The 54,216-nt window shown below is 74.0% G+C and carries 56 protein-coding genes and 1 pseudogene (2 of these 57 cut by a window edge); 34 read left to right on the top strand and 23 right to left on the bottom strand.

Annotated elements, in window-relative coordinates:
* A protein-coding gene (locus tag AB0C76_RS03160; RefSeq protein ID WP_359958784.1) for a BTAD domain-containing putative transcriptional regulator crosses the window boundary here: on the top strand, positions 1 to 96 show its end. 2,694 nt of this gene lie to the left of the window's left edge; the window shows 96 of its 2,790 coding nt (coding positions 2,695-2,790); its start codon lies beyond the left edge, outside the window; it ends in the stop codon at positions 94 to 96.
* Between the two features lie 322 nt (positions 97 to 418).
* A complete protein-coding gene (locus AB0C76_RS03155) occupies positions 419 to 2,818 on the top strand; it encodes a tetratricopeptide repeat protein (protein ID WP_359958781.1) in 2,400 nt (799 codons plus the stop codon).
* 30 nt (positions 2,819 to 2,848) lie between these two features.
* Here the strand turns inward: AB0C76_RS03155 and AB0C76_RS03150 are convergent, their stop codons facing one another.
* Positions 2,849 to 4,132: a serine hydrolase domain-containing protein gene (locus AB0C76_RS03150; RefSeq protein WP_359958778.1), complete on the bottom strand. Its 1,284-nt coding sequence runs from the start codon at positions 4,130 to 4,132 to the stop codon at positions 2,849 to 2,851.
* Positions 4,133 to 4,431: 299 nt separating this feature from the next.
* Here AB0C76_RS03150 and AB0C76_RS03145 point away from each other — a divergent pair, with 299 nt between their 5' ends.
* Together AB0C76_RS03145 and AB0C76_RS03140 are read left to right on the top strand one after the other, a co-directional pair.
* Positions 4,432 to 5,424, top strand: coding sequence for a phospholipase D-like domain-containing protein (locus tag AB0C76_RS03145; protein ID WP_359958776.1), 993 nt, complete (start codon positions 4,432 to 4,434; stop codon positions 5,422 to 5,424).
* A gap of 135 nt (positions 5,425 to 5,559) precedes the next feature.
* Positions 5,560 to 6,462 (top strand): alkaline phosphatase family protein, encoded by a 903-nt coding sequence (locus AB0C76_RS03140; protein ID WP_359958773.1) that lies wholly within the window; start codon positions 5,560 to 5,562, stop codon positions 6,460 to 6,462.
* Between the two features lie 77 nt (positions 6,463 to 6,539).
* Here the strand turns inward: AB0C76_RS03140 and AB0C76_RS03135 are convergent, their stop codons facing one another.
* Positions 6,540 to 6,932: a peptidoglycan-binding domain-containing protein gene (locus tag AB0C76_RS03135; RefSeq protein WP_359958770.1), complete on the bottom strand. Its 393-nt coding sequence runs from the start codon at positions 6,930 to 6,932 to the stop codon at positions 6,540 to 6,542.
* A 189-nt stretch (positions 6,933 to 7,121) separates the two neighbouring features.
* Between AB0C76_RS03135 and AB0C76_RS03130 the strand changes: the two genes are divergently transcribed.
* Both AB0C76_RS03130 and AB0C76_RS03125 read left to right on the top strand, forming a co-directional pair.
* Positions 7,122 to 8,147, top strand: coding sequence for a hypothetical protein (locus AB0C76_RS03130; protein WP_359958767.1), 1,026 nt, complete (start codon positions 7,122 to 7,124; stop codon positions 8,145 to 8,147).
* 280 nt (positions 8,148 to 8,427) lie between these two features.
* The gene (locus AB0C76_RS03125) at positions 8,428 to 8,853 is read left to right on the top strand and encodes a hypothetical protein (protein WP_359958764.1); all 426 of its coding nucleotides are present in this window, start codon (positions 8,428 to 8,430) and stop codon (positions 8,851 to 8,853) included.
* Positions 8,854 to 8,860: 7 nt separating this feature from the next.
* Here AB0C76_RS03125 and AB0C76_RS03120 read toward each other — a convergent pair whose 3' ends face one another.
* The gene (locus tag AB0C76_RS03120; RefSeq protein ID WP_359958761.1) at positions 8,861 to 9,913 is read right to left on the bottom strand and encodes a hypothetical protein; all 1,053 of its coding nucleotides are present in this window, start codon (positions 9,911 to 9,913) and stop codon (positions 8,861 to 8,863) included.
* Positions 9,914 to 10,113: 200 nt separating this feature from the next.
* On the opposite strand from AB0C76_RS03120, the gene AB0C76_RS03115 reads away from it, so the two are divergent.
* Positions 10,114 to 10,560 carry a hypothetical protein gene (locus AB0C76_RS03115; RefSeq protein WP_359958759.1) on the top strand — a complete coding sequence of 149 codons (447 nt, stop codon included), beginning with the start codon at positions 10,114 to 10,116 and terminating at the stop codon, positions 10,558 to 10,560.
* Positions 10,561 to 10,608: 48 nt separating this feature from the next.
* On the opposite strand, the gene AB0C76_RS03110 is transcribed toward AB0C76_RS03115, so the two are convergent.
* Entirely contained in the window at positions 10,609 to 11,571 is a 963-nt protein-coding gene (locus tag AB0C76_RS03110; protein WP_359958757.1) for an alpha/beta hydrolase, read from the bottom strand.
* Positions 11,572 to 11,638: 67 nt separating this feature from the next.
* On the opposite strand from AB0C76_RS03110, the gene AB0C76_RS03105 reads away from it, so the two are divergent.
* A complete protein-coding gene (locus AB0C76_RS03105; RefSeq protein ID WP_359958754.1) occupies positions 11,639 to 12,148 on the top strand; it encodes a hypothetical protein in 510 nt (169 codons plus the stop codon).
* A gap of 16 nt (positions 12,149 to 12,164) precedes the next feature.
* Here AB0C76_RS03105 and AB0C76_RS03100 read toward each other — a convergent pair whose 3' ends face one another.
* Entirely contained in the window at positions 12,165 to 12,662 is a 498-nt protein-coding gene (locus tag AB0C76_RS03100) for a signal peptide protein (RefSeq protein WP_359958752.1), read from the bottom strand.
* A 320-nt stretch (positions 12,663 to 12,982) separates the two neighbouring features.
* On the opposite strand from AB0C76_RS03100, the gene AB0C76_RS03095 reads away from it, so the two are divergent.
* Both AB0C76_RS03095 and AB0C76_RS03090 read left to right on the top strand, forming a co-directional pair.
* Entirely contained in the window at positions 12,983 to 13,594 is a 612-nt protein-coding gene (locus AB0C76_RS03095) for a TetR/AcrR family transcriptional regulator (protein ID WP_359958749.1), read from the top strand.
* Between the two features lie 145 nt (positions 13,595 to 13,739).
* Positions 13,740 to 14,549, top strand: coding sequence for a class II aldolase/adducin family protein (locus tag AB0C76_RS03090; RefSeq protein WP_359958746.1), 810 nt, complete (start codon positions 13,740 to 13,742; stop codon positions 14,547 to 14,549).
* 43 nt (positions 14,550 to 14,592) lie between these two features.
* Here the strand turns inward: AB0C76_RS03090 and AB0C76_RS03085 are convergent, their stop codons facing one another.
* Positions 14,593 to 15,099, bottom strand: a complete 507-nt coding sequence (locus AB0C76_RS03085) for a GNAT family N-acetyltransferase (protein WP_359958743.1) — start codon at positions 15,097 to 15,099, stop codon at positions 14,593 to 14,595.
* Positions 15,100 to 15,140: 41 nt separating this feature from the next.
* Positions 15,141 to 15,611, bottom strand: a complete 471-nt coding sequence (locus AB0C76_RS03080) for a nuclear transport factor 2 family protein (protein ID WP_359958740.1) — start codon at positions 15,609 to 15,611, stop codon at positions 15,141 to 15,143.
* Between the two features lie 102 nt (positions 15,612 to 15,713).
* Between AB0C76_RS03080 and AB0C76_RS03075 the strand changes: the two genes are divergently transcribed.
* Positions 15,714 to 16,274, top strand: coding sequence for a TetR/AcrR family transcriptional regulator (locus tag AB0C76_RS03075; protein ID WP_359958737.1), 561 nt, complete (start codon positions 15,714 to 15,716; stop codon positions 16,272 to 16,274).
* Between the two features lie 82 nt (positions 16,275 to 16,356).
* Here the strand turns inward: AB0C76_RS03075 and AB0C76_RS03070 are convergent, their stop codons facing one another.
* A complete protein-coding gene (locus AB0C76_RS03070; RefSeq protein ID WP_359958734.1) occupies positions 16,357 to 18,210 on the bottom strand; it encodes an alkaline phosphatase family protein in 1,854 nt (617 codons plus the stop codon).
* 218 nt (positions 18,211 to 18,428) lie between these two features.
* A complete protein-coding gene (locus AB0C76_RS03065) occupies positions 18,429 to 19,136 on the bottom strand; it encodes a hypothetical protein (protein ID WP_359958732.1) in 708 nt (235 codons plus the stop codon).
* A 268-nt stretch (positions 19,137 to 19,404) separates the two neighbouring features.
* Here AB0C76_RS03065 and AB0C76_RS03060 point away from each other — a divergent pair, with 268 nt between their 5' ends.
* Complete coding sequence (locus AB0C76_RS03060; protein ID WP_359958729.1) at positions 19,405 to 20,616, top strand: serine hydrolase domain-containing protein; 1,212 nt, start codon at positions 19,405 to 19,407, stop codon at positions 20,614 to 20,616.
* A gap of 46 nt (positions 20,617 to 20,662) precedes the next feature.
* On the opposite strand, the gene AB0C76_RS03055 is transcribed toward AB0C76_RS03060, so the two are convergent.
* A complete protein-coding gene (locus tag AB0C76_RS03055) occupies positions 20,663 to 21,922 on the bottom strand; it encodes an ROK family protein (RefSeq protein ID WP_359958727.1) in 1,260 nt (419 codons plus the stop codon).
* Between the two features lie 48 nt (positions 21,923 to 21,970).
* On the opposite strand from AB0C76_RS03055, the pseudogene AB0C76_RS03050 reads away from it, so the two are divergent.
* Positions 21,971 to 22,447, top strand: a pseudogene (locus AB0C76_RS03050) (RNA-guided endonuclease TnpB family protein); the annotation flags it as partial.
* Between the two features lie 169 nt (positions 22,448 to 22,616).
* On the opposite strand, the gene AB0C76_RS03045 reads toward AB0C76_RS03050, so the two are convergent.
* Positions 22,617 to 23,495 (bottom strand): chitosanase, encoded by an 879-nt coding sequence (locus tag AB0C76_RS03045; RefSeq protein ID WP_359958724.1) that lies wholly within the window; start codon positions 23,493 to 23,495, stop codon positions 22,617 to 22,619.
* Between the two features lie 196 nt (positions 23,496 to 23,691).
* Here AB0C76_RS03045 and AB0C76_RS03040 point away from each other — a divergent pair, with 196 nt between their 5' ends.
* Positions 23,692 to 23,847 (top strand): hypothetical protein, encoded by a 156-nt coding sequence (locus AB0C76_RS03040; protein WP_359958721.1) that lies wholly within the window; start codon positions 23,692 to 23,694, stop codon positions 23,845 to 23,847.
* 3 nt (positions 23,848 to 23,850) lie between these two features.
* Here AB0C76_RS03040 and AB0C76_RS03035 read toward each other — a convergent pair whose 3' ends face one another.
* Both AB0C76_RS03035 and AB0C76_RS03030 read right to left on the bottom strand, forming a co-directional pair.
* Entirely contained in the window at positions 23,851 to 25,128 is a 1,278-nt protein-coding gene (locus AB0C76_RS03035; protein ID WP_359958718.1) for a DUF5685 family protein, read from the bottom strand.
* A 124-nt stretch (positions 25,129 to 25,252) separates the two neighbouring features.
* Positions 25,253 to 25,453, bottom strand: a complete 201-nt coding sequence (locus tag AB0C76_RS03030; RefSeq protein ID WP_359958715.1) for a hypothetical protein — start codon at positions 25,451 to 25,453, stop codon at positions 25,253 to 25,255.
* A 264-nt stretch (positions 25,454 to 25,717) separates the two neighbouring features.
* Here AB0C76_RS03030 and AB0C76_RS03025 point away from each other — a divergent pair, with 264 nt between their 5' ends.
* The 3 genes from AB0C76_RS03025 (at position 25,718) to AB0C76_RS03015 (ending at position 28,601) form a co-directional block, all read left to right on the top strand.
* Positions 25,718 to 26,281, top strand: a complete 564-nt coding sequence (locus AB0C76_RS03025; protein ID WP_359958712.1) for an XRE family transcriptional regulator — start codon at positions 25,718 to 25,720, stop codon at positions 26,279 to 26,281.
* Positions 26,278 to 27,804 (top strand): MFS transporter, encoded by a 1,527-nt coding sequence (locus tag AB0C76_RS03020; protein WP_359958709.1) that lies wholly within the window; start codon positions 26,278 to 26,280, stop codon positions 27,802 to 27,804. The genes AB0C76_RS03025 and AB0C76_RS03020 overlap by 4 nt, the downstream gene beginning before the upstream one ends.
* A 71-nt stretch (positions 27,805 to 27,875) precedes the next feature.
* Entirely contained in the window at positions 27,876 to 28,601 is a 726-nt protein-coding gene (locus tag AB0C76_RS03015) for an alpha/beta fold hydrolase (protein WP_359958706.1), read from the top strand.
* Positions 28,602 to 28,762: 161 nt separating this feature from the next.
* On the opposite strand, the gene AB0C76_RS03010 is transcribed toward AB0C76_RS03015, so the two are convergent.
* A complete protein-coding gene (locus tag AB0C76_RS03010) occupies positions 28,763 to 30,193 on the bottom strand; it encodes a DUF2252 domain-containing protein (protein ID WP_359958703.1) in 1,431 nt (476 codons plus the stop codon).
* Positions 30,194 to 30,313: 120 nt separating this feature from the next.
* Between AB0C76_RS03010 and AB0C76_RS03005 the strand changes: the two genes are divergently transcribed.
* Positions 30,314 to 30,721 (top strand): DUF2809 domain-containing protein, encoded by a 408-nt coding sequence (locus AB0C76_RS03005; protein ID WP_359958700.1) that lies wholly within the window; start codon positions 30,314 to 30,316, stop codon positions 30,719 to 30,721.
* Between the two features lie 7 nt (positions 30,722 to 30,728).
* Here the strand turns inward: AB0C76_RS03005 and AB0C76_RS03000 are convergent, their stop codons facing one another.
* Positions 30,729 to 31,511 (bottom strand): SGNH/GDSL hydrolase family protein, encoded by a 783-nt coding sequence (locus AB0C76_RS03000; protein WP_359958697.1) that lies wholly within the window; start codon positions 31,509 to 31,511, stop codon positions 30,729 to 30,731.
* A gap of 207 nt (positions 31,512 to 31,718) precedes the next feature.
* Between AB0C76_RS03000 and AB0C76_RS02995 the strand changes: the two genes are divergently transcribed.
* Together AB0C76_RS02995 and ddaH are read left to right on the top strand one after the other, a co-directional pair.
* A complete protein-coding gene (locus AB0C76_RS02995; RefSeq protein WP_359958694.1) occupies positions 31,719 to 32,612 on the top strand; it encodes an MBL fold metallo-hydrolase in 894 nt (297 codons plus the stop codon).
* 181 nt (positions 32,613 to 32,793) lie between these two features.
* On the top strand, positions 32,794 to 33,621 hold the full coding sequence (ddaH, locus tag AB0C76_RS02990) for a dimethylargininase (protein WP_359958691.1): 828 nt from the start codon (positions 32,794 to 32,796) through the stop codon (positions 33,619 to 33,621).
* On the opposite strand, the gene AB0C76_RS02985 is transcribed toward ddaH, so the two are convergent.
* The 5 genes from AB0C76_RS02985 to AB0C76_RS02965 form a co-directional block, all read right to left on the bottom strand.
* Positions 33,608 to 34,261, bottom strand: a complete 654-nt coding sequence (locus AB0C76_RS02985; RefSeq protein WP_359958688.1) for an LUD domain-containing protein — start codon at positions 34,259 to 34,261, stop codon at positions 33,608 to 33,610. The two genes, ddaH and AB0C76_RS02985, sit on opposite strands and share 14 nt — an antisense overlap.
* Positions 34,258 to 35,673 carry a LutB/LldF family L-lactate oxidation iron-sulfur protein gene (locus AB0C76_RS02980; RefSeq protein ID WP_359958923.1) on the bottom strand — a complete coding sequence of 472 codons (1,416 nt, stop codon included), beginning with the start codon at positions 35,671 to 35,673 and terminating at the stop codon, positions 34,258 to 34,260. Before AB0C76_RS02980 ends, AB0C76_RS02985 begins: the two co-directional genes overlap by 4 nt.
* Complete coding sequence (locus tag AB0C76_RS02975; protein WP_359958685.1) at positions 35,670 to 36,431, bottom strand: (Fe-S)-binding protein; 762 nt, start codon at positions 36,429 to 36,431, stop codon at positions 35,670 to 35,672. Before AB0C76_RS02975 ends, AB0C76_RS02980 begins: the two co-directional genes overlap by 4 nt.
* A 106-nt stretch (positions 36,432 to 36,537) precedes the next feature.
* A complete protein-coding gene (locus AB0C76_RS02970) occupies positions 36,538 to 37,722 on the bottom strand; it encodes a globin domain-containing protein (protein ID WP_359958682.1) in 1,185 nt (394 codons plus the stop codon).
* Positions 37,723 to 37,818: 96 nt separating this feature from the next.
* Positions 37,819 to 38,262, bottom strand: a complete 444-nt coding sequence (locus AB0C76_RS02965) for an Rrf2 family transcriptional regulator (protein ID WP_359958679.1) — start codon at positions 38,260 to 38,262, stop codon at positions 37,819 to 37,821.
* 300 nt (positions 38,263 to 38,562) lie between these two features.
* Here AB0C76_RS02965 and AB0C76_RS02960 point away from each other — a divergent pair, with 300 nt between their 5' ends.
* The 3 genes from AB0C76_RS02960 (at position 38,563) to AB0C76_RS02950 (ending at position 42,084) form a co-directional block, all read left to right on the top strand.
* Positions 38,563 to 40,212: a beta-propeller fold lactonase family protein gene (locus AB0C76_RS02960; RefSeq protein WP_359958676.1), complete on the top strand. Its 1,650-nt coding sequence runs from the start codon at positions 38,563 to 38,565 to the stop codon at positions 40,210 to 40,212.
* Between the two features lie 97 nt (positions 40,213 to 40,309).
* Positions 40,310 to 40,945, top strand: coding sequence for a PAS domain-containing protein (locus AB0C76_RS02955; protein ID WP_359958673.1), 636 nt, complete (start codon positions 40,310 to 40,312; stop codon positions 40,943 to 40,945).
* Positions 40,946 to 40,950: 5 nt separating this feature from the next.
* The gene (locus AB0C76_RS02950) at positions 40,951 to 42,084 is read left to right on the top strand and encodes a pyridoxal phosphate-dependent aminotransferase (RefSeq protein WP_359958671.1); all 1,134 of its coding nucleotides are present in this window, start codon (positions 40,951 to 40,953) and stop codon (positions 42,082 to 42,084) included.
* A gap of 78 nt (positions 42,085 to 42,162) precedes the next feature.
* Here the strand turns inward: AB0C76_RS02950 and AB0C76_RS02945 are convergent, their stop codons facing one another.
* Positions 42,163 to 42,585, bottom strand: a complete 423-nt coding sequence (locus AB0C76_RS02945; protein WP_359958669.1) for a hypothetical protein — start codon at positions 42,583 to 42,585, stop codon at positions 42,163 to 42,165.
* Between the two features lie 298 nt (positions 42,586 to 42,883).
* Between AB0C76_RS02945 and AB0C76_RS02940 the strand changes: the two genes are divergently transcribed.
* The 3 genes from AB0C76_RS02940 to AB0C76_RS02930 all read left to right on the top strand — a co-directional run bounded on the left by AB0C76_RS02940 (position 42,884) and on the right by AB0C76_RS02930 (position 46,323).
* Positions 42,884 to 43,645 (top strand): serine/threonine protein kinase, encoded by a 762-nt coding sequence (locus AB0C76_RS02940; RefSeq protein WP_359958666.1) that lies wholly within the window; start codon positions 42,884 to 42,886, stop codon positions 43,643 to 43,645.
* On the top strand, positions 43,642 to 45,123 hold the full coding sequence (locus AB0C76_RS02935; RefSeq protein WP_359958663.1) for a serine/threonine-protein kinase: 1,482 nt from the start codon (positions 43,642 to 43,644) through the stop codon (positions 45,121 to 45,123). The genes AB0C76_RS02940 and AB0C76_RS02935 overlap by 4 nt, the downstream gene beginning before the upstream one ends.
* A 90-nt stretch (positions 45,124 to 45,213) precedes the next feature.
* Positions 45,214 to 46,323, top strand: coding sequence for an ionic transporter y4hA (locus AB0C76_RS02930; protein WP_359958661.1), 1,110 nt, complete (start codon positions 45,214 to 45,216; stop codon positions 46,321 to 46,323).
* Between the two features lie 92 nt (positions 46,324 to 46,415).
* Here AB0C76_RS02930 and AB0C76_RS02925 read toward each other — a convergent pair whose 3' ends face one another.
* A complete protein-coding gene (locus AB0C76_RS02925; protein WP_359958658.1) occupies positions 46,416 to 47,462 on the bottom strand; it encodes an LPXTG cell wall anchor domain-containing protein in 1,047 nt (348 codons plus the stop codon).
* A gap of 447 nt (positions 47,463 to 47,909) precedes the next feature.
* Between AB0C76_RS02925 and AB0C76_RS02920 the strand changes: the two genes are divergently transcribed.
* From AB0C76_RS02920 to AB0C76_RS02910, 3 genes are all read left to right on the top strand, one after another.
* On the top strand, positions 47,910 to 48,851 hold the full coding sequence (locus AB0C76_RS02920) for an ABC transporter substrate-binding protein (RefSeq protein WP_359958655.1): 942 nt from the start codon (positions 47,910 to 47,912) through the stop codon (positions 48,849 to 48,851).
* 142 nt (positions 48,852 to 48,993) lie between these two features.
* Positions 48,994 to 50,313, top strand: a complete 1,320-nt coding sequence (locus tag AB0C76_RS02915; protein ID WP_359958652.1) for a geranylgeranyl reductase family protein — start codon at positions 48,994 to 48,996, stop codon at positions 50,311 to 50,313.
* 127 nt (positions 50,314 to 50,440) lie between these two features.
* Positions 50,441 to 51,088 carry a TNT domain-containing protein gene (locus tag AB0C76_RS02910; RefSeq protein ID WP_359958649.1) on the top strand — a complete coding sequence of 216 codons (648 nt, stop codon included), beginning with the start codon at positions 50,441 to 50,443 and terminating at the stop codon, positions 51,086 to 51,088.
* 88 nt (positions 51,089 to 51,176) lie between these two features.
* On the opposite strand, the gene AB0C76_RS02905 is transcribed toward AB0C76_RS02910, so the two are convergent.
* Positions 51,177 to 51,713 carry a GNAT family N-acetyltransferase gene (locus tag AB0C76_RS02905; protein WP_359958646.1) on the bottom strand — a complete coding sequence of 179 codons (537 nt, stop codon included), beginning with the start codon at positions 51,711 to 51,713 and terminating at the stop codon, positions 51,177 to 51,179.
* 89 nt (positions 51,714 to 51,802) lie between these two features.
* Between AB0C76_RS02905 and AB0C76_RS02900 the strand changes: the two genes are divergently transcribed.
* The 5 genes from AB0C76_RS02900 to AB0C76_RS02880 all read left to right on the top strand — a co-directional run.
* Complete coding sequence (locus AB0C76_RS02900) at positions 51,803 to 52,381, top strand: GNAT family N-acetyltransferase (RefSeq protein WP_359958643.1); 579 nt, start codon at positions 51,803 to 51,805, stop codon at positions 52,379 to 52,381.
* A 310-nt stretch (positions 52,382 to 52,691) separates the two neighbouring features.
* The gene (locus AB0C76_RS02895) at positions 52,692 to 53,135 is read left to right on the top strand and encodes a hypothetical protein (RefSeq protein ID WP_359958640.1); all 444 of its coding nucleotides are present in this window, start codon (positions 52,692 to 52,694) and stop codon (positions 53,133 to 53,135) included.
* A gap of 68 nt (positions 53,136 to 53,203) precedes the next feature.
* Positions 53,204 to 53,614, top strand: a complete 411-nt coding sequence (locus AB0C76_RS02890) for a hypothetical protein (protein WP_359958638.1) — start codon at positions 53,204 to 53,206, stop codon at positions 53,612 to 53,614.
* 103 nt (positions 53,615 to 53,717) lie between these two features.
* Positions 53,718 to 54,017: a PRC-barrel domain containing protein gene (locus tag AB0C76_RS02885; RefSeq protein ID WP_359958635.1), complete on the top strand. Its 300-nt coding sequence runs from the start codon at positions 53,718 to 53,720 to the stop codon at positions 54,015 to 54,017.
* Positions 54,018 to 54,020: 3 nt separating this feature from the next.
* A protein-coding gene (locus tag AB0C76_RS02880; protein ID WP_359958632.1) for a type 1 glutamine amidotransferase domain-containing protein crosses the window boundary here: on the top strand, positions 54,021 to 54,216 show its 5' portion. 386 nt of this gene lie beyond the right edge of the window; the window shows 196 of its 582 coding nt (coding positions 1-196); the start codon lies at positions 54,021 to 54,023; its stop codon lies off the right edge, out of view.

Genomic DNA, 54,216 nt, shown 5'->3' with positions numbered 1-54,216 from the left:
GCGCTGCTCGCCGACCTGCTGGGGACGGTGGGCCGCACCGGCGACGCGGCCGCCGCCCGCCGCCGCGCGGACATGCTCCTGTCGGGCGCCGCCTGAGCCTGCGCCGCCCGCCGGGGCGGCGCACCTCCACCGGCCCCAGTTCCGCCTCTCCGCCCAGTTCTGCCCATCCCAATTCCGCCCCTGAGCAGTTCCGCCCGCGTGCGAACAGGCAGAACTACCGGCAGTTCTGCCATCGGCGCCGTGTACCCGCCCGGCCGGTCGCCCGTTGGCCCGTCTGGTCGCCACGGCCCTTGGCACACGCACTGACCAGCAGTGCCGTGGCACCGGGCCCGCGTGAAACCGTGCATACTTCTGCCTGCGTGTAGTGGTTGAGGCACAAACAGTGGCAGAACTACCGGCAGGTTCAGGGGTGGAGTCGATGAGCGACGCGGTCGCCGGGGGCATGGAGTTCTCCGGCCTGCTGGCCGGGTACCGGGTGCGGGCGGGTCTGACGCAGGAGGAACTGGCGGAACGCTCCGGCGTGAGCCTGCGGGCCCTCGGCGACATGGAGCGCGGACGCACGCGCGGGCCGCAGCGCCGCACCGTGCAGGCGCTCGCCGCGACGCTGGGCCTCGACGCGGCGGACACGCTGGCTCTGGAGCGGGCCGCCCAGTCCGGACGCCCGCGCGGCACCCGCGCGACCGTCCCCGCGCAGGCCGGCCCCAAGACGCCGAAAGCCGCCGAGGCCGATCAGGCGTCGGCGCCCGCCGAGCCCGCGCCCGCCGAGTCCGCGCCCGCCGCGCCCGCGCTCGCGCCCGCACCGGTGCTCCCCGGCGCCCTCGCCCTCCCTCGGGACATCGCCGACTTCACCGCCCGGGAGGACGTCCTCGCCCGCCTGGACGAGCTGGTCCGGGAGGACGACCCGGCCCATCCCCGGGTGCTCCTGGTCAGCGGCCAGCCGGGCCTGGGCAAGACCGCCTTCGCCCTGCACGCCGCCCACTCCCTCGCCGACCGGTTCCCCGACGGCCAGCTCTCGCTCGACCTCGCCGGCATGGCCCCCACCCCGCTGGCCGCCCGCGACGCGCTCGGCCAGGTCCTGCGCGCCCTGGGCGTCGAGGACGGCGCCGTCCCGGCCGGTACGGAGGAGCGGGCCGGACTGTTCCGGGCCCTGGTGCGCGAGCGCCGGCTCGTCCTCGTCCTGGACAACGCCGCCGACGAGGCGCAGGTCCGCCCGCTGCTGCCCGGCTCGGGCCCGGCCGTGACGATCGTCACCAGCCGCAACGCCCTGCCCGGCCTGGAGTCGGTGCACCGCCTGCGCCTGGACGCCCTCGCGCCCACCGAGGCGGCCGCGCTGCTCGCCCGGATCGCCGGCCGGAAGCGGATCGCCGCCGAACCGGACGCGGTGGCCGAACTCGCCCGCCTGTGCGGCTACCTTCCGCTCGCGCTGCGGATCGCCGGTCAGCGCCTGGTGGCGCGCGAGCAGCTGCCGGTGAGCCGCCTGGTCCGGCAGCTCGCCGCGGAGGAGAACCGGCTGGACCTGCTGGAGACGGGGGACCTCGCCGTCCGCCCGGCCTTCGCCCTGTCCTACCGCCGGCTACCGGCCGAGTCCCAACTGGTGCTGCGCCGCTGCGCGTTGACCGCAGGGCCGGACTTCACCGCGCCCGTCGCCGCGATGTACGCCGGGCTGTCCACGGTGCGCACCGAGCGCTGTCTGGAGGAGCTGGCGGACGCCGGGCTGGTCCAGCTCGCCACCCCGGAGCGGTACCGCCTGCATGACCTCGTCCGGCTGTACGCGGGGGAGCGGCTGGCGGCCGACGAGAGCCCCGAGGAGGTGCGCGCCGCCGAACTGGCCGCGGCCGGGCTGCTGCTGGCGCGCGCCTCGGCGGCGGGCCTGCGGTTCGTTCCGGACAGCACCGGCGAGGAGGTGCTCGGCGATCCCGATCCGGCGACGGCGCCGGTGACGACCGCGGACGCGACGCGCTGGCTGGAGGAGGAGCACCCGGAGTGGCTGGCGGCCATGTACCGGGCGGCCGGGGCAGGCCGGCACCGCGAGGTGGTGGACACCGCCGAGGCGATGCACTGGTTCTCGGACCGGCTGCTGAGCTGGGACATCTGGGGCGAGGTCTTCCAGCTGTCCGTCGACTCCGCGCGCGCCCTCGGCGACCGGCACGCCGAGACCGTCCACGTGAACTACCTGGCCTGGACGAACGTCACCTGTCTGCACCGCTACCAGCGCGGCATCGAACTGGCCGGAGAGGGGCTGGAGCTGGCCCGCGAGCTCGGCGACCGCGAGCAGGAGGGCTGGGCGCTGACCTACCTCGGCAGCGGCCTGCGCAGGCTGCACCGGTACCAGGAGGCCACCGACTCCTACCGCCGGGCGGCGGAGGCCTTCGCGTCCGTGGACAACCGGGCCGCCCGGATCGGACGGCTGGTCACGCTGCGCGGCGCCGCCACCTGTCTGCGCGAGTCGGGCCGCGCGGAGGAGGCGGTGGAGTCCCGCCGGCTGGCGCTGGCGGGCGCCCTGGAACTGGTGGAGCGCTGGGAGTCGCCGCTGATGCACTTCTTGTCGGCGATGACGGCCTACGAACTGGGCCTCGACCGCGCGGCGCTGAAGCAGTGGCCGGCCGCCGAGAAGGCCTACCGCCAGGCGCTCACCCACTACGAGGCGATCGGCCGCCCGGACAGCATGACGAAGACCCTGACCGAGCTCGGCACGGCCCTGATCGAGCAGGGCCGCGCCGACGAGGCCCGTGAGCTCCTCACCGAGGCGCTCACGGACCTCAGCGCGGACGGCCGCCCTGGCCGCCGCCGGACGGGCACGGCGGCCGTCGGAGGCTGAGGCGCCGCGCCCGTCACCGGACGGGCCGCGTCAGATCCGGCTGTCCTCGACCGCCGGGATCGTGGTGTCGGGCACCGAGGGGGCCGTGCCGTTCGGCACCGCCGAGCGGACGTTGGCCCGCGGCGCGGCGGCGGCCGGCTTCTTCCCGCAGAACGCCGGCTCCAGCGCGCCCATCAGGCCCTGCGTCACCGAGCCGTTGTTGGAGGCGTTGGCGAACACGACGACCGTGCGGTGCCCGTCCGGCGTGGTGAACGACTGGGTCTGGTAGCCCTGGACGATCCCGCCGTGCCCGTACACGTCGCCGCAGGTGAGCGAGATGCGGCGCAGCCCGAGGCCGTAGGAGATCTTCGCGCTCGGGGTCGGGATCGCGGCCTCCATCTGCTTGAGCGAGTCGTCGGAGACGAGTCCGCCGGAACTGCCGGCCATGAGGGCGGTGAGGAAGGTGTCGAGGTCCTGGGCGGAGGAGGTGACCGCGCCCGCGGCCCAGACCCAGGAGCCGGTCTGCTCGGTGGAGTCGAGCAGCGGCTTGGTGCGGTCGTCGTTGGTGAGGTAGCCGGTGACGTGGGCGCCGCGGATCTTCGGGTCGGGGACGACGAAGGAGGTGTCGCGCAGCTCCAGCGGGTCGAGGATGCGCTCCTGGAGGACGTCGGCGTAGGGGCGGCCCGTGAGGTTCTCGACGGCGAGGCCCATGAGCACGAAGTCGGTGTTGGAGTACGAGTACTTGGTGCCCGGCGCGTACTGGACGCCGTGCTTGACGGACATCGCGACGAGGTCGCGCGGGGCGTAGACGTTGGTGCGGATGCGGGCCTCGAACGCGGCGGTGGTCTCCTCGCCGGGCTGTTCGAGGAGGTCGTTGGTGTGGTCATAGATCCCGGCCCGGTGCTCCATGACCTGGCGGCCCGTCATGGTCCAGCCGTCGGGCAGGGTGCCGGCCGGGAGGTAGTCGCGCAGGGGCTTGTCGAGGTCGATGAGGCCCTGCTCGGCGAGCTGCATGACCAGGACGGACGCGAACATCTTGCTGTTGCTGCCGACCCGGAAGCGCCAGTCGGCCTTCATCGGGGTGCCGTCGAGGTCGGCCTTGCCGACCGTCAGCGTCCGGTCGAGCGACGGGTCGTCGTGGTCGCGGACGACGGCGAAGGCGCCGGGCGCGCCCGCCTTCATCGTGGTCTGCAGGGCGGTGAGCACCGCGGCGGTGTCGGGTGCGGGTGCGGTCGGGGTGCCCTGGTCGGCGGCGGCGTGGGTGGCGCCGGTCGCCATCAGGACGACACCGGCGGCGGCCACGGCCAGGGGGCGCAGGAGCCTGATCTTCGCCATGTTCCTCAGTTCTTCGTTCGGCTGACGCGGCGTCGGTCCGCGCGGTTCGAAGATCCACTATCTCCGCCCGGGGCCTTCGCCGCAATGTGAGCGATCGGTGAACGCGATCGACTCCACAATCCGTTTCCCGAACGGCGGCCAAGGCTTTACCTGCTGGGATCTACCCGCGTAAACCAATGAGCCGCATGCTTGTTCGGCACACCTCAAGCACCCCCGTGCGCACGTCGAGCACGCTCGTGCGCACCTCCAGCACGCCCGTGCGCCCCCACAGCCCCCACCTCACCCGACGTGGAGTCAGCATGCCCCTGTCCCGCATCGCCCGCCGCGCCTGCGCCGTCCTGCTGTCCGCCGCCGCCGTGGTGCCGATGGCCGGCACCGCTCAGGCCACCGCCGTCGCCGGCGCCTACTCGGCCGTGGTGTTCCCGGACCAGGACCACAGCCTGGTCCACGACTTCATCAACTCGGCGACGAAGTCCGTCGACGTGACGATGTACGAGCTGCGCGACACCGCCGCGGTGAACGCCCTGATCGGCCGCAAGCAGGCGGGCGTCAAGGTGCGGGTGATCCTGGACGCCAAGCACACCTCCGTCAACGGCGCCGCGTACTCCGCGCTCAAGGCCGCGGGCGTCGGCGTGACGTACTCCTCCTCGGCGTACGTCTACACCCACCAGAAGACCGTCACCGTGGACGGCGCCAAGTCCCTGATCCTGACGGGCAACCTGGACGCCACCTACTACTCGTCCAGCCGCGACTACGGCGTCTTCGACTCCGACGCGAACGACGTCGCCGCGATCGAGCAGGTCTTCGCCGCGGACTACGCGAAGACCTCGATCACCCCGTCGGACGGCGACAACCTGGTCTGGTCGCCCACCGACTCGCAGGACCGCCTGCTCGCGCTGATCAACGGCGCGCAGACCTCCCTCGACGTCCAGGAGCTGGAGTTCGGCGACCAGGCCCTGGTGGACGCCGTCGCCGCCGCCGCGAGCCGCGGCGTCACCGTGCGCGTGGTCGGCATGAACCCCGACACCTACGGCAGCTACTTCGACGAGGTGACGACGGCCGGCGGCAGGATCGTCACGTACTCGTCCACCACGGGCCTGTACATCCACGCGAAGGCGATCGTCGCGGACTACGGCACGTCGACGGCCAAGGTGTTCGCCGGCTCGGAGAACTTCTCCGACAACTCGCTGAACAACAACCGAGAGCTCGGCCTGATCACCACCGACTCCGGCGTGCTGAGCACGATCGAGTCGACCTTCGCCACCGACTTCGCCAACGGCCAGCCGTACTGAGCAGATCCGGCCGCCCCCCGCGGATTCCGCACCAGGTACCGCCTGCCCCACGCAGAACACCCGGGAGAGCCGCCCGGCGCACCGCCGCCGGCCGGCCTCCCTCCGGACCGTTCCCGTCCCCCGTGAGGACTCGTCATGCCTGAGCCCGTCAAGCCCCGTCCGCGCACCCGCCTGCGCACCCGCCGCACCGCGACCGCCGTCGCCTCGGCGACCGCCCTCGTGGCCGCCTCCGCCGGCCTGTGGGCCGTCACCGCTCCCGCCGCGCAGGCGGCCGCGCTGCCCGCCCCCGACCACGTGATCGTGGTCGTCATGGAGAACCACGCCTACAGCCAGGTCATCGGCAGCACCAGCGCGCCGTACATCAACTCCCTGGCCAAGGGCGGCGCGACGCTCACCCAGTCGTACGCGATCACGCACCCGAGCCAGCCGAACTACTACGCGCTGTTCTCGGGCTCGACGCAGGGCATCACCGACGACAGCTGCGTGAACGTCGGCGGCCTGCAGGCCCCGAACCTCGCCTCCGAGCTCACCGCCGCCGGGAAGAGCTGGGGCAGCTACAACGAGTCCCTGCCCGCTCAGGGCAGCACGGTGTGCAGCAGTGGAAACTACGCGCAGAAGCACAACCCGTGGTTCGGCTTCGGCAACGTCGCGCCGAACTCGGCCCGCACCTTCGGCCAGTTCCCGACCGACTACACCACGCTGCCGAAGGTGTCCTTCGTCGTGCCGAACCTGTGCAACGACATGCACGACTGCTCGGTCAAGACCGGTGACACCTGGCTCAAGACCAACCTCGGCGCCTACGCCACCTGGGCAGCGAGCCACAACAGCCTGCTCCTCGTCACGTTCGACGAGGACAACCGCCTGGCCGGCAACCGCATCCCCACCGTCGTCTCCGGCGCCCACGTGGCCCCCGGCAGTACCTCCGCCACCACCTACAACCACTACGACGTCCTGCGCACCCTGGAGGACCTGGCCGGCCTGACCACCCACGCGGGCAACGCGGCCAACGGCAGCGACATCTCCGGCATCTGGAACTGACCCACCCCGCACGCCGTGCGACACCGGGGTCCGGCACCACGCGGTGCCGGACCCCGTTCCCCCGTGCCGGCCGTGGATCAGCCCGGCAGCTGGCCGGAGCAGTTCGCCTCCCAGTTGTTGAACTCCGCCGCGGACGGGTCGTGGGCGTGGTTCGCGGCGTAGGCGGCCTGGCTCATCGCGGTCTTGAGGGAGCCACCGGTGAGCGGGCCGACGACGCCGTCCGGCTGCAGGCCGTGCGAGCCCTGCCAGTTCCGCACGGCCTGGTCGGTGAGCGGGCCGAAGTGCTGGTCGACGTCGAGGCCGGCGCCGTTCACGTCGTCGAGGGCGCGCTGGAGACAGGCGACGGCCGGGCCGTAGCTGTTGAGGGCGAGATTGCCCGCGGCGTTGGCGACGCCCGCGGTCAGGCCCACGACGGCGGCCGCGCCCACGGCCAGGGTGGCGGCGCGACGGGTCCAGGTGTGCTTGCTCATGGTCGGAATCTCCTCGGTCATCGGGAATCGCGGGGCCGACGGCCCGTCACGGGTGCGCTTGCGCATCTGCTGCCGGGCCGGCTCGGTGGTGCCGTTGACGACCTTGCGTCAGCCGGGGCCCCGGGACCAGGAATTCGATCCTGGGCGAATCCCTTGCCGCCGCCCGTCCGTCCGGCCGAGGATCGTGCGGTGCTGAGGATCCACTTCACCGAGCAGGACCTGGCGCTCACCCGGGTCGCCCCGGCCGCCGACATGTCCGCGGAACTGTCTCTGAGCCTCCACCTGCTGGCCACCGGCCGGCCCGAGAGCAGACTCGGCCAGTGGCGCGAACAGCTCGCGCGGCGCTGGAAGCCGCGTTCGGCGATGCTCTTCGACCTGTTCGCGCCGACCGACCTCCCGGAGTTCCTGACCGTGCGGCGGGACGGCCGCGACACCGCCGAGGCCACTGCGGACGGCGTGGGCCACGGTGGGGGCGACTACCTGCGGGGCCTCGGCGGCCTGCGCCGCCTCACACCGTTCGCCCGGGACCTCGCGTCCGGCGAGCGCAGGTCCCGGCTGCTGCTCGGCGACCTGACGGCCGAGTACCAGTCGGCGGCGATCACACCGTACTGGGAGCGGATCGACGCCGCAGTGGCGGCCGAACACCGTCACCGTACCCGCCAGTTGGCCACCGCCGGCCTGGACGAGGTGCTGTCCACCCTGCACCCGGCCGCCCGCTGGCACCACCCGGTCCTGAGCCTGCCGCGCGCGGACCACTGCCTGACCGAACTCCACCTGGCAGGCCGTGGTCTGGTGCTCCAGCCCGCCGTCTTCGCCTCCGGCGGCCTCCTGGTGATCGCCGGCTTCGACGACCCGGCCGGTCAACCCGTTCTCGTCTACCCCGTCCCACCCGACCGGCCGCTGCTCACCGACGACGGGACGGCCCCACCTCCGGCGCTGACCGCCCTGCTCGGCCGCACCCGAGCCGCCGCCCTGGCAGCGCTGGCCGCCCGCGGCCCCCTCAGCACCACCGACCTGGCCACCGCGCTCGCCGTAGCCCCCGCCACCGCGAGCCAACACGCGACGATCCTCGCCGATGCGGGGCTCACCACCAAACAACGCCGAGGCGGCACGGTCGTCCACCACCTCACCCTCCTGGGCGAGGTCCTCCTGAACGGAGGCGTGGAAGACGCGGCCGAGAACGCATCCCGCCTGTTGGTGGGCGGCGGGGAGTGAGCGACGACGACGCCGCGGGCCCTCCGGGGCTGATCCGCAGGACGCGTCCTGGGTGCCCGGAGCCGGTCACCGTCCGGGCTTCGCCGTGACGTGCGGGCCGTGGTAAGCATGGCGCGTGCGCTTCGATTCCGTTCCGATGCCGCCGGCCGTCGAGGGCCGGCCCCGTGATGTGCGTGGGTATCCCGTGCCGGCGATCACTCCCTGGGAGGGGGATGAGCCGCAGTTCGCGTTGACCGACTACGGGCGGAGTGCGAACTGTGCGCTGGAGCGGCGGTGTTCGGTGTGTGACGAGCTGATGCCGCAGGGGCCGGTGTGGCGGGTGGTCGGCGCGGCGGAGAGCGCGGCGATCGCGGATGCGCTGGCGGCCGGGCGGCCGTACCGGAACCTCGCGCCGACGATGGAGGGGCCGGGGCACCGGGCGTGCATGCTGTACGCCTCGATGGTCTGCCCGTACCTGGCCCGGCCCAACGCCCGTCGGCGCACCACGGCGGACGGCGCCCCGGACGGGCTGACGTCGGCCGTCGTCCGGGGCGCCGTGCGCGGTGGTACGGGTGCGGTGGTCGGGTACGGCGACTACGAGTACGGCGTCACCGGCACCCGGGTGCTGTTCCGCTTCCTCGACGTGGTCGAGTACCTCCCGCACGAGAACGCGGAGGAGCACCTGGCCGAGCTGCGCGCCGAGTTGGCGCGCAGCCCCCGGGGCTGAGGCGGGATCACGGACGGAAGGCCGGCAGGCCCTTGAACGTGGAGACGGGGGTCGGGGCGGCCGAGCCGTCGGCGGGGAGGGTGCTGATACCGTCCGGGGTGCGGACGGCGATGGTCTTCCCGTCCGGGGACCACGCGGGCTCGGTGTAGTCGGTGGTGGCCGACGGGGTGAGGTCCTTCTCCTTGCCCTGGTTCTCGGCGTTCTTCGAGAACAGGTGGTCGTGCCCGTTCACGGAGCGGACGAAGACGACCTGCTCGCCGTCGGGGGAGAGGGCCGGCTGCGAACCCTTGCCCATGTCGCGGGTGTTGGGCCGGATGTAGTCGTCGTAGATGTAGACCTCGCCGCCGGGCGTGTTGGCGTACGCGACCTCGCCCCGCTTGCCGCCGGCGTTCGACCAGGTGTTGCCGGTCTTGGGCGGCTGCGGGATGGCGGGGCCGCCGCCGTCGGAGATGGCGGGCGTGAGCTCCTGCGGGGCTGTGCCGCCCTTGGCGGGGACCGTCCGCATCGTCAGGACGTTGCCCTTGGACGACGAGAACACGATGTTGTTGAAGTGCTCCAGGAAACCGGGGCTGTCCGTGACGCCGGCGCTCGGCTCGGCGTGCTGCCAGCTCGGGTGGGACCAGGTCTCGCCACCCGGGTTCTTGGCGAGGACGACCTTGTTGCTGCCGTCCGGGTTGGTGGTGACGAGGTCGCCGTCGCCGTTGATGAAGGCGGCGTGCTTGCCGTCGGGGGACCACGCGAGGTCGCGCACGACCGTGCCGAAGTCGACGGTGGCGCCGTTCATCACGACGGTCTGGGTGCCCGTGCTGATGGTGAGGTGGTTGGCCGCGCTGGTGCCGTTGACCTCCTTGGCCGCGCCGGAACCGCCCGTGCTGCCGGTGCTGCCCGTGCCGCCGCTCTTTCCCGGCGCCGGGCTGCCCGGCGCGGCGGTGGCGGGCGCGGGGTCGTTGCCCGTGTCGTTGGGACCGCAGGCGGAGACCAGGACAGTACCGGCAGTGGTCATCAGGGCTATCGCGGCGACGGTGCCGAACCGGTTGCGGACTGCGGTGCGAACGGACATCTTCCAGGTCCCCCTCGTGCGTTGCTCGTTTACAGGCAGGAGCCTCGCAGTCGCAGTTCCGCGCCACGTCGACGACGTGTCACAGCCGTGGAACAGCCCCACCGGCGGGGAACTCCGCGCTATCGTCCTTGTCGGAACGCGGCGGGGCGTGACGGCCCGCCACGTCCGCCCGTCTGTCCGGACCGGGAGGGGAGACCGCGATGACCGCCGCCCGCAAGCCCGCCGAACTGCTGGAGTTCTCCGACGACCTGCACGTCGAGGACGTCGACCCGTTGCGGACGTTCCTGGCCGCCAGACTGCGCGAGATCGTCGCCGCGCAGCCCGACGGCAGTGACGCCCATTTCGCCGCCGAGCGCCTGGAGCAGCTCACCTCGGCCGACTGCATCCAGCTCGCGGACCTCCTGGTGGCCTGGGAGGTCGTGTTGGAGGAGGAACGGACGGAGGAGCCGGGCGAGACCCAGCGGCTGCGCCAGGACGTGTCGATCTGGTGGGCGCGGCTGTGCCGGACGGCCGACCGCTTCCGCGACCACCCGGACCACGATCCGCGGTGGCGCCGACTGGACTACATGAACCTCTGGCACGCGGAGTTGATGGCGGGCCTGACGGATGCCGCCGGCGGCGTGTACGGCGACGGCGCCCACCCCTGACCCGGGCCCCGATCCGCCCCGCTGACCCGGGCCCCAGCAGGCCCGTGTTCACCGCCCGAGGATCCGCCGCAGCCAGCGGGTGCGCGCGTCGAGGGCCTCCCGGCTGAGGACCGCGTGCGGTGCGAGAGTGTCGAAGCCGTGGAACGCCCCCGGCCAGACGTGGAGTTCGGCCGCGCCGCCGGCCCGCCAGATCGCGTCGGCGTAGGCCACGGCCTCGTCCCGGAAGGTCTCGGCCGACCCGACCTCGACGTAGGCCGGGGGCAGCCCGGCGAGGTCGGTCGCGCGGGCGGGGGCGGCGTAGGGCGGCAGGTCGGCGGAGCCGTACCGCTCGCCGAGCACGGCCTGCCAGGCGGTGGCGTTGGAGGTGCGGTCCCAGGCATCTCGGCCGGCCAGCTGGTGGCTGGAGTGCGTGTCGCCGCGGTCGTCGAGCATCGGGCTGAGGAGCAGCTGGCCGATCGGTGCCGGCCCGCCGCGGTCGCGCGTCAGCAGGGCGAGGGCGGCGGCGAGTCCTCCGCCCGCGCTCTTGCCGCCGAGGACGACGCGCTTCGCGTCGAGGCCCAGCCCGTCGGCGTGTTCGGTGGTGTGGAGGAGCCCGGCGTAGCAGTCCTCGACGGCGGCCGGGTACTGCGCGCCGGGTGCCAGCCGGTACTCGACGGAGACGATGGCGAGCCCGAGCGGTTCCGCCGTCTCGCGCAGCAGCCGGGGCAGGACGGACCACGCGTTGCCGGAGATCATCCCGCCGCCGTGCAGGTAGTACAGGACGGGCAGCGGCCCGTCGAGGCCGGCGGGCCGGGCCGTCACCAGCCGGACCTCGGTGCCGTCCCACGCGACCGGCGCGCGCGGTTCCGTGACCTCGAACCGGCCGCCGTCCCGCAGCCGTTCGGCCGTCGGCCGGGGCCGGGAGGCGGCGTCCCGCGCCTGCCAGGCCGCGAGCCCGGCCGGCGTGAGCGGCTGCGGCGTGCCGACGGCCGCCAGCGCGGCGTGCAGTTCCGGGTCGAAGGCGACACCCATGAACGAACCCCCCTCATCTTGGTAACTCTTGTTACCACAAGCCGATTTCGTAAACTATGGTTGTCGCATGATGATGCCTGAGATCACCCCGGAAGAACAGGCGGCACTCTCCAAGGCTCTCTGCGAGGCCCTGGACCCGCTGGCCGCGGCCATCCGCGCCCGGCGGAGCGGGCTCGCGCAGGACCGCATGTGGGATGCGGACCCGGCGGAGGTGGCGCTGTCCGTCCTGGCCGCGTGGAAGGTGGTGGACGGCGCGGTGAAGCGGCTGACGGCGACGGCGGCCGGCACCGCCGGTTCGTACGGGGCGAGTTACGAGCAGCTCGGCGCCGTGTGGGGCATCACCCGGCAGGGCGCGCGGAAGAAGTGGCCGGACGCCGTCCAGCGCCCGGCGCAGGAGGCGGGCACACTCGAACTCTTCGGCGGGAAGGCGAGGTTGGTCCAGGCGCCGGGCGGCGGCTGGGGCTGGACGGCGACGGGGGCCGACGGGGTCGTGGGCGCGGCGGACGACGGGGTGCACCACGTGAGCGCGGAGGTGGCCGCGGCCCACGCGGGGGCCTTCCTCAGGGAGCACTCCTGACCCGGCGCGCGCCGGGTCAGGAGTACAGCGCGATCCGCGGCTCGACCGTGCCGTGGGCGGGTGCGAGGACCGTGAGCCGGTAGTGCTCGGTGAGCGTGTGGTGGCCGTGCAGGACGATCTTCGCGGTGGTGAGGCCGGTGAACAGCGTGCCGGTCTGACTCCCGAGCGGAACGGTCCGCCACCGCCCGTCGGAACCGAGCAGTTCGAGCCTGATGTCGGACGTGACGAGGAAGGGGCCCTTGTCGGGCGACTCGACGAGGATCTGGGGGGCCACGGTGCGGTCCACCGAGGAGGGATTGCGGTAGGTCACGGTGATCCGGTGCGGAGTGCGGTCGGTCGGCAGCGGGCTGCTCGGCAGGTTCACGAACCCGACCGGTGCCGCGCTGGCCGTCGCCGCCGGCGGGGGAGCGGACGCCACCGCCTGCGCGGGCGCGACGAACGCGATGGCCGGGAGGGCGGCGAGGGCGACGGCGGTCAGGACCGGGCCTGTGCGGGGGATCCTCCTGCGGGGCATGGCGCCTCCTTCGATCGTCGACGGCACGCCCGGTGACCGATGGGGCTCCGCAGGTGCGCGGACGGTCGCCGCTCGGGCGGGCTGTACGTATCCACGGTGCACGCCAACGGCATCCGCCGCATCCGCCGGGGTCGGTGGCCCGCCGCCGAGGCCGCCGGAACCCGTGTGTTCCTGCGGCGATGCGCCCGGTTCCACCGCCTGGTCACCCGGGGCCGGTGGGGGACTCCTCCCGCACCGGCCCCCGGCGGGAGCGGGCGGGGCCGACCGGGTCGGCGCGGTGATCGATACACTCGTGCATCCGATCCACCCCCGGAGGTCCGATGCCCAAGGGCACCACCAAGCGCCGCCCCGTGACCCGAGCCGCGCTGCTGGAGGCGGCGCTCGCGGTCTTCGCCGAGCACGGCTTCCAGGCCGCGACGATCGAGCAGGTCTGCACCCGGGCCGGCTACACCCGGGGCGCCTTCTACTCGAACTTCGGCAGCAAGGAGGAGCTCTTCCTCGCCCTGTTCGACCAGCACAGCCGGGAGATCCTCGACCGTCTGGCCGAACTGGCGGACGCGCTGCCCGCCGGGGAGTCCACCCTCGCCGAGTTCGCCGGGCGGATCGCCCGGATCGACCCGGCCGAGCGGGACTGGTACCTCGTGAGCACCGAGTTCACCCTCCTCGCGATCCGCGACCCGCAGGCCGGCTGGGTGCTCGCCCGGCACGACGCGCGGCTGCGGGCGGAGCTCGCCCGGGGCCTGACCGCCCAGCTGGAGCGGGTCGGCCTGCGCCTCACCGTGGACGCGGAGGAGCTGGCCCGGCTGCTGATCGCGATCCGCGAGGGCGGCCTGGCGCAGAGCTACGTCGAGCCCGACGTGCTGCCGCCCGGCGAGCTGGAGCGCCGGTTCCTCGGGATGATCCTCGGCGCCGTGACGGAGGCGGCCGGCTGAGGGCCCGGCTGAGGGCCCCCGGCTGAGGGCCCCCGGCGAGTAGGTGCCCGGCCGGGGAAATCGACGCATCCGATGCATCGACGTATCGGATACATGCTCGTATTATCCGGGGAAGGCACTCGCACGCCCACTCCGGGAGGACGCCATGACCACCCCGCTCCCCGACTCCCTCGTCGCCGTCGTCGGCCCGATGCCGCAGGGCGTCACCTTCCCGCTGCCGCCGGCCTTCGACTCCGTCGAGGCCGAGCGCCAGTACCGCAAGGAGCAACTCGCGGCCGGATTCCGGCTGTTCGGCCGCTTCGGGTTCTCCGAGGGCGTCGCGGGCCACATCACCGTGCGCGACCCGGAGAACCCGCAGTGGTTCTGGGTCAATCCGTTCGGCATGAGCTTCAGCCAGATCAAGGCCTCCGACCTGATCCTGGTCGACCACGAGGGCAACCTGCTGCACGGCAGTCGCCCGGTCAACAAGGCCGCGTTCGTCATCCACTCCCAGGTGCACGCCGCCCGGCCCGATGCGATCGCCGCCGCGCACTCCCACTCGCTGCACGGCAAGGCCTTCTCCAGCCTCGGCATCCCGCTCGACCCGATCACCCAGGACGCCTGCGCCTTCTTCGAGGACCACGCCGTCTACAGCGACTACCGGGGCGTGGTCAACGAGGTGGAGGAGGGCAAGCGGATCGGCGCGGCGCTCGGCCCGCACAAGGCCGTCATCCTGCAGAACCACGGCCTGCTGACGGTCGGGCAGTCCGTCGCCGAGGCGGTCTGGTGGTTCGTCACCATGGAGCGCTCCTGCCAGGCGCAGTTGCTCGCGATGGCCGCCGGCACGCCCAAGTCGATCGACCGCGAGACCGCGCTGCGCACCCGCGAGCAGATCGGCAGTTCGCTGGCCGGCTGGTTCCAGGCCCGCCCACTGTGGGACCAGATCACCGTCTCGGACCCGGACCTGTTCGACTGATCCGGGTCCCACCGCGGCGCGCGGGCCGTGGGCGTTCCGCGGTTCAGCCGGTCTCGGTCCTGACCTCGTACGGACGCAGCCCGCGCTTCTCGTAGTTGCGCAGGGCGTTCGGGTGGTCGTCGGTGTCGGTGTGCAGCCAGACCCGGCGGACGCTCTGCGCGCCGAGCGGCTCGGTGGCCCAGGCCTGACGCAGCGCGAGCGTCAGCGCGTAGCCGCCGAGACCGCGGCCGACCTGCTCGGGGACGAGGCCGAAGGTGGTGACCTCGACGTCGCCGCCCGGGTGCGGCTCCAGGTTGGCGACGCCGGCGGGCTCGCCGTCGTGGGTGAGCAGCCAGTACTGGCGGCGCGGGTGCTCGGCGAGGTGGGCCGCCCAGTCGTCGGCGGTGCGCGCGGTGCTGCGCCAGCCGTGGGGCGCTCCGACGCGCGCCTGGAGGGCCTGCACCTCGGGCGACGCGCCGTCGGCGGGGGCGAGGGCCAGCCCGGCGACCGGCGGGGACGGGCGCAGCTCGGCGGGGTCGGTCATCTCCAGGTACGTGACGATCTTCTCCATGCGCCCAGGCTACGGCCCGGTCCGGCCGAGCCGGCGGGGTGTCAGAGGCCGAGGTCGGTCAGGCCCGGGTGGCCGTCGGGCCGGCGGCCGAGGGGCCAGTGGAACAGGCGCTCGTTCTCCGCGATCGGCAGGTCGTTGATGGAGGCGTGGCGGTGGGCCATGAGGCCGTCGTCGTCGAACTCCCAGTTCTCGTTGCCGTACGAGCGGTACCACTGCCCGGAGGCGTCGCGCCACTCGTAGGCGAAGCGGACGGCGATGCGGTGGCCGTCGTGCGCCCACAGCTCCTTGATCAGGCGGTACTCGTGCTCGCGCTCCCACTTGCGGGTGAGGAAGGCGGTGATCTCCTCCCGGCCGGTGACGAACTCGGCGCGGTTGCGCCAGCGGCTGCCGGACGTGTAGGCGAGGGCGACGCGCTGCGGGTCGCGGGTGTTCCAGCCGTCCTCGGCGGCGCGGACCTTCTCGTGGGCGGTCTGCGTGGTGAACGGGGGCAGGGGCGGGCGCTGTGCGGACATGCGTGACCTCCTGGGGCGCGGTTCCAACGCGGCGAGAACGATCGTTCTCGCCTCCTCGGCTACCCTAGGAGAACCAACGTTCTCACGCAAAGGGCACGGCAGATGGACCACGACGCCACGCGCACCGGCATCCTCGACGCGGCCGAAGAGCTGTTCTACGGCCAGGGCATCCAGGCCGTCGGCATGGACGCCGTGCGGACCGCCTCCGGCGTCACCCTGCGCCGCCTCTACCAGTACTTCCCGTCCAAGGGGGACCTGGTCGAGGCCTACCTGCTGCGCCGCGACGAGCGCTGGCGCGACGAGCTCGCCGCCCATGTGGGCGCGGCCACCGCCGATCCGGGCGGACAACTCCTGGCCGTCTTCGACTGGTTGGCCGACTGGTTCGCCCAACCTGCCTTCCGGGGCTGTGCGTTCGTCAACGCCTTTGGCGAGCTGGGTTCCACCGCACCGGCGGTGGCCGCCGCCGCGCGGCACCACAAGGACGCGTTCGCCGCCTACCTCGCGGGCCTCGCCGACACCGCCGGCGCGCCGCCCGCCACCGCCGCCCACCTCGCCCTCCTCGCCGAGGGCGCCATCACCGCTGCCGCCGTCCGCGGCGACGCCACCCCCGCTGTCGAGGCCAAAGCGGCCGCCCGCGTGCTGCTGCGGGCGGCCGGAGTCTGACGGTTCCGGGGCCGGCCCGGCCCCGGACGCACGACACCGCCGGACCCAGGGAGGGCCCGGCGGTGTCAGGACGGTGCGAGGATCAGGCGCGGCGACCGCGCTTGCGGCGGGCGAAGACCACCGCGCCGGCACCGAGCGCCACGAGGGCCGCGGCGGCGGCCGCGAGCGGCATGGTGGCGGAGGAGCCGGTGGCGGCGAGGGCCGGGCCGCTCGTCGAGGCCCCGGCGGCCGCGGTCGCGGCGGAGGTGCCCGCGGCGGAGGTGCCCGCGCCCGTGGTGCTGCCCGCTCCGGTGGACGGCGTGCCGGCGGCGGTGGAGGAGCCGTCGGTCGGCTGGCCGGTCGGGGTGGTGCCGCCGACGGGCTGGCCGGTGGCCGGGTCGAGGATCAGGGTCGCCGACTGGGCGTTCTTGAAGTCGAGCATGCCCTCGATGGAGGCGGCGTGCTCGTCGAAGGACGCGTCGCCGATGCGGCCGGTCTTCCAGTTGTCCTCGACGAAGCGCAGGATGGAGGTCTGGTCGGTCTGGGTGTGGTCCACGAAGTTGGACTTCGAGTACGGGGAGACCACCAGCAGCGGCAGGCGCGGGCCGTAGCCGCAGCGGTCGGCGTAGCCGCCGGCGCCGGCGTCCTTGCCGCACTGGCCGGTGCCGCTCAGGCTGTCGTTGACCGCGTCGCGCGAGCCGTTCACGGGCTCGGCGAACTTGTGGTCGTACCAGCCGTCCGAGTCGTCGTAGGCGATGACGACGGCGGTGGAGGCCCAGTCCTTGGACTTCTGCAGCTTGTTGACCGTGTCGACGACGAAGTGCTGCTCGTCCAGCGGGTCGGAGTAGCCGGCGTGGCCGTCCTGGTAGCTGGGGGCCTTCAGGTAGGAGACGGCCGGCAGGTTGCCGTGCTGGAGGGCGGCGTCGAAGTCGGACAGGTCGTACTGGTGGTTGGCCTGGCCGTTGTGGCCGATCTCGTCCACGGTCTTCGGAGCCAGGTGGCTCGGGTTCGCGGTGGACTTGTAGTACTGGAACGGCTCGTGGTGCGGGCTGTAGTCGACGGACGAGCCGCCGGCGACGTTGGTGTGGGAGGTGCCGCAGACGGACTTGCCGTCCTTGGTGGCGGTCGGCTTGAAGCCGCCCTGGAACCAGCCCCAGGTGACGCCCTTGTCGTTGAGCAGGTCGCCGATGTTCCGGCCGGTCATGACCAGCTGGTTGTGCGCGGTGCTGGAGCAGTCGTCGTAGCCCGGGTCCGGGTCGTTGATGACGGTGCCGACGCCGTTGGCGTCCGGCGAGGCCACCGCGTAGGCGTCGGTGGTCTTCTGGCCGGTCTTCGGGTCGACCGCGTAGCCGCCGTGCGTCTGGCCCGTGATCAGGTTGATCGCGCCGGGGGTCGACGGGCCGTAGGTGGTGCCGAAGGAGTTGTCGCTCATCGCGAAGCGCTGGGCGTAGTTCCAGTACCCGGTGACGGTGTTGCCGTCGTAGTAGTCCATGACCAGGCCGGGCTGGGTGAACATCGGGGCCTTGCAGCTCTCGACGTTCGTGTGCTCGACGAACTTGTCCATCTTGCCGCCGTCGACGGCGAGCTGCTCGTCCTTGTAGGTGTGGTCCTGGTCGCAGGTGACGGCCTGCGTGGGGGCCAGGCGCTTCGGGTTCATCGCGTTCGGGTTGTGGTGCAGCAGGTCGTCCCCGAGGCCGTCCACCTTCGGGGTGTCCGGCTTGGCGGTGAACTTCACCTTGTCGTCGGCGGTGTTGGCCGCGTTCGGGTAGGTGCCGAAGTAGTGGTCGAAGGAGACGTTCTCCTGGAATATCACCACGACGTGCTTGATCGGCGTGGCCGTCTGCGGGTCCTCCGCGGCGAAGGCCGCAGGGGTGCCGCCGAGGGCGGTGAGGGACATGGCCCCGACGAGGCCGGCGCCGTACCGGAGCCACCGGTTGCGGGTGGGGACTGCGTGCATGCTGTGATCCTCGAACATGTCGTCAACGAGTGGGGGCGCGCGGGGCGAGCAGTCGGCTCTCCGGCGGCGGCCAAGACGCTAAAGGGAACAGATGAACGCGGTTCCCGGCCGCAGGTTACCGGACAGTAAACCAGAGACGTCCGTCGGGGTGACCCGGGTTGACAATCAACTGTCTTTTCTTGGTGATCAGTTGACGATTCCTTGACCTGGGGCTCGGCTCAGGAGGTCGAGGGGGTGAACGGCGCGCCGGGCGGGATGGTCGCCGGGGGGATCACGATCGCGGGCGGGAGCTTGTGGCAGCCGTCCCAGGTCGGCGGGTAGTAGCCGGGCGGGCAGGACCTGGGCGGGGTCGGCAGGGTCGGGGTCGGGCGCGGCGGGATCGTCCACCCGGGCGGTGCACCGGGCGCCGGGTGTTCTGCGGGGGGCTCCGAGGCCGGGGGCTTGGCCGCGCTGCTCTTCGGGCGCGGGGCCGACGTCGGGGCGGTCTGGGCGGGCGCGGCCGCGGGAGCGGTCGGGGCGGGCTTCTTCGTGGACGGCTCCGGAGTGTCCGGCGCGTCCGGCGTCTCCTGGGTGGCCGTGGCGCTGGGGGCGGCCGGGGTCCCGGTTGCCGCGTCGACGGTCGGGGATCCGGTCGCGGTCGGGGAGGCGGACGAGGTCGGGGAGACTGCGGGTGACGCCTCGGAGGCCGGTGTCGAGGCGGCGGAGTTCGGTCCGGTCAGGAGCAGTGCGCCGCCGCCCAGTGCCGCGAGCGCGCAGATGCCGGCCGCCATCCCGAGGGCGACCTTGCGTCGCCGTGCCGGGTTCGCACCCGCATTCGTGGTCGTTCCGGTGTCCGTGGCCGTTCCGGTGTCCGTACGCGTTTCGGCGTTCGCGTCCGGGTTCTCCCGCTCGGTCACGGGCTCGTCCGCTTCTCTGTCGTCCTGCATGCGTGCCAGCCTCTTCGATCTTCTCTCCTGAATCGCGCGGGAGAGCGTAGCAGTGGCCTCCGGCACCGGCGGGGGACGGGCCGTCCGTACGCCCTGCCGGGTGGTTCGCCGCGGTCGGCCGCCCGATCCTCGGGGTCGACCCCGACGAAAGATCGGGGTCGAGCGGGCCGGGACCCTTATTGATCTTGATGGGCCCGAGTCGGCAGACTCGTCGTCGAGTCGAAGGACAGTCGGTTCTTCTGACGATCAGTCTGGAGTTGCACCACACGTGAACCCCTACGTCAACCGCGCCCGCTGGGCCGTCCTCGCCGCCGGTGCGCTCACGGCCGCCCTGACGGTCGGCGCGGGCGCCCCCGCGCTCGCGGCGCAGCCGGCCGCCGTCCCCGTCGGCGCCTCGGCGAGCGCCGCGCCACTGCCACCGCTGGACGCGGCGGCCGTCCGCAAGGCGCTCGACGCGCGCCCGGCGGCCGACGTGTCGGCGGCCTTCGTCCGCGTCACCGGCTCCGGCGGCAGCCTGGACGCCACGTCGGGGGATGGCGTGGACACCGGGGGTCGGTTCCGGATCGGCTCGATCTCGAAGGTCTTCACCGCCACCGTCGTCCTCCAGCTCGCCGCCGAGGGGCGGATCGACCTGGACGGCACCGTCCAGCAGTACCTCCCGGGCGTCCTGCCCGAGGGGTTCCCGCCGGTCAAGGTGGGCCAACTGCTCGACCACACCAGCGGCCTGCCGGGCGGATCCAACGCGTTCTGGGGCGACGGCACCACCGCCTGGTTCGCCGACCACGGGAGCGACGGGTACACCCCGGAGGAGATCGTCGCCACCATGGCCGGCCAGAAGATGGCCTTCGAGCCGGGCACCGAGCAGCAGTACAACGGGATGAACACCTTCGTCGCGGGCCTGCTCGTCGAGCAGGTCACCGGGCACGGCTACGCCCACGAGCTGCGCGAGCGCATCATCCGTCCGCTCGGCCTGCACGACACCTCGCTGCCGGACGCGGACGACCCGCGACTGCACCACCCCGCCAGCCACCCGTACCTGACCGTCCCGGACCCGGACGGCGGCACGTACCGGGCGGACGTCACCGAGCAGAGCCCCTGGCCCTGGGCGGAGGGCGGCATGATCTCCAGCGCCCCGGACCTCGAGCGCTTCATGACCGCCCTCTTCCGCGGCCGGCTGCTGCCCCCGGCGCAGCAGGAGAAGCTGTTCACCGTCCCGGACGTGCCGGTCGCCGCGGACAGCACGCACTGCCCGGGCGACAAGTCGTGCATGAGCATGGGCCTGGAGCGCCTGGAGCAGAAGGGGGTCGTGGTCTGGGGCAAGACGGGCTCGCGCCCCGGCTACACCAGCGGAGTGTTCACCACCCGGGACCTGTCCCGCACGGTGGTCTACTCGGTCAACCCGACCGGACTGGCCGGCGCCGAGAACCCGTACGCGCTGAACCTGCTCGTCACCGCCTTCGGTCTGGGACACCACGGCTGAGCCCGCTCCTGCGAGGGAGCAGCGGCCGGGGTCCCCGTCCGTGCCGTCAGGAGGCGGCTGCCGTCCGCCGCTCGAAGACCTCCGGGCGGGCCGCCTCCAGTGCGGTCGCGACGGCGCCGAGCAGGACCGCGTCCTGGCCCAGGCGGGTCGCCTCCAGGCGCGGGCGCATCGGCGAACGCTCGTGCAGCGCCTCCTCCAGCGGGCGAAGCAGCAGGTCGGCGCTGCGGCCGATGCCGCCGCCGAGGACCACGACGTCCGGGTCGAGCAGCGCCGCCACGACGGCGAGCGCGTAGCCGAGCCGGTCGGCCTCCAACCGGACGGCCTCCGCCGCGGCCGGGTCGCCGGAGCGGGCCCTGGCGAAGACCTTCTCCGCCGTCAGCGGCCGGCGCATGCCGAGCCCGAGGGCGGTGCGCACCACCGCGTCGGCGGAGACGGTCTGTTCGAGCGTCGGGTCGCCCTCGACGCCGGGCGGGACGCCGCAGCCGGGCAGGCGCAGGAGGCCGAGTTCCCCGGCCGCGCCGTGGGCGCCGGTGAGCAGCTCGCCGTCCTTGACGACGCCGACGCCGAGGCCGGTGCCGACGAGGAGGTAGACGAAGAGGCGGCTGCCCTCGCCCGCGCCGTAGGTGTACTCGCCGACGGCGGCCAGGTTGGCGTCGTTGGCGACGGTGACGGCCCGGCCGCTCCCGAGGCCCTCCGCGATGCGGTCGAAGAGGCCGGGGCGGCCCCAGCCCGGCAGGTTGGCGGCGAGCTGGACGCTGCGCCGCCGTTCGTCCCACACGCCGGGCGAGCCGGCCACGGTGTAGGCGACGTCGGCCGGGGCGAGACCGGCCTCGGCGATCGCCTCCTGCGCGGCGGCGACGGCGGCGTCGGCCACCGCGTTCGCCGAGCGGCCCCGGTTGGGCAGGTCGCGGCGGGCGACGATCCGGCCGGACAGGTCGGCGACGGCCACCCGCAGCCGGGCCCGTCCGATGTCGAGCCCGAGGACGTGCCCGGCGGCCGGGTCGGCCTCGTACAGGACGGCCGTGCGGCCCCGGTCGGGGGCGAAGCGGCCGGCCTCGCGGGCCAGTCCGGCGAGTTCGAGGGCGGCCAGGGCGGCGGAGACGGTGGGCTTGGACAGGCCCGTGTCGCGGGCGAGCTGGGCCCGGGAGAGCGGTCCGTGCACGCGCAGCCGCTCCAGGAGCAGCCATTCGTTGTTGCTGCGCAACCGCTGCCGGTTCCAGGTCTGCTGACCGGGCGGCGGCACCGCGGTGGACGGGGAGGGATCCCGGGAGGCCTGGTCGGCCGTTCTCCGTCCTGCTGCGTTCATCGGATGCCTCCAAGGAAGCCCCGGCCTTCGGGCCGGGGAGGAATCGGAATCGCCGACCGGCGAAGGGACTTCCTGCACAAGCTCACCACTCGACTCGTCCGCGAAAACCAAGTGGTCGTGATCGAGGACCTGACCGTCCGCAACATGCTCAAGCACACTCTCGCACGGGCGATCGCGGACGCGTCCTGGACCGAGATGCGGTCCATGCTGGAGTACAAGGCCGATTGGTACGGACGCGAGGTGATCACCGTGGACCGGTGGTTCCCCTCCTCCAAGCTCTGCTCGGCATGCGGCACCCTGCAAGGCAGGATGCCGCTCAACGTCCGCGAGTGGACGTGCGACTGCGGGACGACCCACGACCGGGGCGTCAACGCAGCCCGCAACATCCTGGCCGCCGGGCCGGCGGTCACAGCCTGTGGAGACGGTGTCAGACCTCAACGGAGCACTCCGGGCGGGCAGTCGTCGGTGAAGCAGGAAGTAGTCCCACCGCAGCGCACACGCGCAGCGGCTCAGCCGCGAGGCTGAGGGGAATCCCCGCCCTTCAGGGCGGGGAGGATGTCAATCGGCCGATGGTAGGGCACCGTCCGGCGGCGAACGAGCCCGGGCGGGGCTCGGCCGGGAGGCCGGAGCCGGTGGTGGCGGGACCGGCCGTTGCGCGCCACCACCGTTGGTGTGACCGGCCGTTGTGGCCGCGTCAGCTGATCGTGTAGCTCGACCCGAAGGCGGTGACGTCCAGCGGGCCGTCGAGGTTGTAGTTGCCCGTCGCGGCGATGCGGCGCAGGCACTCGACGCGGTCGACGGACTTGCGCCACTCGTCGGCCGTCGAGCCGTTGGCCGGGTTGGTGAGGTCGTCGATCCGGACGTCGAAGAACGCCGCGAGCCAGGCGCTCTCCCCGGCGCTCGAGGGCGGGCCCACCTTGTCGTCGGTGCGGGAGATCAGGGCGGGCAGCGCGTCGTACTCGCCGCCGTTGCCGTGCTGGATCGAGGCGTCGTACAGCTCGGCGCGGGCGAGCGCGGTGGTGAGCCCGAGCCGGTCGGCCTGGCTCATCGCGGGGGAGAAGTAGCGCTGGTCGACCTGGTCGTCCTGGACCTGGCGGAACGCCGGGTCGTCGGCGGCCTGCTTCCACGCCGTGATGTAGTCGGCCTCGGGCAGCCCGCTGGTGTCGCCGCTGCCCGCGGCGGCGAGGCGCTCCAGCTCGGGGACGAAACGGGCCAGCGGGTTGTCGGGGACGGCCGCGGTGTAGGCGCGGACGACCTTGAGCGCGTCGCCGTCGTTGGTGGTGAAGCCGGCGCGCCCGGCGGTGACGCCGCGGCCGTCGTTGATGTTCTCGGCGTAGCCGTACTGGATGACGGTGGTGCTGTTCTCGAAGATGCTGATCAGCTGGTCGGCCCGGCGGCGCTGGTCGGCGGTCATGCCGCCGGCGTCCAGGGGGCGGGTGGCGGTCGCGGTGGTGGCGGCCACCGTGCCGGCGGTGGGGGCCGCGGGCGAGGCGGTGGCGGCGCAGGCGGGGCCGGCGGCGAGGGCGACCGCGGTGGCGACGACGGCGAGGCGGGGGACTCGGGAAGGTCGCACGGGTGTGCTCCGTTTCTCCGTGGGGGCGGGTGAAGCGCGAGCTCGCGGCAGCAGATTAGGGGCCCGGGACAGGCCGGGTCCATGAGGTAAGTAAACTTTCCTAATAAATTTTCGGGAGGATTCGGCGAGGAGGGCGCGCCCGCCGGCGGTACGTGCGTTTATCGCGTGTTGATCAACCGCCCCTAGCGTCTGCCGCATGGACGAGAGCACGGCCGAGCGGCCGGGGGACGCCGGGCGGCTGCCCGAGGGGCGGATGACCGAACAGGACGCGGACCGGTTCCGGCAGTTGCTGACGGGACTGGAGAACTCGCTGGCGGCGGACCGGGAGGCGGCGGTGCGGCGGGACGGATGACCGTCAGTTGCAGCCGCAGTCGCACCCGTCACAGCCGCAGTCGCAGCCGTCGCCGCAGCACTGGCAGCACTGGCAGCAGTCGCCGCACCCGTCGCAGCCGCTGCAGTCGCAGCTGTCGCAGCAGTCGTGGCGCTCGCAGAAGCCCTTGCGCGGCTCCCGGCTGAACGGGTCGTCGTGCTCGCAGCACATCAGCTGGCACGTGCAGGCCATGAGCGCCCACACCGCGCAGCCGGCCAGCAGGTTCCGCGGCTGCGGCGGCTTGGGGCCGACCGGGGTGAAGCCCGGGCCCTGCGGGATCCACGGCGGGACGGGCGCCTTCTCGGACTCCCGGCGCGGCGGGGCGTCCTGCGGGTGCTCGGCGGACGGGTGGCCCCCGGTTCCGCCGCCGCCGGACGTCCGGGTGCGGCACGCGGCGGTGTGACGGGCCGAGCCGAAGACCCGGTCGACGGCGGTCTCCGTCTCGTGCGCGAGCAGCACGTGCACCAGCGCCCGGTCCGTCAGTTCGACCTCGCGCAGCGCCAGCCGGATGCCGTGGACGGCGTCGCGGCACAGCCGTTCGGCCTCGGCGCGGTCGGTGCCGGTGGCCGTCAGCGGGTTCCAGGCGCCGCTCGCCGCGTCGGCGTCCTGGTCCTCGGCGGCGTCGAGGAGGTGGGCCAGCCGGCCGAAGAGCCGTCCGGCCTCGGCGAGCGCGGCCGCGTTGCCGGGGCGCCCGGCGAGGACGGCGGTGTGCGCGAACGCGGCCGACGTCGCGCTCTCGGTGGGCTCGGTGACCAGCAGGACGGACCCGCCCGGACGCAGCGCGCGCTCCAGCTCGCCCTGCCGGGAGGCTGCGTCGAGCAGGACGGCGGTGTCGAAGCCGACCGCCGAGGCGCTGCCCGCGCTCTTCCGGTCCCAGCGCCGGGTGACGGCCCGCGCCCCGGCCGCGACCGGCCGGCGGGCGAAGACGCCGTCGCGGTCCTCGACGTGGTCGCGGATCTTGACCGAGGCGAGCGCGAGCGAGACGGCGGCGGCGAGCCGGGCGCCCTCGCCCTTGGCGACGGAGGCGGTGCGCATGCCGCGCAGCGGGCAGGGCCCGGCGGTGCGGCGCCAGGAGGAGTCGTCGCGGGCGCTCTGCGCCTCGACCAGCACCGAGATGATCAGGCCGTCGTAGTTGGTGGCGGTCCGGGCGAGCTGCCCGTGGTCGTCGCGCAGCGCGAGGCACAGCCCGCACAGGTGCGCCATCCACGAGCTCTGGAGCCGCTCGGACAGCCGGTGCCTGCACGGTCTGATGATGCCGAACATGATTCCCCCTCGCCGTTCGGGCCTCTGACCAGCCCCGATCCGGCCGACATCATATGATCAGTCGCCCCGACGGGCCGAGGGGTTCGCACGAACTCCCCACACACCGGGTTCCCCGTGCCGCGTCTCATCCGCCGCGCCGTTCCTCCATGACCGGGGCGAAGGTCTCCATGGCGGGCTCCAGGGCGGTGAGGTACGAGAACCCGTACCGCTCCCGCCGCGCGCGCAGCTGGTCGGCCATCTCCTTGACCGATCCGATGAGCAGGATCGGCAGGTCGAGCGTCTCCTCCTCGGTGAGGTGCGGGACGTCGCCGAGGTGCGGGCGCAAGCGTGGCCCTGCGGTCGTCGGAGGGCATCGCCAGGTGGATGAGGAGGTTCAGTTCGGCCGCCTCGGCACGGTCGGCGGCGAACTCCCGGTAGGCGCGGACGCTCCTCGCGTGTGAGGGGGCTTCGGTCGTCAATCGTCCGGCGCCGGAGGCTGGTTCGACACTGTTCGTGGACGGCGCCCGCGAAACCTCCCGGCCGGCCGTCCTTCGCGCAAGGGTCCGCGCGACCGGGAACCGCGTCCCGGATCCGGGATAGCATCGCGGATATGGGAATCGAGACGGCCGCCGACGAGCGACTCGCCACCCGGCTCGCCGAGCTGAGGGTCGAACGCGGCTGGACGCTGGAGGAGTTGGCGCGGCGGGCGGACGTCAGCCGGTCCACGCTGTCGCGCGTCGAGCGGGCCGAGGTCAGCCCGACGGCCGCGCTGCTCGGACGGCTCTGCGCCGTCTACGGGCGGACCATGTCCCGGCTGCTCGCCGAGGTCGAGTCCGCGCCCGCGCGTCTGGTGCGGGCCGGGGAGCAGCGGATCTGGCGGGACGGGACGAGCGGCTTCGTCCGCCGGTCCGTCTCCCCGCCGCACAACTCGCTGCGCGCCGAGATCATCGAGGGGCGGCTCCCGGCGGGCGCCGACCTCGTGTACGACCGCCCGTGCGTGCCCGGCATGGAGCACCACCTGTGGGTGCTGGAGGGGGAGTTGGAGCTGACCGTCGACGGTGAGCCGCACCGGCTCGGCGCCGGTGACTGTCTGCGCTACACCACGTCCTCCAGCCGCTTCCGCAGCCTCGGGCCCGGCGAGGCCCGGTACGCGCTCGTGGTGGTGGAGGCGTGAGGAGCGCGAACCCCGCGATAGCGAAGGCGCCCCGCGAGCGCTTCGACGCCGCCGGGCGCCGCGTCCTGCTGGTCTGCGTCGCGGGCGGCTTCACCACCCTGATCGACCAGTCCGTCCTCAACACCTCCATCCCCGCGCTGCGCGAGAGCCTGCACGCCCAGCCCGCCCACCTGCAGTGGATCGTCGCCGGGTACTCGCTCGCCTTCGGTCTCGCCCTCGTCCCCGGCGGGCGGCTCGGCGACGTCCTCGGGCGCAAGTGGTTCTTCGTGACCGGCCTCGCCCTGTTCACCCTGGTCAGCGTGGTCTCCGCGACGGCCGCCGACCCCGGTGTGCTGATCGCCGCCCGGCTGGTGCAGGGTGCGGGCGCCGGACTCGTCAACTCCCAGATGATCGGTACCCTCCAGGACGTCTTCGAGGGCCAGCTGCGCGCCCGCGCCCTCGGCATGTACGCCGTCACCGGCGGACTCGCGTTCGCGCTCGGACCGCCGGTCGGTGGCGCGGTGCTGGCGGCCGTCGGCCCCGAGCACGGCTGGCGGCTGACCTTCCTGCTCAACGTGCCGTTCGGCCTCGCCACCGTCCTGCTGGCGGCGCGCCACCTGCCCCGGCCGCGGCCGAGCGCCCGCGACGCGAACCTCGACCTCGTCGGCCTGCTGCTCGTCGGCGCGCTCACGCTCGCGCTGATGCTGCCGTTCGTCCAGCCGCCCGCCTGGACGGGGTGGCTCGCGTTCGCCGCCGTCGCCGCCCTCCTGCTCGGCGCGCTCGTGTGGTGGCAGCGCCGCTACGCCCGCTCCGGCGGCCACCCGCTGATCCACCCCGCGCTCACCCGCTCCGCGCCGTACGCGCTCGGGACGGCCACGGCGATGGCCCAGTTCGGCTCCTCGCTCGCGGCCGGCCTCGTGCTCACGATGTTCCTCCAGGACGGCCTCGGGCTCTCCCCGATGGGCGCGGCCCTGGTGGCGCTGCCGTCGGCGGTCGCGATGGGGGTCGCCTCCGCGCTCGCGTGGCGGGTCGTGCAGCGCTTCGGCCGGCGGACCGTCACCGCGGGCATGACCGGCTCCGCGTTCGCGATGCTGTCGAGCGGCCTGGTCGCGCACTGGGCCCCCGTCGCCGTCCTGCCGTGGCTGCTCGCGGTGCTCCAGCTCCTCGGCGGGGCCTCGGTCGGGCTGATGGGCGCCACCAATCAGTCGTACGTCCTGCGCCACGCCCCCGCCGAGGCGGCCGGGGTGAGCGGCGCGATCCTGCAGATGGCCCAGCGGATCGCGGCGGCCGTCGGCGTCTCGGCGCTGTCCGGCGTCTACCTGCGGGCCACGGACGCGGGCGGCGGCCACCGTTCGGCGTACCTGTACGCGAGCCTGGTGTGCGCGGCCCTGGCCGGGCTGGCGGTGCTGGCCTCGGTGCTGGCGGGCCGCGCGGCGGCCCGCGAGGCGGCGGGCGCGGGCGGGGTGGCGGACGCTCGCGGGTCCTCTGCCGGGACGGGGTCCGAGGCCGGGACCGTGCACCACGGGGAAGCGCCGGCCCGGTGAGCAGCGGCCTGCTCTGAGCCGTGGGCGAACATCCGTCTGCTGACGCTCCGCCCCGACGTACGGTGATCGGCATGACGGACGTTCGGATCGTGGACCTGCCCGACGTGGCGATCGCCTGCCGCGAGAGCGGCCCTCCCGACGGACCGCCGCTGGTGCTGCTGCACGCCCTCGGTGAGCGGGCCTCGGACTGGGACGGCGTCCTGCCCGCGCTCGCGCCGGGGCACCGCGTGTACGCGCTCGACCTGCGCGGGCACGGCGACAGCGGACGCGCCGCCGTCTACAGTCTGGAGACCATGCGCGACGACGTCCTCGCCGTGTTCGACGCGCTCGGGCTCGACCGGGTCGACCTGGTCGGCCACTCGATGGGCGGCGCGGTCGCCTACCTGCTCGCCCAGGCGCGGCCGGAGCGGATCGGCCGCCTGGTGCTGGAGGAGATCCCGCCGCCGTTCCCGCGCCCGGCGAGCGCGGTGCCGGACGAGCCGCAGGAACCGGTGGACTTCGACTGGGCGGTCGTCCGCCCGCTCAAGGCCCAGCTGGACGCCCCCGACCCGGCCTGGCGCGAGGGCCTGCGGCGGATCACCGCGCCGACCCTCGTGGTGGCGGGCGGCCCGACGAGCCACGTCCCGCAGGAGCGGATCGCCGACCTGGCCGCCCTCATCCCGGACTGCCGCACGGTCACCATCGACGCCGGCCACCTGGTGCACGCCGCCCGCCCGGCCGAGTACGTCGCCGCCGTGGCGCCGTTCCTGGCGCTCCCGGGCCGCCCCCAGGGGGCGACCGCCCGGGTGCGCTCGTGAGCGGGGCCGTGGGTGCCGCCGGGAGGTCGTCCGGGGCGGCTGTCGTTCGCAGGCGTGCCCTGACCGTCGGTGGACCGCCCCGGCCCCGGGCGCCCGAGGCCCTCGTCTCGTCCCGGCCCGGTCCCGCGGCGCGGCCTCGGTGCGAAGCGCCCGGACCCTGCTCAGACCCCCGGCTCCGACGGTAGCCGCCCGCTGCGCACCGCCGCGACCAGGTCCGCGTGGTCGGCCTCCGTGCGGTCCGCGTACGCGACCGCGAAGCCGGCGATCGCCTCGTCCAGCGCCTCGCTCTTGCCGCAGTAGCCGGCGAGGACGCCCGGGTCGGCGGTGTGCGCGTGCGCCCGGGCGAGCAGCGCGCCGGTGATCCGGGCGTAGTCGTCGAGCTGGCCGGGCAGCAGCGCGGCCGGGTCGACGCTGCCCTTGCGGTTGCGGAACTGCCGTACCTGGTACGGCCGGCCGTTCACCGTGGTCCAGCCGAGCAGGGTGTCGCTGACCACCTGCATGTGCTTCTGGCCGAGCACCACCCGGCGGCCCTCGTGCGGCTCCGGGTCGGTGACGGCGAAGCCCGCGCGGGCCAGGTGGGGCAGGAGCACCGACGGGCGGGCCTCCTTGACCTGGAGCACGAGCGGCTGGTCCCGGTGGTCGGTGAGCAGCACGACGTACGAGCGGGTGCCGACGCTGCCGGTGCCGACCACCCGGAACGCGACGTCCTGCACCCGGTGGCGGGCGAGCAGCGTGCGCACTTCGGCGGGCACGGTGTCGACGTACGGGCCGAGCGATTCGGCGACCGCCGCGGCGAGTCCGCACGGCAGCTCGGTGAGCACCGGGGGAGCGGCGGTGAAGCGCCAACCGCCGTCCGCCTCGCGGACGGTGCTCTTGGCGGCGAACCGGGCGCTGGTGTTGCCGAGCGCCTTGGCGCCGACCTTGCGCAGCACGTCGGCGAGGTCGTGCGCCTCGGCGAAGGAGACCAGCTGCTCGTCGGCGACGGCGTTCCAGGCGTCGAGGGCGGGCAGCTTGGCGAGCGTGCGCACGGTGCGGCGGTAGGCGCCGGCCACGTGGGCGGCGGCCTGGCGGGCGGTGGTCCCGCTCGCCCCGGTCTCGCGTCCGGCCAGCACCAGGCTGGTGGCCAGGCGCTTGAGGTCCCACTCCCAGGGGCCGGGCACGGTCTCGTCGAAGTCGTTGATGTCCATGACGAGTTGGCCGCGGGCGTCGCCGTAGAGGCCGAAGTTGGCGGCGTGCGCGTCGCCGCACAGCTGGGCGCGGACGCCGGTGACGGGCGTGCCCGTGAGGTCGGCGGCCATCAGCCCGGCGGAGCCGCGCAGGAAGGCGAACGGGCTGGCGGCCATCCGGCCGACCCGGATCGGGACGAGGCGGGGCAGTCGGCCGGCGTTGGAGGCTTCCAGGGCCTCGACGGCGGTCGGCCGGTCGGTCGCGGGGGCGAACAGCGCGTGCTCCTCGCGCGGCACCCGCCCGCGCAGCGCCTTGCCGCGCTCGCGGGCGCGGGTGTCGTGGTGCCGGGCGAACCCGGGGACGGCGAAGCGCCGTTGGGGCTTCCCGTCCGTGCCCGCCGTGGCCTCGTGCACCGCATCGGTCACCTGTGTCACCGCTTCCCGCCCGCCCTTCGTCGCTCCCCCGCCCGGCGACGTGCGCGAACGGCCTGCGAGTGGAGTGACGTTCGAGCGGAACCGGTGGTTCCAGCACGTAGCATCGGTCGGGTGAGCGATCGACGGGGGAGCCTGCGGGTGCGGGCGGCGGCAGTGGTGGCGGCGGGACTGACGGTGGCGGCAGGGCTGGGTGTCCGGTCCGTCGCCGCGGGGGAGTTCGCGAAGTGCGCGGGGGACGCCCTCTACACCGTGCTCGTGTACGCCCTGGTGGTGCTCGCCGCGCCCCGGGTGCGCCCGGCCCGCGCGGCCGTCGTGGCGGCGGCGCTGAGCTGGGCGGTGGAGCTGTTCCAGATCACCGGCGTGCCGGACGGCCTCGGCCGGCGCAGCACGCTCGCCCGGCTGGTGCTCGGTTCCACGTTCAATCCGCCCGACCTGGTCTGGTACCTGGTCGGTGCCGCGTCGGCGTACGCCGCGCACCGGGTGCTGCGGCCCCGGGAGGTGGCGGCACCCGGTACGTGACCGGTCGTCAGAGCGGAATCAGGTCCGGGCGCTTGGGCTCGACGTGGTCGCCCGAGGACTCGCCGCGCAGGCGCCGGCCGACCCACGGGATCAGGAACTCGCGGGCCCACTGGATGTTCTCGCGCCGCTGGTCGGCGGCGGACAGGTGCGGCGCGGCCGGCCACGGCGCCTGCGGGTCCTCGTCGGTGCGCAGGCCGAGCGAGTTGGCGGCCAGCAGGGCGACCCGCTGGTGGCCCTCGGGGGACAGGTGCAGCCGGTCCTCGCTCCAGGCGCGGCGGTCGTGCACCGAGCGCAGCGACCAGAGGTCGGCGACCTTGCAGCCGTGCCGGTCGGCGACGGCGCGCATGTGCCCGTTGTAGGTGGCGATCTTGCCGCGCAGGTGCTTGAGCAGCGGGACGTCCTTGGTGTCGAAGCCGGTGCAGATGAGCACCGTGCCCGCGGAGTCGACGAGTTGGGCGACGGCCCGCTCGAAGCGCTCGGCCACCTCGTCCGGGTCGCTGCCGGGACGCAGGATGTCGTTGCCGCCCGCGCAGAAGGTGACGAGGTCGGGCTGGAGCCGGCGGACCTCGGGCACCTGCTCGGCGGCGATCTGGTCCAGCAGCCGCCCGCGGACCGCGAGGTTGGCGTAGCGGAACTCGCCCTTCGGCTTGCTCACCGCGAGCATCCCCGCCAGGCGGTCGGCCCAGCCGAAGAAGGCGCCGTCGAGCCCGGGGTCGTTCAGGCCCTCGGTGAAGCTGTCGCCGAGGGCGGCATACGAACTGATGTCAAGGGTCTCCTGGAGATTCGGCATGAAGAAGATAGTTCACCTAATCAAGTGACCTACGCCACCGTAGGTGGCCCTTGTGCCGACGTGACATCGGCCACGTTGGTAAACCCCCTGGTGATCAGGCGCGTTCGCAAAGCACAAGACACGCGCCCCCTTCCGGTTCCCGGCCCGCGCGGACGAGGGTGGAGGTGCGCGGCCGCTCGGCCGCCGTCACCCGCTCGGGAGCCCTTCATGACCACGACCCCTCCCTCCGGCGTGCCCGGGGACTGGACCGTCGACGACCGCTGCTTCAACTGCGACGCCGCCCGGCAGCTCGCGCCCGGCCTGATCCGCGAGCGCGACGGCCGCTCCGAGCTGGTCCGCCAGCCGCAGGACGAGGCCGAGCGCCGGCAGCTGTACGCCGCCGCCCACGCCTGTCCCACCCGCTCGATCCGCCGCGCCGGCGGCCGGCTCGAACCGGGCACCGACCCGTTCCCGCTGGCCCTCGACGACGGGCTGCTGCTGCTCGGCCACAACTCCCCGCGCACCGCCGGCGCCAACTCCTACCTCCTGCGCCGCCCGGACGGCTGGATCATGGTCGACACGCCCCGCTTCGCCGAGTCCCTCGCCGCCCGCTACGAGGCCCTCGGCCCGGTCACCGACGTTCTCCTGACGCACCGTGACCACGCCGAGCACGGCCGCGCGTGGGCCGACCGCCTCGGCGCCCGGCTCTGGATCCACGAGGGCGACCTGGACGCCGCTCCGACCGCCGACCGGGTGCTGCGCGGCACCGACCCGGTCGAGATCGCCCCGGGCGTCGTCGCGCACCCCTTCCCCGGCCACACCCGCGGCAGCGTGCTCTACCTCGCCGACGAACGCCACCTCTTCACCGGCGACGCCCTGCACTGGTCCCGCACCGACGGGGACATCGCGGTGTTCGAGAGCATCGTCTGGCACTCGGTCCTGGAGCTCTCCGCGTCGCTCGACCGCACGGTGGACGCGCTGCGCTTCGAACGGCTGTTGCCCGGCCACGGCGAGCGGCGCCGGATGCCGGCCGACGAGGCGGCCCGCCGGCTGCGCGCCCTCGCCGAGCGCTGCCGGACGCTGCGCCCGTCCCCGGTCGACTTCGCGGCGGTCCGCTGGTGACCCGGCCGGGCCCGACCCGGGACGCCCGGCCAGGCCCGGGACGGTGCGTGTGCGCCGGGGCTCGCGCCGGTTGCGCGGGGGAGTGCGCCCGGCGGGGAGGGCTGCGCGGGTGTGCGGACGGCGCTGCCTGGGCAGCCGCAACTGGACCCGAACACCCTTGCTGTTCAAGGACGGTAGAGACATGCCACGTCAGTACCCGGAGCGCACCGCCCGGCCGCGGCGCTACCTGATGTGCCGGCCGACGTACTTCACCGTGGACTACGCGATCAACCCCTGGATGGACCCGGCCCAGCCCACCGACACCGCGCTCGCCATCCGCCAGTGGGAGCGCCTCTACTGGCTCTACCGCCGTCTCGGCCACACCGTCGAGCTGATCGAGCCGGTGCCCGGCCTGCCCGACATGGTGTACGCCGCCAACGGCGCGACCGTCCTGGACGGCCGGGCGCTGGTGGCGACCTTCCGCTACCCCGAGCGCGCCCCCGAGTCCTCCGCATACCAGGACTGGTTCCGCGACCGCGGCTACCACGAGGTGCGCCGCGCCGGGCACGTCAACGAGGGCGAGGGCGACCACCTGGTGGCCGGGCGCCGGGTGCTGGCCGGCACCGGCTTCCGCACCTCGCGCGCCGCGCACGCCGAGGCGGGCGAGGTGTTCGGCGTGCCGGTGACCACCCTCACCCTCGTCGACCCGCGGTTCTACCACCTGGACACCGCGCTGGCCGTGCTGGACGACGACCAGGTCATGTACTACCCGGAGGCGTTCGACGCCGACAGCCGGGCCGTGCTGCGCGCCCTCTACCCCGACGCGATCCTGGCCGACCGCGCCGACGCCGAGGTCTTCGGCCTGAACGCCGTCTCGGACGGGCGCCGGGTGCTCCTGCCCGAGGCTGCGAAGAACCTGGCCGGGCGGCTCGCGGACGCGGGCTACGAGCCGGTCCCGGTCGACGTCTCGGAGCTGCTCAAGGGCGGCGGCGGGGCCAAGTGCTGCACGCTGGAGCTCAGGCCGGCGTAGCGCCCGTGACCAGGAGGACGTCGAGCGCGCGCGGCCCGTGCACGCCCTCGACCCGGTCGAGCTCGATGTCGCTCGTCGCGGACGGCCCGGAGATCCAGGTCTGCGGCCTGAGGCTTGCCGGGTCGAGCCGGGCCAGCCCGAGCGGGACGGATGCCACGACCTGCTCCGGCGCGCGCACGACGCACACGTGGTGGTCCGGGACGAGGGTGAGCAGGCGCCGGCCCTGACCGGGGCCGGTGTCCAGCACGATCGTCCCGGTCTCGGCGATCGCGAGCGCGCAGCCCGTCACGACGCTGTCGACGGCGTCGAGGCGGGCGGCGGTGAGCGTGCCGTCGTCGACGAGCCGTTCGGCCGTCACCGCGGTGAGCCAGTCGGCCGGCAGGTCCGGCGGCAGGGCGACCGTGCGGGTGCCGTGGTCGACGAGCAGTCCGGCGATGCGCGCGGGCAGTTCGGCCGGGGTGCAGCGGTGGACGCGGGCCCGGTAGTCGGCGAGGTTGTGGTGCAGCAGGTCGAGCAGCGCCGCCGGGTCGTCCGGGGCGTGGCTCGTCAGGTAGTCGCGCGCCGGCGGCCGTTCGTCCGGAAGGCCGGCCGAGCCGAGCGCCGCGCGGATACGGCCGAGGATCAGGTCCCGTGAGGTCATGGCCGGTTCTTCCTCCACCAGTCGCGGAACGGCTCGGCGGGCACCTCCGGCAGGTCCCGGGTGTCGGTCCAGGCCCGGCCGGGCCCGGGCAGGCGGCGCGGGTGCAGGGCGCGGGTCCGGCCGGCCAGCCGCTCGGCGGCGGTGAGCAGCGCCGGGTGGTCGAGGACGTACCCGGCGGCGGCGACGGCGGCCCGCTCCAGCGCGTGCCCGCCCTGGGCGGCGACCCGTTCGCGCAGGTGGACCAGCACCTCGGGGATGTCGATCGCCACCGGGCAGACCTCGTAGCAGGCCCCGCACAGCGAGGAGGCGTACGGCAGGGAGGCGTCCACCGGGCTCGCGGTGCCGCGCAGCTGGGGCGTCAGGATGGCACCGATCGGGCCCGGGTACACCGAGCCGTAGGCGTGCCCGCCGGCCCGCTCGTAGACCGGGCAGACGTTGAGGCAGGCCGAGCAGCGGATGCAGCGCAGCGCCTGGCGGCCGACCTGGTCGGCGAGCACGGCCGTACGGCCGTTGTCGAGCAGGACGAGGTGGAAGTCGGACGGGCCGTCGCCGGCGCTGCTGCCGGTCCACAGCGACGTGTACGGGTTCATCCGCTCCGCGGTGGAGGAGCGGGGGAGCAGCTGGAGGAAGACCTCCAGGTCCCGCCAGGTGGGCACGACCTTCTCGATGCCGACGACGGAGATCAGGGTGTCCGGGAGGGTGAGGCACATGCGGCCGTTGCCCTCGGACTCGACGACGACGAGGGTGCCGGTCTCGGCCACCATGAAGTTGGCGCCGGAGACGGCGACCCTGGCGCGCAGGAACTTCTCCCGCAGGTGCAGCCGGGCCGCCTCGGCGAGTTCGGCGGGCGCGTCGGTGAGCCCCTCGGGCGCGGGGCGGCCCCACGCGGCCATCCGCTCGGCGAAGATCTCCCGGATCTCGGCCCGGTTGCGGTGGATCGCGGGCACCAGGATGTGCGAGGGCCGGTCGTCGCCCAACTGCACGATGAGCTCGGCGAGATCGGTCTCGTAGGCGGTGATGCCCTCGGCGGCGAGGGCCTCGTTGAGCCCGATCTCCTGGGTGGCCATGGACTTGACCTTGACCACCTCGCGTTCTCCGGTCGCGTGGACGAGGCCGGCGACGATCCGGTTGGCCTCGTCGGCGTCGGCCGCCCAGTGCACGGTGCCGCCGGCCGCGGTGACGGCCTCCTCCAGCTGGACCAGGTAGCGGTCGAGGTGGCGCAGCGTGTGGTCCTTGATCGCCTTTCCGGCGGCGCGCAGCTCGGCCCAGTCGGGGAGTTCGGCGACGGCGCGGGCGCGCTTGTCGCGGATGGTGTGGGTGGCGTGCCGCAGGTTGGTGCGCAGCCGTTCGTCGCGCACGGCCCGTTCGGCGGCCTGCGGGAAGGCCGGCATGCCGAGGAAGACGCCGCTCACGGGGCCCGCCACGGGTCCTGCTCGGTGCTGGCCAGGATCTCGGCCAGGTGCAGCGGGCGCAGGGTGCCGCCGCGGCGGCGGAGCATGCCGCCGAGGTGCAGGAGGCAGGAGTTGTCGGCGCCGCACAGCACCTGGGCGTCGGTGCCGAGGGCGTTGGTCAGCTTGTCCTCGGCCATGGCCGCCGAGACGGCCGCGTTTTTGACGGCGAAGGTGCCGCCGAAGCCGCAGCACTCCTCGGCGCCGGGCAGTTCGCGCAGCTCCAGGCCCTTGACGGCGCGCAGCAGCCGCAGCGGCCGGTCGCCGAGGCCGAGGACACGCAGGCCGTGGCAGGAGGGGTGGTAGGTGACGCTGTGCGGGAAGTAGGCGCCGACGTCCTCGACGTCGAGCACGTCGACGAGGAACTCGGTGAGCTCGTACACCCGGGGCGCGAGCGCGTGGGCCGCGTCCGCGAGCGCCGTGCCGCGTCCCTCGGCGGCGGCCTTGGCACCGATCCGGGGGTAGTTGTCCCGGACCATGGCCGCGCACGAGCCGGAGGGAGTCACGACGTGGTCGTAGTCGGCGAAGGCCTTCGCGGTCCGGTGCACCAGCGGCTCGCAGGCCCGCCGGTAGCCGGTGTTGTACTGCGGCTGCCCGCAGCAGCTCTGCTCGGCCGGGAAGTCCACCCTCACGCCCAGCCGTTCGAGCACCCGGACGGTGGCGATCGCCGTGGTGGGGAACAGCGCGTCGTTGACACAGGTGGCGAACAGCGCGACCCGCAAGCCGTTCTCCTTTCGTGGGCGGCAGGACCGGGCGGTCCGCCGGGATCGTAACCGGGGGACCGCCCGGATGATGTCACATCAGGTGACGTGACGTCAGGCGTCGGGTTCAGGCGCCGAGCCAGAGGTCCGGGCCGAAGACCTCGTAGTGGATGTCCGCGGCCGGGACGCCGGCGGCGAGCAGCTGGCCGCGCACGGCGCGGAGGAAGGGCAGCGGGCCGCACAGGTAGGCGGTCGCGCCGGCCGGGACGTCGACGGTGGTCAGGTCCACCAGGCCGGTGCGGTCGGCGGGCCACTCGCCGAGCGGGCGCTCGTAGAAGACGTGGGCGGTGGCGTCCGGCAGTTCGGCGGTGAGCCGGGCGAGGTCGGCGCGGAAGGCGTGGGCGAGCTGGTCGCGGTCGCCGTGCACCGAGACGACGGTGCGGGTGGAACCGGCGTCGGCGAGGTGGGCGAGCATCGCGGTCATCGGGGTGTTGCCGATTCCGGCGGAGACCAGCAGCACCGGGCCGTCGCCGTCGGCGAGGCCGATGTCGCCCATCGGGGGCGCGAGTTCCACGGTGTCGCCGGCCCGCAGGTGGTCGTGGAGGTGGCCGGACACCTCGCCGCCGGCCTCGCGCTTGACGCTGAAGCGCAGGGCGCCGGCGGCGGTGCCGGAGAGGCTGTACTGGCGGATCTGGTGGGCGCCGTCGGGCAGTTCGGTGCGCACGGAGACGTACTGGCCGGGTCGTCCGGCGGGCACCGGCCCGTCGTCGGCGGGGCGGACGAGGTAGCTGGTGACGTCCTCGGTCTCCTGGTGGCGGGCGACGACGGTGTACGGGCGCCAGAGGTCGGCGGGGTCGCCGTCGGGGCCGGCGGCCTCGGCGCGCAGCCGGTCCTCGATGGCGATGAGGGCGTTGGCCATGAGCCAGTAGACCTCGTCCCAGGCGGCGGCCACCTCGGGGGTGACGGCCTCGCCGAGCACGTCGACGATGGCGGCGAACAGGTGCTCGTGGACGACCTTGTACTGGTCGTTGGAGATGCCAACCGACACGTGCTTGTGCGCGATGCGGGCCAGCATGGCGTCCGGCCGCTGGTCGGGGTGGGCGATCAGTGCGGTGGCGAAGGCGGCTATCGACCCGGCGAGGGCCTGGCGCTGGGTGCCGTTGGCCTGGTTGCCCCGGTTGAAGACGTCGCGCAGCAGCTCGGGGTGGGCGGCGAACAGCCCGTCGTAGAAGCGTGGGGTGATGTCGCCGATGGCGGCGCCCACGACGGGCAGGGTGGCCTCGACGACCTCGGCGTTCTTGGCGGACAGCATCGGGCTCGCTCCAAACTGGTATCTGAGATGCATATTAAAGGGTGTGCCGGACCGCGATCCGAGGGGGGGTGGTGGACCGGCGGGCGGGCGGGTCGGTCAGTCGGCGGGTCTGGCGGAGAGGCTCAGCAGCACCGGCCCGGTGGGGGAGGCCACCAGGTCGTCGATGCAGAGCGGGTCGAGCGTCGCGAAGAAGGCCTCCTGCGCGGTGCGCAGTGCCCCGCGCAGCCGGCACGCGGCCCGCAGCGGGCAGGGCGGGTCGTCCTCGCAGCCGACGACGTCGCCGACCCCCTCCAGTTCGCGGAGCAGCAGGCCGAGCGATCCGGTCCGCCCGGCGAAGGTGAGCACCAGCCCCCCGCCCCGGCCGCGCCGCGCCTCGACCACGCCGAGGTGCTGCAGCCGGCTGACCACCTTGGCCGCGTGGGTGTACGGCACGCCGACCGCCTCGGCCACCTCGCGGGTGGTCGGGTTCGCCTCCTCGTCGAGGACGGCCAGCCGCATGGCGATGCGGAGGGCGATGTCGGTGCTCTTGGTCAGCCTCACGTGGGGAACGCTAGCGAATGTGACTCCGGAACTCCAATTTCTTGCACACCCGGTCGCGAGCCGGTCCGGACCGGTCGTCGACGGACCCCACGCGCGGGCTCCTCCCGGGAGTCCCCGGTCCCGGCCGCCCCTTTCCGCCCTCGCACCGAACTTTCGGTCGAATCTGAACAGTTGGCGACATTAGCGGTCACTTCCTGACGGGTGATCGGAACGGCTTCTACGCTTCGTGCGGCTCCGGACGCGGAGCGGATCGGCGCCTGCGGCGTCACCCCCATCACCCGACATTCCTGGAGAGAATCCGTGAACACACGTCGTGCAGCGCGACGTCCGTGGACGGCCGTGGCCGCGATAGGCGCGGCCGTGGCCGCGCTGCTGTCCCAGCCGGGCACGGCGCAGGCCGCCGCGCCCGCGCCCGTCGTCACGGCCACCGTGCAGGTGGCGCCCTATCCGGCCGGGGTCGCGCTCACCCCGGACGGCACCCGGGCGTACGTGACCAGCCAGAGCAACGGCACGGTGAGCGTGCTCGACACCGCGGGCAACGCCGTGACCCGCGGTTTCACCGACGGCACCGGCTCCTACGCCGTCGCGCTCTCGCCGGACGGCCGCCGCGCCTACCTGACGCACCACCTGGACAACACCGTCAGCATCGTCGACACGGCCACCGACACCGTCTCCGCGACCGTCCCGGTCGGCACCCAGCCGTGGGGCCTCGCCCTGTCGGCGGACGGCTCGCGGGCGTACGTCGCCAACGCCGGCGCCAACACCGTGAGCGTGCTGGACACGGTGGCGAAGACGGTCACCGCGACCGTGCCGGTGGGCGCCGAGCCGCACGGGGTCGCCGTCTCGCGGGACGGCAAGAAGGTCTACGTCGCCGCGTCGAGCGGGCAGGCGGTGAACGTGATCGACACCGCGAGCAACACGGTGAGCGCCACGGTCCCGGTCGGCCACGGCGCCTTCGGCCTGGCCCTGAGCCCGGACGGCACCAGACTGTGGGCCGCCAACGGTGACGACAAGACCGTCAGCGTGATCGACACCACCACCAACGCCGTGGTCTCCGCGGTCACCGTGGGTGCCAACCCGTACGCCGTCGCGCTCTCCCCCGACGGTGCCACGGCCTACGTCTCCAACTACACCGACAGCACGGTCAGCGCCGTGGACACCGCGAGCCGCACCGTCACCGCGACCGTCCCGGTCGGCACGGCGCCCTACAGCCTCGCCGTCACCGCCGACGGGCGGCGCGGCTACCTCGCCGACTTCACCGCCGGCGCCGTCAGTGTGCTGAACTTCCCGCTGCCGGTGCCCGCCGTCACCGGGATCAGCCCGGCCACCGGCTCGCAGGTCGGCGGCACCACGGTGACGATCACCGGCACCGATCTGGCCGGCGCGACGGCGGTGAGCTTCGGCGCGGCCGGCAACGCCTCCGTCTTCAGCTGCACCAGGACCAGCTGCACCGCGACGGCCCCGGCCACCACGGCCACCGGTCCGGTGGACGTCCGGGTCACCACGCCCGGCGGTACCAGCGCGGCCGTCGCCGCCGACCGCTTCACCTACGCCGCCGCCAGCGCCCACCTGGGCGTCGCGCTCGCCGCCACGCCGGTGACCGGCCTGGTCAGCGGCCGGGTCGACTACACGATCACGCTCACCGGCCAGGGCCCCGACCCGGTCACCGCCGCCACCGTCGGCGCCGCCCTGCCGCCCGGCCTGCCCGCGACCTCCGGCGACTGCGCGGTCGCGAACGGGCAGCTCACCTGCACGCTCGCCGCCCCGCTGGCCAAGGGCGCGACCACCACGCGGCACTTCTCGGTCGGGCTCGGACTGTTCAGCGGCGTCCAGAACTTCGCCGTCACGGCCTCCCGCACCTCCGGGACGCCGGCCGACCCGTCGCCCGCCACCGCCCGGGACACCCGCAGCTGCACGGCGGTCTTCGCGCTGCTGATCACCTGCAGCTGATCCACCGGCACGTGGGGCCCCGCCGTCCGGGAGGAGGCGGGGCCCTCGCTCCCCCCGGGTCTGGACGAAACGTCCAGGCTGGACGTACAGTCCAGACATGCCCGCCGAAACCCCCGACCCGCGCCTGCGGACCTGGTCACCGGTCTGCCGTGCGGTGGCCCTGCTCCTCGGGCCCTACGCCGAGGTGGTCCTGCACGACGCCGCGACCGACACCGTGCTCGGCATCTGGAACCCGATGACCGCCCGCGCCCCCGGCGACCCGTCCCTCCTCGGCGAGCTCGACGAACTCGAACCGGCCGCCGACGGCGTCTACGGCCCCTACGAGAAGCTGCTGCCCGACGGCCGCCGCCTCTCCTCCGTCAGTGCCGTCCTGACCGACGACGCCGGGCGGCCCCCGGCGGTGCTCTGCGTCAACCTCGACCGCGGCCCGCTCGAACAGGCCGCCGCGCTGCTGGCCGGCTTCGCCGCCCCCACCGCCCCGCGGCCCGAGCCCCTCTTCGAGCGCGACTGGACCGAGCGGATGAACGACGTCATCGGCGGCTACGTGCGCGCCCACGGCCGTCCGCTCGAACGCTTCGGCCGCGAGGACCGCCTCGCCGTCCTGCGCGAGCTCGACGCCGCCGGCGTGCTCGCCGTACGCCGCGCGGTCCCCGCCGTCGCGACCGCGCTGCGGGTGTCCCGCTCGACCGTCTACACCCTGCTGACCGACCTCAAGCACGAGAGCGAGACCTGAGAAAGATGACCAGGCTCCCCGACTTCCGCCTCGAAACCTACTTCTCCCGCTGGGAGTTCACCGCCCGCCACCACCTCACCGCCTCCGACGCCGAGACGATGACGATGGCCGGACTCCTCGCCCTCGCCGGCCCCGAGGACCGGAAGGCCTGGGACACCCTCGCCCTCGGCTACACCGAGACGTTCGGCGACCCGGAGCTGCGCCGCGCGATCGCCGGCACGTACGAGGAGGTCGACGCCGACGACGTCATCTGCTTCGGCGGCGCCCAGGAGGGCCTCAACCTGGCCATGCAGGTGCTCCTCGAACCGGGCGACCACGCCGTGGTGATCACGCCCAACTACCAGTCCGCGGAGACGGTCCCGCTCTCGATCTGCGAGGTCACCGGCGTAGCCCTGGACGAGCGGCAGCACTGGGCGCTCGACGTCGACGCCGTCGAGGCCGCGCTGCGCCCGAACACCCGGGTCGTCTCGGTCAACTTCCCCAACAACCCGACCGGTGCGCTGATCGACGCGGCCGACCTGCGCCGCCTGGCCGAACTCTGCGACGAGCGCGGTATCCACCTGTTCTCCGACGAGGTCTACCGCGGCCTGGAGCGCGACCCGGCCCGCACCCTGCCGCAGGCCGCCGACCTCTCCGGGCGCGCCCTCTCGCTCAACGTCACGTCCAAGTCGCTCGGCCTGCCCGGCCTGCGGATCGGCTGGATCGCCTGCCGGGACCGGGAACTGCGCTCCCGGCTGGAGCGGGCCAAGCACTACACCACGATCTGCAACTCGGCGCCGAGCGAGGTCCTGGCCCGGATCGCGATCAAGGCGCGCGAGCCGATCCTGGCCCGCAACCGCGCCCTCATCGCCGCCAACCTCCCGCAGTTCGACGCGTTCTTCGCCGAGTTCGCCGACCTCTTCGAGTGGCGCGCCCCCGAGGGCGGCTGCGTCGCCTTCCCCCGCTACCTCGGGGCGGACGGCGTCGAGGAGTTCTGCACCGACCTGGTCGAACAGGCCGGAGTCCTGCTGCTGCCCGCGAGCATGTACCGCTCGGAACTGACGCCGACCCCGGCCGACCGCTTCCGCGTCGGCATCGGCCGCCGCGACCCCGGCCCGGCGCTGGAGGCCTTCGCGCACTGGCTGCGCACGCGGCGGTAGGGCCGGCGAACGGCGGCGGGCCGTCCGCCGGGAAGGTGGTCCCGGCGGACGGCCCGGGCGGACCGTCCGGTCGGCGGTTCAGCCGGCGAACGGGTGCGTACAGGTGGTGATCTGCCTGGCGACGTCCAGTGCGGGGCCGGCCGTGGCGCAGACCATCTTCAGGTCGGCGGTGGCGACGCGCGGGGTGACCGCCTTGGCGGAGCCGAAGCGGACGGTCGTCGCGCTCGCGACCGTCTCCCACGGGCTGCCCCACGCCTTCTGCGTCCTGACCTCGACCTGGACGAGCGTCAGCTGGCCCGGGTCGGCGGAGACCTGGGCGATGCCGGCGATGCCGGCGGTGTTCGCCTCCTGCCAGACGCACGGGCTGTTGAGCACGGCGGCACACGCCACCGGGTTGTTCTCGGACGTCGCCGTGGCGGCCGTGGCAGCCGCGGCAGGCCCGGCGGTCAACGCCGCTATCCCTGCCACCGTCGCCAGCACAGCTGCGATCCGAGCGCGCATGATCTCAACCTCCTTGAAAACAAAGGGAATCTCACGGAGCGAGATGAGTCTTGCACGGATCGTGGCCATGTTTCGTGTGTGTTACGTCACACTCATGGTGACCGTTCAACTACGTGCAGCAATGTCGTGGCCGAACGTTCGGCGCGTGGACATGCCCACGATGCGGCGCCGTGTCCTTCGGATGTGATGGAGCATCGGTGAAACGTGCTGGTCGTGTGGCGGTTCACTCGTCCGGGTGGCGGCTTGCCGCGGGGTCGGATCGGACGGATACCATCGACCCGACCCACGGAGGTGGCGCGTGGACACGGTCATCGTGCAACTGCCCGACCGGGCAACGGCGGTGGCGCCCGGCGGGCGGCCCGGACTGCTGCGGATGGGCCCCGGCGAGACGGCGGTGTTCGGGCGCGGCGAGCCCGGCCGGGCCGTCCCCATCCCGCTGCCCGACCAGGGCGTCTCACGCCGGGCCGGCGAGATCACCGCGGCCGAGGACTACTGGCGGCTGTCCAACTTCTCCGCCACCGCCACCTACGTCGTGGAGAACCTCGAAGGCGCCGGCGAGCACGTGAAGGTCGCGCCGGGCCGGCTCGGCGCGCCCGTGCCGTTCGAGTTCTCCCGCGTCCTGCTGCCCGCGCTCGGCGAACCCGCCTCCTTCAAGGTCTTCGCCCCGCAACACGCCTACCTGGAGGGCGATTCGGACGGCACCGACGGCGAACGCACCGTCAGCCCGTTCGCCCTCGACCCCACCGCCAAGTACTTCCTCGTCCTGCTCGCGCTGTGCGAACCCCGCCTGCGCTCGCCCTCCGCGGCCACCGTGCCCGGCGCCACCGACGTCGTCACGCGGCTGCGTGCCCTGCCCTCCTGCCGCGGGCTCACCCGTTCGGCGGTGAACTACCACATCGACTACCTGGTGTTCACGAAGCTGCGGCTGCGCGAGCCCTTCGACGACGACCGCGGCGGCGGCAAGCGCGAGGAACTCGCCGCCCTCGCCCTCAAGTTCGACCTCGTCCGGGAGGAACACCTGGCCCTGCTCCCGCCCCGGCACCCGGCCGCCCGGCCGTGAGTTCCGCCCGGCCCGAGCACCGGCCCCTCGACGTGCCGGACGGCTACCCGGTGGCCGGCTACCGGATCGGCGAACTCCTCGGCGCCGGCGCCTGGGGCAGCGTCTACGCCGCCCACGGCCCCGACGGCGCCCCGGCCGCCGTCAAGCTCCTCGGCCCCGCCCGGCTCAGCCCCGGACAGCGCGGCGCCATGGCCCAGGTCGCCCACAGCGAACTGCGCTTCAGCAGCCGCGCCGACCACCCGTACCTGATCCGCACCCTCGCCGTCGCCACCGTCGACGACCCCGCCCACCCCGCGCTCGACGGCGCCCTCGCCCTCGTCATGGAACGTGCCGCCCGCAGCCTCCAGGACGTCCTCGCCGCCGCGAGCCCCGGCCGGCCCGTCCCCGGCGCCGACCGCATCCTCACCCAGGTCTGCGCCGGCCTCACCCACATGCACCGCGCCGGGTGGGTCCACGGGGACCTGAAACCGGCCAACGTCCTCCTCATGCCCGACGGCACCGCCAAGCTCGCCGACTTCGGCCTCACCGCCGAGCTGGAGGGCACCCACGCCTACGCCCCGCCGCTCGGCTCGCCCGACCACGTGCCGCCCGAGTGGTGGTCCGAGCGCACCGGCGCGCGCGGCGTCGCCCTGCGCCCCAGCACCGACGTCTGGGCCTTCGGCGTGCTCGCCCACCAGGTGCTCACCGGCGGCCTGCACCCGTTCCTCGGGGCCACCGCCCGCGCCCGCTCGCTCGCCGCCCAGGCGTACGCGCGCGGCGCCGTGCCGCTGCGGCTGGACGAGGCCCTGCCCGGGCGCTGGCGCGCCGCCGTCACCGCGTGCCTGGCCGCCGACCGCGAGGACCGGGCCCGCGCCGACCTCGCCGCGCTCGTCGCCGCGGCCACCGCCCGCACCGGCGCCGGCCGGCTGCGCCGGGCGACGCTCGCCGGGCTGGCGGCCTGCGTCCTCGTCGTCCTCGCCCTGACCGGCCGCCCCGAGCCGAGCGGCGCCGCCGCGCCCGCCGCGCCCCCGCCGCTGCCCGGCGCGATCCCGGCCGGGGCCGACGTCCCGGGTGCCTACCGCGGCATGATCGAGGACGCCGCCCGGCGCTGCCCCGAACCCGAGGTCACCCCCGTCCTGCTGGCCGCGATGCTCAAGGCCGAGAGCGGCTTCGACCCGAACGCCGCCCGCCCCGAGACCGGCGAGTACGGCATCGCGATGTGGACGCCCTCGGTGTTCAACGCGTGGAGCAAGGCCGCCGCGCACCCCGGCCCCAAGGACTACATGGACCCCGGCGACGCGATCGCCGCCATGGGCAACTACGTGTGCTGGCTGGACCAGCAGATAAAGCACCACGGATTCACCCGGGACCTGCCCGCCCTCGTCGCCGCGGCCTACCGCACCAGCGACAAGACCGTGGCCGCCGCGGGCGGCGTGCCCGACCGGGTCCGGGCGCACGTCGACCGGGTGCTGGAGTACCTCCACGACTACGGCGGGTAGCCGGGCAGTTCGGGACGCGCCGGGTCGCGAACCCCGCCGGTCCGGCGCGGGCACCCGGCCCGGTGACGCTCCGTCTGGGATCCTCGCGGCATGATCACGAAGCTCCGCGCGGGCGCCGCGCAGTGGACCGTCGTCGTTCCGGTGCTGGCCTTCGTCGTCCTGACCCTGACCTGGCACCGCGACCTGCCCGGTTGGGTGGTGGGCGTCGTCGCCTGCTTCCTCGCCGGCGCGGTGCTGTCCGCCGTCCACCACGCCGAGGTCATCGCGCACTGGGTCGGGGAGCCGCTCGGATCACTCGTCCTCGCGGTGGCCGTCACGGTCATCGAGGTCGCGCTCATCGTCACGCTGATGGCCGACGGCGGAGACAAGTCCGCCACCCTGGCCCGGGACACCGTCTTCGCCGCCGTGATGATCACCTGCAACGGCATCCTGGGGCTGTCGATCCTGGTCGCCGCGGTCAAGTACCGCACCGCCGTCTTCAACGCCGAGGGCACCGGTGCGGCCCTCGGCTGCGTCGCCACCCTGGCCACCCTGAGCCTCGTGCTGCCGACCTTCACCACGAGCTCCCCGGGCCCGCAGTTCTCCACCACCCAGCTCACGTTCGCGGCCACCGCGTCGATCGTGGTCTACGGGCTGTTCGTTGCCACGCTCACCGTCCGCCACCGGGACTACTTCCTGCCGGTGACCGCCGAGGGCCGGGTGCTCGCCGAGGAGGACGAGGAGGACCACGCCAACCCGCCGACCGTCAGCGCCGCCGCCGTCAGCCTGCTGCTGCTCGCCGTCGCGCTGGTGGCGGTGGTCGGCCTGGCCAAGGGCGTCTCGCCGACCATCGAGTCGGCGGTGTCCTCCGCCGGGCTGCCGCACTCGGTGGTCGGCGTCGTCATCGCGCTGCTCGTGCTGCTGCCGGAGACGATCGCCGCGCTGCGGGCCGCGCTGCGCAACCGGGTGCAGACGAGCCTCAACCTCGCCCTCGGCTCCGCACTCGCCAGCATCGGCCTGACCATCCCGGCCGTGGCCATCGCGTCGACCTGGCTCAGCGGCCCGCTCCACCTCGGCCTCGACCCGGCCCACATGGTGCTGCTCACCCTGACCGTCGTGGTCGGCACCCTGACCGTCATCCCGCGCCGCGCGACTCCCCTCCAGGGCGCGGTGCACATGGTGATCCTGGCTGCCTACGTCGTCCTCGCGGTGAACCCGTGACGAGCCGCCGTCCGTAGACCGTGTAGGGAAGTCCCTGGCGCCGCCCGTTGTGGGCGGGAGGCGCCAGGGACTCACCGTTTCCGCGGGACCGCTCAGGCGGTGCGGCGGCGGCGGGCGTAGACGAGGGCGGCGCCGCCCACGACCAGCGCGGTGCCGACGCCCGCGTACAGCAGGGTGCCGTCGCTACCGGTCTGGGCCAGCTTCGGGCCGTTGGCCGCCGGGGCACCCTTGATCGGCGTCGGGACGCTGACCTTGGCCGGGACGACCAGCGGCTTGGCCGGGTTGACCGGGGTGGGGGCCGACGGGGTCTGCACCGGCACGGTGGCGGTCGGCGCGGGGGCCGACGGCGAGCCGCTCGGGGCGGTGGACGGGGCACCGGTGGACGGGCCGCCGGCGGCCGGGGTGGTCGGCGCGGCGGTGGGCGACGCCGACTCGGCCGGCTTGGTGGCCGGGGTGGTCGGCTTGTCGCTCGGCTTGTCCGAGGGCTTCTCGGACGGCTTCTCCGACGGCTTGTCGCTGGGCTTGTCGCTGGGCTTCTCCGAGGGCTTCTCGGAGGGCTTCCCGCTCGGCTTCTCCGACGGCTTGTCGCTGGGCTTGTCGCTCGGCTTGTCGCTCGGCTTGTCCGAGGGCTTGCCGGTGGCCGGGGTGCTCGGCACGGCGGTCGGGCCCTTCGACGGGGCCTTGCCGCCGCAGTCGACCTTGAAGACCTTGTGCTTCGGGTTGTCCAGCGCCGGGTCGTCCTCCGGGATCTCGCCGTTGACGAGGGTCACGGCCGCCCAGTAGAGCTTGTACTGGCCGTCCGGCAGGTTGATGTCGTCGGTGCGGACGTCACCGTTGGCGTCGACCGGCAGGTCGCCGTACGCGACCATCTGCTCGTCGTTGCCGTGGACCGAGGCGATCATCCAGACGATGTCCTGGTTGGCGTCGAAGCCGAACGAGTCCAGGTAGAAGGTGCAGACCTTGGGCTCGTTGCGGTTGTCCTCCTGGCCGGTGGCGGCGTCGTGGATCTTGACGGTGCCGTTGTTGCCGGGGGCGTTCTTGCCGCCGGGGGCGGCGTGGGCGGCGGGGGAGAGCAGCAGGAGCGCGGCGGCGGTCGGGACGGCCACGAGCGAGCGTGCGGCGGTGGAGCGGATGTGCATGGCGTTCCATCGGGTGTGGCAGGCGGGGACGAGCCTGCACGGCGGGGAGGGAGCCCTCGACGGTTTCCGGCCAGATGGCCGAAAATGTACGACGGGACGTGCGCAAAAGTTCCCTCACCCGGAATTCCGGCGCAAGGAGCGTTTGCGTCACTTGTCCCATATCGACGTGAACTTCCGACTAGTCCGTGACAACGATCGGATCACCGTGTTGTGGTGAAGCCGTGTCCGTCCCGCGATGCGGCCCGCCGCACGCGCCCCCGGCGCGAAGTGCGAGGATGGCTCCCGACCGCCCCCGACGGCGGACCTCCGCCGAGCGGCCGCCCCCGCACCCCAGGGCGGCCCGACGAACCGGGCACACGGCGACCAGGTCCGCACTGCGTACCCCGGCAGCGACTCCGGCGCGGCGTCTACCTGCCCGCACCCCTCCTGCGAAGAAGACGCGACGCGATGCACCGCAACCCCGGCCCTGCCCAGGGCCCCTCCGTCCACGCCCTCCCGCTGCGCGCCGCCGCCGTCCTCGGCACCGGCGGCCTCCTGCTGACCGGCTGCGGCAGCGGCACCGCCGATCCCGGCGCCCAGGCCGACCTGCGCGCGAGCCTCCCGAAGGCGGTCAGGGCCGCCGGCGTCCTGCGGATCGGCTCCTACCTCCACTACCCGCCGGTCGACTTCCGGGACACCGACGGCAAGCCGGCCGGCCTCGACCCGGAGATCGCCGCCGCCGTCGGCGACTACCTCGGTCTGCGCGTGGAGTTCACCGACCTGCCGTTCGAGCAGCTGATCCCGGCCGTCCAGGCCAAGAAGATCGACCTGGCGATGTCCGCCGTGATCGACACCAAGCAGCGCCAGCTCGGCGCCGCCGACGACGGCCACCAGGCCGACCCGGGCGTCGACTTCGTCGACTACTTCACCACCGGCACCTCGATGGTCGTCAAGGCCGGCAGCCAGCTGACCCTCACCACCGTCGACGACCTGTGCGGCCACACCGTCGCCGTCCAGCGCGGCACCCTCCAGGACGACTTCGCCACCCGCCAGCACGACGCCTGTCCGCGCACCGGCAGGCAGCTCAAGGTCGACCGCTTCGACACCGACGACCAGGCGCTCGCCGAGGTCGCGAGCGGCGCGGCCGTCGCCGACCTGAACGACTACCCGGTGGCCCAGTACAACACCACCACCCCCGCCCGGACCGGCAGGTTCGAGGTGGCCAACACCCATTTCCTGCAGTCCGGCCCGTACGGCATCACCGTCGCCAAGGACGACACCGAGCTGAGGGACGTCGTCTCCAAGGCGCTCGACCAGGTGATCCTCGGCGGCGGGTACGACAAGATCCTCGCCAAGTGGAACGTCACCACGGGCGCCGTCGCCAGCACGGTCGTCAACGGCGGTCTGTGAACCGACGGCCCAGGTCCCGCCCCGGTGGCCGGTATTGACCGGTCGTCGGGGCGGCACCGCGTGTCGGGCGGCGGCGGACGTCGGCGTTCCCTATCGTCGGGTCCGCCGACCCAGCAGCCGATCAGACCCGTGGGAGTGCGCGATGCCCGGCCCAGAGCAGCAGCCGACCACCCCAGGACCCGGCCCCGGCCCCGCCCGGACGGAACACCGTGCGGACGTCATCGTGGTCGGCGCGGGCCCCTCCGGCTCCACCGCCGCCTACCACCTCGCCCGCACCGGGCTCGACGTCCTCCTCCTCGAAAAGGCGGCCTTCCCCCGCGAGAAGGTCTGCGGCGACGGCCTCACCCCGCGCGCCGTCAAGCAGTTGACCGACCTCGGCATCGACGTCTCGGAGGAGGCCGGCTGGCTGCACAACCGCGGGCTGCGCCTGGTCGCCGGCCGGCGCACGATCGAGTTCGACTGGCCCGAGCTCTCCGCCTTCCCCGGGTACGGCGCCGTGCGCCGCCGCGCCGACTTCGACGAACTGCTCGCCCGCCGCGCCGCCGCGGCCGGCGCCCGGCTGGTCGAACGGGCCAACGTGGCGGGCCCGTTGGTCGACGACCGGAGCGGCCGGATCACCGGCGTCACCGCGAAGCTCGGCGACGACCGCCGGCCCGTCAGCTACCACGCCCCCGTCGTGGTCGCCGCCGACGGCAACTCCACCCGCCTCTCGCTGGCCATGAAGCGCTACCGCCGCACCGACCGCGCGATGGGCGTCGCCTACCGCACCTACTTCACCACCCCGCGCCACGACGACCGCTACCTGGAGGCCTGGCTCGACCTGCGCGACCCCACCGACCCCGGCCGCCGCCTCCTGCCCGGCTACGCCTGGGTGTTCGGCATGGGCGACGGCACGGCCAACGTCGGCCTCGGCGTGCTCGACACCGCCGGCGTCGACCTCGACTGGCGCGACCTGCTGCGCCGCTGGTGCGAGGACCTCCCGCCGGGGTACGAGTACAGCCCGGACGCCGTCACCGAACCGGTCCGCGGCTCCGCCCTCCCCATGGGCCTCAACCGGCGACCCCACTACGCCGACGGTCTGCTGCTGGTCGGCGACGCGGGCGGCACGGTCAGCCCCGGCACCGGCGAGGGCATCGCCTACGCGATGGAGTCCGGGCGCTACGCCGCCGAGACGATCGTCCAGGCGCTCGCCCGTCGCACCGATCGCGGCCGAGAACTCGCCCTGCACGCCTACCCGCAGGCGCTGCGCTCCGCCTACGCCGGCTACTTCGCGCTCGGGCGGATCGCCGCGGACCTGCTCGGCCGCCCGAAGCTGCTCGCCGCGGCGGGCGCGGCCGGGCTCGGGCGGCCGGCGCTGCTGAACATCGCCTTCCGGCTCCTGGTCAACCTGACCGAACCCAACTCGAAGGACGCCCTCGACCGGCTGCTGCACCTGGTCGGGCGGGTCGCGCCGGGGCCGTGAGCCGGGCCGTCGGGCGGCAGGTTGGCCGAAAGGAGGGGATCCGGTAGGGCATACGCGACATCGGATTGACGGACGGTCAGATGATCCGCTTGCCTGGTGTCGAATCCCCCCTGACGACGGAGACACCGTGCGCCTTCGCCTGCTCATCGCGCCGCTCGCCGCGGCCGCGGCCCTGATATCCCCGACGGTCCCGGCGGTCGCCGCCGACCGGGCCACCCCCGCCGGCGAGTGCTCCGCCGCCTTCCGGCACGGCGACGCCCGGCTCGGCCCCCAGGACCTGCCGACCAGCGGCCCGGTCGGCGAGCAGGTCGACGGCTACCGGCGCACCGGCGGCGCGAGCGACCGGGACTTCCTCGCCCAGTACTGGGACGCGGCGGCCAACGGCGGCAAGGGCGGCTGGAAGTACCCGCCCGCCGACGGCTTCGTCACGCTGCCCGACGGCAGCCCGGTCGAGTTCGACCTCAGCCTCCACCCGGGCGAGGACATCGACCGCTACGGCAGCGAGTACGGCGCCTTCCTCGCCCCCGAGGGCCTGCCCTACGAGAACCGCGCGATCCCGCCGCAGAGCCTCGACGGGAACCCGGCGGCCGGTTGCAACTACCACGACTACAAGGTGGTCAAGGAGTTCACGGTGCACGCCGGCCCGATCGCGCCGTGGTTCAACCAGCCCGGCTGGGGCCTGCAGTACCAGCTCGACGGCGCCCTCGTGCCGGGCGGCCCGGCCAGGCTGAACGTGCTCTGGCTGGTCGACAACGGCTACCTGGCCCGGATCTGAGGCCCGGCGGCGGGCGCCGTCCGCAGGCGTCGCCCGCCGCCCGTCGGGGCACCGGAGCTCGGCGGAGGTCACCCGAGTCCGACAGAGGTCACCAGAGGTCGCCGGTGCGCCAGTCGCAGGTCAGCAGGCCGGTGACGTCCAGCGGGGCGGTGCCCGGCAGGACGAACACCCCGCCCTCGTCGTCCGGCGTCGGCCGCTCCCCGCCGTACCGGGTCGCCGCCGACAGCAGGCCGTCCCACCGCTGCCAGCCCCGGTTCCCGTAGAACTCGACGGCCGCGTCCGACGCGCTCAGCGCCCCGAGCTCGTACCCGCCCCGGACCAGGCCCGCGACCGAACCCATCAGCACCGAGCCGTGCCCGCGCCCCTGCCGGTCGGCCCGGACGGCGACTCCCTCCACGTAGCCGGTGCGCAACTGCCGGCCGTCGTGCCGGAAGAAGCGCGGCACGACGGCCGCGTGCCCGATCAGCACGCCGTCCTCCCGCAGCAGCGCGTGCACGCCGCCGAGCGCGTGCTCCCAGTCGGCGTCGGTCAGGTCGGCGCCGAAGACCTCGAACAGCAGGGCCCGGGCCTCGGCCAGCGCGGATGCGTCCAACTCGGCCGTGCGGGCCGTCAGTAGCTCGATCACCCGCCGATCCTCGCACGACCGGACCGCTGCGCCGCCCGCCACGGGAAAACCGCTGGCGGGGCGGGCCGGGAGCGGGATAGGAAAGTCGGGTGAGCACCGATCAGCGGACCTTCCGGCGCACCGTCCTCGACCTGGGGGACGCCGTGCTCCGCCCGTGGGACCGCGCCCTCGACCTCCCGGGCGGCACCGTGCCGGCCCTCGTCGCCGCGGCGGCCGACCCGGTGATCGCCCACTGGAACCCGCTGGGCACCGCCGACCCGCCCGCAGCCGAGTCCTACCTCGACCGCTGCGACACCGCCTGGACCGAGGGCCGCACCGGCGCCTTCGCCATCACCGACGCCGCCGACGGCACCCTGTGCGGCAACGTCGCCCTGTTCTGGCGGGACCGCGAGGACGGACTGGCCATGATCGGCTACTGGCTCCTGCCCGCCGCCCGCGGCCGCGGCCTCGCGACCCGCGCGACCGTCGCCGTCGCCCGCTGGGGCGTGGAAACCGCCGCCGCGCGCCGCCTCGAACTCGCCCACGCCGTCGGCAACGACGCCTCGTGCCACGTCGCCGAGCGCGCCGGCTTCCGGTACGAGGGCACCCTCCGCGCCTCTTACCGTCACCCCGGCCGCGAGTACAACGACGAGCACCTCCACGCCCGCCTGGCCGGCGACGCCTGGTGACGCACGGAGCGGCCCGCACGGGGGTGACGGGCCGCTCCGGTCCGGCGGCCGTCAGCCGCGGACGGGGCGCCCGGCGCCTGACGTGCCACGGCTGTGCCGGCCGTCCCGGGCAGGGCCACGACGGAACCGAACGGGTTTCCGTCGCCCGCGCGGGAGGTCGGTTCGGCCGACTTCCCGCGCACGTGCCGGGGCCCGGAAACCGGTGGCCGGGCCGGCAGCGCGCCCGGTGGTGCGGAGGCCTAACCTGGAAGTGCGCGTTCCGTTCTGCGGCCCGCGCCCGCGCACGGTTGCGGAAGGGAAGCGGTGGCCCATGACCGTGGTCTCGACGGCACTCTTCGGCACCGACTGGCGCTCCGCGCCGACCGGTGCCGCGGACCTGCTGCGCGAGTGCGCCGCCCGGGGCTGGACGGTCGTCCTGACCGGACCCGGCCCCGCCGGGGCGCCCGCGCTGACCGTGGCCACCCCCGGGAGAGACCCCGAGCGGGCCGCCCTCGACCTCGTCGGCGGCCGCGCCGACCACGCCGTGTACGTCGCCGGCAGCGTCCGCGAGGTCCTCGCCGCCCGCCGTGCCGGGCTGGTCTGCCTCGCGCTGGAGAGCGGCCGGGACGACGCCGCCGACCTCCGGGCCGCCGGCGCGGCCGAGGTCCACCGCGACGCCGCCGCCCTGCTGCGGGTACTGGACGACAGCCTGCTCGCACGCCCCCGGGCCTTCGGACCCGTCGGCGCGGGAACAGGCCGTCCCGGGGGCGGTTAGCGCAGGCCCGTACCGGGCAACCGCCCGGGTACGAGCACGTCACCGGAAGTTTGTCGGAGGTGACCGAGATGGACGGACCCTCGCTGAGCGGACGGGAACGGCGGCTCCTCGAGGAGATCGAGTCCGGGCTGCGCCAGGACACCCGTCTCGACCGGAAACTGAGCACCATGGGTGCCAGACGGCCGGGCCGGGTGCGGACGGCCGTGCGCCGCACGGTCCACCGGATCCCCGCCGGGGTGGTGCTGACCGCCCTCGTCATGACGGCGATCTGCCTGAGCGTCGGCGTGCGGACGCCGACCGTCGCCGTGCTCACCGCCCTCGGCGTGGTCTGGGCGGCCTCCCTGGCCGTCGCCGCCGCCGCGGCCGTCCTGCTGCGCCGCCGCGCCGGCGCCCGGCGCCGCGACCCGCTCGACCGTCCGGACGGCCCCGACCGCCCCGAGGGGCGCGAGCGGCGGCCCTGGGACAAACCGGAGGTGTGATGAGCGAGCGATGGGGGTGCCCCCGGCCGAAGGTCGGGGGAGAGCGAACCGTGACGGGGTGCGCACGGGCGAGTGCCCCCACCGAGCGAAGCGAGGCGGGCGCATGAGCACGGACCTGTGGGAGTACCGCCCGGGCTCCCACCACGCCGCCGAACCCGGCCTGGCCGGCTACGAGGTGGAGGCGACCGACGGCCCGCTCGGGCGGGTCGAGCAGGACGCCGGTGACCACCTGCTGGTCGACGCCGGGCCCTGGGTGCCGGGCTCCCGGGTGCTCGTGCCGGTCGCCCTGGTCGCCCGGATCGACCACTTGGAGCTCGTCGTCCACCTCGACTGCCCGCGCGCCCGGGTGAGTTCCGCCCCGCCGCCCGTGGCCGTGGACGTCCTCGGGCACCGTCGGGGGTGAGCCGTGCGCTGGCCCGCCACGACGCTCACCGGCCGCACCGTCGCCTTCCTCGTCGCGCCCTACGGCGTGGAGGAGATCGAACTCACCTCCCCCTGGCAGGCGGTGGCCGAGGCCGGGGGCACGCCGCGGCTGCTCTCCACCGCGCCGGGCCGGGTGCAGGCCGTCCGGCACCGGGCACCGGGTGACACCTTCGCGGTGG

It is taken from the genome of Kitasatospora sp. NPDC048722 (genome assembly GCF_040650235.1).
Classification (GTDB): domain Bacteria; phylum Actinomycetota; class Actinomycetes; order Streptomycetales; family Streptomycetaceae; genus Kitasatospora.
Note: the sequence above shows the minus strand (reverse complement) of the source record. Positions and strands in the feature narration are given on the sequence as shown.

Excerpts from the sequence above, each read along its gene's own strand:
- AB0C76_RS03155 (WP_359958781.1), top strand. The coding sequence starts at position 419 with ATGAGCGACGCGGTCGCCGGGGGCATGGAGTTCTCCGGCCTGCTGGCC.
- AB0C76_RS03150 (WP_359958778.1), bottom strand. The coding sequence starts at position 4,132 with ATGGCGAAGATCAGGCTCCTGCGCCCCCTGGCCGTGGCCGCCGCCGGT.
- AB0C76_RS03145 (WP_359958776.1), top strand. The coding sequence starts at position 4,432 with ATGCCCCTGTCCCGCATCGCCCGCCGCGCCTGCGCCGTCCTGCTGTCC.
- AB0C76_RS03140 (WP_359958773.1), top strand. The coding sequence starts at position 5,560 with ATGCCTGAGCCCGTCAAGCCCCGTCCGCGCACCCGCCTGCGCACCCGC.
- AB0C76_RS03135 (WP_359958770.1), bottom strand. The coding sequence starts at position 6,932 with ATGAGCAAGCACACCTGGACCCGTCGCGCCGCCACCCTGGCCGTGGGC.
- AB0C76_RS03120 (WP_359958761.1), bottom strand. The coding sequence starts at position 9,913 with ATGTCCGTTCGCACCGCAGTCCGCAACCGGTTCGGCACCGTCGCCGCG.
- AB0C76_RS03115 (WP_359958759.1), top strand. The coding sequence starts at position 10,114 with ATGACCGCCGCCCGCAAGCCCGCCGAACTGCTGGAGTTCTCCGACGAC.
- AB0C76_RS03110 (WP_359958757.1), bottom strand. The coding sequence starts at position 11,571 with ATGGGTGTCGCCTTCGACCCGGAACTGCACGCCGCGCTGGCGGCCGTC.
- AB0C76_RS03105 (WP_359958754.1), top strand. The coding sequence starts at position 11,639 with ATGATGATGCCTGAGATCACCCCGGAAGAACAGGCGGCACTCTCCAAG.
- AB0C76_RS03100 (WP_359958752.1), bottom strand. The coding sequence starts at position 12,662 with ATGCCCCGCAGGAGGATCCCCCGCACAGGCCCGGTCCTGACCGCCGTC.
- AB0C76_RS03095 (WP_359958749.1), top strand. The coding sequence starts at position 12,983 with ATGCCCAAGGGCACCACCAAGCGCCGCCCCGTGACCCGAGCCGCGCTG.
- AB0C76_RS03090 (WP_359958746.1), top strand. The coding sequence starts at position 13,740 with ATGACCACCCCGCTCCCCGACTCCCTCGTCGCCGTCGTCGGCCCGATG.
- AB0C76_RS03085 (WP_359958743.1), bottom strand. The coding sequence starts at position 15,099 with ATGGAGAAGATCGTCACGTACCTGGAGATGACCGACCCCGCCGAGCTG.
- AB0C76_RS03080 (WP_359958740.1), bottom strand. The coding sequence starts at position 15,611 with ATGTCCGCACAGCGCCCGCCCCTGCCCCCGTTCACCACGCAGACCGCC.
- AB0C76_RS03075 (WP_359958737.1), top strand. The coding sequence starts at position 15,714 with ATGGACCACGACGCCACGCGCACCGGCATCCTCGACGCGGCCGAAGAG.
- AB0C76_RS03070 (WP_359958734.1), bottom strand. The coding sequence starts at position 18,210 with ATGCACGCAGTCCCCACCCGCAACCGGTGGCTCCGGTACGGCGCCGGC.
- AB0C76_RS03065 (WP_359958732.1), bottom strand. The coding sequence starts at position 19,136 with ATGCAGGACGACAGAGAAGCGGACGAGCCCGTGACCGAGCGGGAGAAC.
- AB0C76_RS03055 (WP_359958727.1), bottom strand. The coding sequence starts at position 21,922 with ATGAACGCAGCAGGACGGAGAACGGCCGACCAGGCCTCCCGGGATCCC.
- AB0C76_RS03040 (WP_359958721.1), top strand. The coding sequence starts at position 23,692 with ATGGACGAGAGCACGGCCGAGCGGCCGGGGGACGCCGGGCGGCTGCCC.
- AB0C76_RS03035 (WP_359958718.1), bottom strand. The coding sequence starts at position 25,128 with ATGTTCGGCATCATCAGACCGTGCAGGCACCGGCTGTCCGAGCGGCTC.
- AB0C76_RS03025 (WP_359958712.1), top strand. The coding sequence starts at position 25,718 with ATGGGAATCGAGACGGCCGCCGACGAGCGACTCGCCACCCGGCTCGCC.
- AB0C76_RS03015 (WP_359958706.1), top strand. The coding sequence starts at position 27,876 with ATGACGGACGTTCGGATCGTGGACCTGCCCGACGTGGCGATCGCCTGC.
- AB0C76_RS03000 (WP_359958697.1), bottom strand. The coding sequence starts at position 31,511 with ATGCCGAATCTCCAGGAGACCCTTGACATCAGTTCGTATGCCGCCCTC.
- AB0C76_RS02995 (WP_359958694.1), top strand. The coding sequence starts at position 31,719 with ATGACCACGACCCCTCCCTCCGGCGTGCCCGGGGACTGGACCGTCGAC.
- ddaH (WP_359958691.1), top strand. The coding sequence starts at position 32,794 with ATGCCACGTCAGTACCCGGAGCGCACCGCCCGGCCGCGGCGCTACCTG.
- AB0C76_RS02985 (WP_359958688.1), bottom strand. The coding sequence starts at position 34,261 with ATGACCTCACGGGACCTGATCCTCGGCCGTATCCGCGCGGCGCTCGGC.
- AB0C76_RS02970 (WP_359958682.1), bottom strand. The coding sequence starts at position 37,722 with ATGCTGTCCGCCAAGAACGCCGAGGTCGTCGAGGCCACCCTGCCCGTC.
- AB0C76_RS02955 (WP_359958673.1), top strand. The coding sequence starts at position 40,310 with ATGCCCGCCGAAACCCCCGACCCGCGCCTGCGGACCTGGTCACCGGTC.
- AB0C76_RS02950 (WP_359958671.1), top strand. The coding sequence starts at position 40,951 with ATGACCAGGCTCCCCGACTTCCGCCTCGAAACCTACTTCTCCCGCTGG.
- AB0C76_RS02945 (WP_359958669.1), bottom strand. The coding sequence starts at position 42,585 with ATGCGCGCTCGGATCGCAGCTGTGCTGGCGACGGTGGCAGGGATAGCG.
- AB0C76_RS02930 (WP_359958661.1), top strand. The coding sequence starts at position 45,214 with ATGATCACGAAGCTCCGCGCGGGCGCCGCGCAGTGGACCGTCGTCGTT.
- AB0C76_RS02925 (WP_359958658.1), bottom strand. The coding sequence starts at position 47,462 with ATGCACATCCGCTCCACCGCCGCACGCTCGCTCGTGGCCGTCCCGACC.
- AB0C76_RS02920 (WP_359958655.1), top strand. The coding sequence starts at position 47,910 with ATGCACCGCAACCCCGGCCCTGCCCAGGGCCCCTCCGTCCACGCCCTC.
- AB0C76_RS02915 (WP_359958652.1), top strand. The coding sequence starts at position 48,994 with ATGCCCGGCCCAGAGCAGCAGCCGACCACCCCAGGACCCGGCCCCGGC.
- AB0C76_RS02895 (WP_359958640.1), top strand. The coding sequence starts at position 52,692 with ATGACCGTGGTCTCGACGGCACTCTTCGGCACCGACTGGCGCTCCGCG.
- AB0C76_RS02890 (WP_359958638.1), top strand. The coding sequence starts at position 53,204 with ATGGACGGACCCTCGCTGAGCGGACGGGAACGGCGGCTCCTCGAGGAG.
- AB0C76_RS02885 (WP_359958635.1), top strand. The coding sequence starts at position 53,718 with ATGAGCACGGACCTGTGGGAGTACCGCCCGGGCTCCCACCACGCCGCC.